We start from the raw sequence: 53,504 nt of genomic DNA on the forward strand, positions 1-53,504 counted from the left end.
CAACCTGCTGCGCTTGAAAAGCTCAAACAAATACTAGGGGATAACTTTTTCGATAACAACGAATACATGGCAAGATATGCCCTTGCCAAACTGGATGAAACCAGTCATACCAGAGAATATGACCCAAACCTGTGGCAGCGCAACGAAAAAGGGTTGTATGTCTGGACTGTCGAGCATATTATCCCGCAAGGAAAAAACATTCCATCCGAATGGGTAGAGATGATTGCCAATGGAAGCAAAAAGGCAGCGGAGAAGATTCAGGGTGAATGTGTGCATAGTCTAGGCAATCTTACACTGAGTGGTTACAACTCCAAATTGTCGAACCAATCCTTTGCCAAGAAGCAAGCCAAATCTGTCGCCAATGTTTTTGGGACGCAAATCTACATTGGTTATAGAAATGGTTTGGCCTTGAATAAGATAGAGTTTGAGTTGAATGGTGAACAACTTACTCTGGCCAACACAGACGAGTGGAAAGAAGCACATATTGAAGCGCGGAATAAAGTTATGGTGGAGATGTTGGTGAAACTCTTTCAGTTTGATAATGAGTAAAAGTCATGCTCAAACCCGACAAACACAAAACCATCCAAGCCCGCAGTCTCCAGTATGCCCAAGACATTTGCGGGCGTATTGTTTTTCGTGCAGAAGCTGAGTAGCCACGAGCGATGCACAGGAAAGAATGATGCAAACTGACCAACGCAAAGAGAATCCGTACGGCAATCGTCCGTTTGATCCGTTGGAACGGTATCGGCTATGGCATTGTCATCTATCCCAAAAAATAAAAGAGCCTCTTGCGAGGCTCCTCTATGCTCGCCCCTGCGGGCGATCCAGCTCCGTTAAAACGGATTGACTCTATTATACTGGAAACAGCGACGAATTTCAAGTCCCAAACTGCTTGGGATGGAGAGAAATTTCGGCGATTGCGTCATCGTGCGTGAATCTTGGCAGGCACTGATCTCAAAGATGAGAGGAAGACACCATGCGAGCAACTGACATCATTGTACACAAGCGCGACGGGCATGAGCTGAGCGCGGAAGAGCTGCAGTTTTTCATCCAGGGCTATACGGCCGGCGACATCCCCGATTACCAGGCCGCGGCGTGGGCCATGGCGGTCTACTGGCGGGGAATGACCCCGCGCGAAACGGCCTGGCTGACTCAGGCCATGGCCTTCTCCGGCCAAACGCTCGACATTCACGACGTGGCGCCGTTTGTGGTGGACAAGCACTCCTCCGGCGGTGTGGGCGACAAGACGAGCCTGGTGGTCGGCCCGCTCGTCGCCAGCCTGGGCATCCCGGTCGGCAAGATGTCCGGCCGCGGCCTGTCCTTTTCCGGCGGCACCCTCGATAAGTTGGAGTCCATCCCAGGCTGGCGCGCCGGCCTGACGCTGGATGCCTTCAAGCGCCAACTCGCCGACATTGGCATGGTCATCGCCGGGCAGACGCACGACCTGGCCCCCGCGGATGGCAAGCTCTACGCGCTGCGCGATGTGACCGGCACGGTGCCCGCGCTGCCCCTCATCGCCAGTTCTATTATGTCAAAAAAGATTGCCAGCGGCGCGGATGCCATCGTGCTCGATGTCAAGACCGGCAGCGGCGCGTTCATGAAGACGCTGGCCGACGCCGAGGCGCTGGCCTCCCTCATGGTGCAGATCGGCCAGGAACTGGGACGCCACATGAGCGCAGTCATCAGTGACATGAGTCAGCCATTGGGCCGCGCCGTGGGGAATGCGCTGGAGGTCAAAGAAGCGATCGCCACCCTGCACGGCGCGGGGCCGGCCGATTTTACCGACCTGGTGCTGACGGTGTCCGCGGAGATGGTGCGCCTGGCTGATGCGGGATATGGACGAGAAGCGGGCGGCGAACGCGCCCGCCTGGAAGCCGCGTTGCACAGCGGCGCAGCCTGGCAGAAATTCCGTGAGTTTGTTAGCGCACAAGGGGGTGATGTAGCCACAGTGGATGATCCGTCGCGCCTGGCGCAGGCGGCGATCGTGGCTCCCTGCATGGCGCCGACCGCCGGCTACGTCGCAGCCATCAACACGGAAGAGGTGGGTCTGACGGTGGTTGACCTGGGCGGCGGACGCGCCAAGAAGGGCGATTCCATTGACCCGGCCGTGGGCCTGATCTTCGCCGCGCGCCTGGGCGATTGGGTGGAGGCCGGGCAGCCGCTGGCCCTGGTTCATGCGCAGACGACGGCGGCGCTAACCGCGGCACAGGAACGCCTGGTTGCCGCCATTCACATCCAGGCTGAGCCAGTCTCCGCACCGCCGCTGGTTCACAAGATCATCCGCGGTTGATGCCGACCCGCGATTGGCGCGGGCTGCGCATGCACGATGATCCACGGCCTCCCTACGCGTCTGGAGTGGTTTCGGGTTCGCTGCCGACGATGCGCTGGGCCAGGAGCTGGTAGGCCCGGGTTCCCTGGTGTTTCGACGCGTAATCCAGCATGGCCTGGTTGGCGACGGTCGCTTCAGGAAAGCGAATGCTTTTCTGAATGACAATGTCGAAGATCTGCTCGCCAAACACCGCGCGCATTTCCTCAACCACCTCACGCGCGTGAATCGTGCCCGTTGCATACATCGTTGGCAGGATACCCAGAATGCGCAATTCGGGATTCAGCCCGCCTTGATCTTGTCAATCGTGCTCAGCAGCAGCCGAATACCACGCATCGCGAAGTACTCGCACTGCAACGGAATCAACACCTCTTGACTGGCGCACAACGAGTTGGCTGTCAGCAGTCCCAGGCTCGGCGGGCAGTCAATCAGAATGAAATCGTACCACGATCCAAGCGGTTCCAAAATGCGGCGCAGAATCAACTCCCGCCGAATCTCTGCAACCAACTCAATCTCTGCGGACGCCAGATCAATGTTTGCCGGTATCAGGTCAATATAAGCCTGGTAGGGGCGAATCACCCGACTGATCGGCATCTCCGGCGTCAGCAAGGCATTGTAGATCGTCATGTCCAGGCTGTCAGGTTCCAGCCCCAGCCCTGCGGCCAGTGACCCCTGCGGATCCATATCAATCAACAGCACCTTTTTCTTCAGGCGCGCCAGTGCAACGCCCAGGTTGATAACCGTGGTCGTCTTACCGACCCCGCCTTTCTGGTTGGCAATCGCAATTGTTCGAGCCATACGTTCTCTCCGATTTTGATTCTTGATTACCGAACTGCACCAAGCAATACCTTCACGCACGCGTCAGAGGCGGCAGTTGCTCGACCACATCAGCCAGTTGGGCATAATCGGCCGCGCCCCGGCTGCGCGGCGCGTACTCAAAAATCGTCTTACCCTTACCGGGCGCCTCCGAGAGCGAGGTGTCAACGCGAATCGGGTGCGTGACCTTGTCGCCAAAATCAGCCTTCAGCGCAGTCATGACCTCCGCGCTGACGCGGCGGCGAGCATCGAAAAAAGTAGGAACGATGAGGCGAATGGCCGCGCCGCGGCCGAGCAGGCGACTGATAGTGCGCAGATAGGTCAGAAACTGCCGCGCCCCGGCCAGCGCCAACATCTCCATCGAGACCGGAATGATTACCTCGTCCACGTACGCCACGGCGTTGATGGTCATCAGCGAGGCAGAGGGCGCACAATCCAAAATGTGATAGTCGTAGGCGGTCAGTTCGCTGAACAGCTCGTTGAAAATCTCCTCGCGCGCCACCTCAAGCACCATGCGCTGCTGCGCCTTGAACAGGCTGAGATCGCTTGGAATCAGGTCAAGGTTCGGTCGCGCAGACAACACGCACTCGGCGGCCGTCACCTTGCGCATGAGAACATCGGCCAACGACTTTTTCACGTCCATGATGCCCAGGGCCAGGGAGACATTGGCCTGCGTGTCGGTGTCAATCAGCAGCACCCGCTGCCCGCGCTGCGCCAGCGCAGCCCCCAAATTGACACAGGTCGTTGTCTTGCCGATACCGCCCTTTAGTCCCAGAATGGCAATTTTACGCATACGATTTCCTGTAAACTACGCCCCAGGCACAACTTCCTGATAGACCGCCAGGGTTGACCCGGCGATCACATCCCAGGAGTAAATCTCCCGCACCATGCGGTACGCGTCGTCAGCGCGTACACGGGCAGTTTCTGGTTCACGCAGCACCTTGCTGATGCCCCAGGCCAGCGAGCCGGCATCGTCAGGAAAGACAGTGACTGCGGTCTTGTCATGTTCCGCAACCTCGGCCAGCCCGCCCACACTCGTCACCACCAGTGGAGTGTGCGCCGCCATCGCCTCCAGCGCCACCACGCCGAATGGCTCATACAGCGAAGGAAAGACCGCCACATCCGCGATGCAAAACAGGCCTACCGCTTCATCATCGCTCACAAAACCAGGAAAGTACACCTTGTGGCTGATTTGCAATGCCGCCACCCGTTGTTGCAGCGTCTCCAGCAGCGGCCCGCGTCCGGCAATGACAAACCGGGCCTCTGGAAACGCATTCAGGATGAACGGGATCGCCTCCACCAAGACCCGCACACCCTTTTCATGCACCAGGCGGCCGATGTGAAAAACGATCGGCTCCTCAGGCAGAGCGTAACGCTGACGCTCCAGACGATGATCGCGGCCGCGTTGCTCATCAAAAGGTGTTGTGTTCACACCATTCGGAATGACACGAACCTTGTCAGGATTTACGCCAAAAAAGGACTGCACCTCGTTGCGCATGTAATTGCTGACGGTGATCAGGCGGGTCGCCGTCTGCGTCAGCCCCAGCTCCGCATCATGGATCTGCTGCGACAGGGTGCTCGACAGCCAACCGCGGTTGCGACCACGCTCGGTGGCATGAAATGTCACGATCAGCGGCACATCATAGGTACGATGCACCGCCGAGGCCGCAAAACTGACCAGCCAATCGTGCGCGTGGATCAGATCGAATCCTCCCACCTGCTGCCAAATCAGCTCGATGAACTGCTCCAGGCTCTTGTTCACGTGCAAGACGTTTTCGAAGAAAGTCGTCTCGCCTCCCGCGGCATGATCACGGGTCAGCAGTGAAGTATTCACGCGATGAACGATCAAATTCCCATGCGCTTCATACGCTTCACCCCCGCTGTGCTGCGGCGTCACCACGTGAATGACCATGTCTGGATGCCGGCATAAGGCGGGCAGCAACTCCGAGACATGTCGGCCAAGGCCCCCTTGCAGATGCGGCGGATACTCCCATGAGATCACCAATACACGCATGGCCAATTACACCTCCCATCTCCCCCACAAACACTCATCATTGAGCAAACTGACGCCGCGACCTGACGGCCAATAGATCGCGCCCCCCTGCAGAGGGGCGCCTTCACGGGAACTCCAGGAGGTCCCCCCCACGGTACAACCGGGCAGGCGCCGCTTCCCAGGAGCGCTGGGCGCTAAAGCGAATTATCCCTGAGACGCCTTGACGGACGATGCTGCCCAGGGTGGCCAGGACATCAACCCGCTGCGGCTGTGCGCTGGCCTCGATGGCAGCGAACAGCACGGCGGCAGCGTCGTACGCCAGGGCAGCGTAAGCGCCGGGGGCGGCGCCTGTAGCCGTTTGATAGGCCTGGCAAAAATCAGCCGCTTGTCCGTCACAGGCAGGCCGCGTCAGCGATGTCACCCACAGCAGGCCGTTCGCGGCGTCGCCGGTGCGGGCCGTGACCAGGGGTTCTCCCGCGGACGGCCCCGCAAGACAGGACGTCATAGTACCCACGCAGGGGGAAATTGTCAACTGACGGGCCACGTCTTCAGCATCGCCCGTCAAGACGATCACGGTCGTAGCCGCGGGGTCAGGCGTAGGGAGCAGGATCGTCAGGCGAGACGACCAGGCCACAGCCGCGCCCCTGGTCTCCAGACGAGCACCCGTCGGAATCGCAGTCAGCAGTGCTTGCGCCAGCGCGTCATCCCCTGCGAACAGCCGATACGCGTTCGGCGCCAGCGCCAGGTCCGCGTCCGGCAAGGGGGCAGGAATGATAGCGGCCAGGCCGGCGGCTTGCAGCGCTGGCGCGGCCGCCTGCGCCGTTTCCATCTGCCACGGCCCGATGATCGCCACCACTCCCGGATCAGCCGCCAGCGCGGCCACCTGACGCGCAGCCGTCGCGGGCACACCGTCATCATTCAGCGCCGCCAGCTCGATGCCATAACCCGCCACGCCGCCGGCCGCGTTCTGCTGCTGCACCGCCAACCTCACCGCGCCCAAAATCTCATAGCCCAGCGAGCGGTGGACCCCCTCGAAGGGCGCGATAAGCCCAATCTTCAACGTGGGGCGCGTGCTCGTGCAGCTTGCCAACAGCACCAGGCACAAGAGAGCGCAAATCGAATCCCTATTTGCGATTCTCATAGGCCCTGACATTCGCAGCGTGCTCCTCCGCCGTCACCGCAAACACATGCCCGCCGTCGCCAGTGGCCACAAAATAGAGATAGTCTGTCGTGGCCGGCGCAACCACCGACTCGATGGCCGTGATGCCCGGGCTGCAAATGGGGCCGGGCGGCAAGCCAGGATACAGGTACGTGTTGTAGGGCGACTGCACCGTCTGGTACTCCTCCAGCAGCACCGGCGACTTCCACCATTGACCAGTCGCCGGCTGATATCCCATCGCATACTGCACGGTGGGATCGGCGTTCAGTAACATACCCTTCGCGACGCGGTTGAGATAGACGCTCGCCACGATCGGCCGCTCGTCCAGGCGCGGCGTCTCGCGTTCCACAATCGCCGCCACCGTCAACAGCTCGTGCAGCGTCTGTCCCCTTGCTTGCCCCTGCGCGATCAACTCCGGCGTCACCTTTTCTGCAAAATTATCCAGCATGCGCCCAATCAAGTCCGCCGGCTTTGCCCGCGCGGGTAAACGATACGTGTCGGGAAACAGAAAGCCCTCCAACGACGCGCCAGGCGGCCGGTTTGCCAGGAAAGGGTACGTCTTCGTCAGACCCATCAGCTTCAGATCGGTTGTGCGCACCGCGGCCAGAAAGGCTGCGCCATCCATGATGTTCTGCTCCGTCAGCAGGTCCGCCACCTCCTCGGCGCGCAGCCCCTCCGGAATAGTCACACTCACCTCGATGAAGCGCGCCTTCTGCAACGCCTCGGCAATCTCCGGCATCGTCATCGAGCGCGCCAGCAGAAAATCGCCCGCTTCCAGGCTCAGGTCAATACCGTTGTAGCGCATATACAAACGAAACAGCCCATCATCCGCAATGAAACCGGCCTGCAGCAGCCGGTCGGCAACCATCGTCGCCGACTCACCCGAAGTCACCGTGAAAGGCTCCAGCGCCGTCGCCTCGGAATCTACGGCGCGCTCCAGTTCCGCCTGACGAACGCGCAAATAGAAGCCAATCAGCGTATTCTCCAGATTGTCGAGACTCAGCGCATCGCCCAGATTCTGGCCGTCCGCCTCGATAAATTGCGCATTCGCCGTGGCCACCTCGGCATGCATTTGGTCGCGCAGGTGCGCCACGATCGTCTGACCGATGAACACCAGGGCAACAACGACGCCGGCAAAGCCGAGCAGGCGCAGGGCATTACCCCCGTTGAGCGTCTGACGCAGATAATAGCGCCAGTCCCCGCGACGATGGGCCTGCAATTCGGCTAATTGACGTTGGCGTCGCGCCGCCTGCCGGCGCCGCAAATTATCTTGGTTTGACATGGTTCAGATAGCTCTCTAAAATAACCGCAGCCGCCACAGCATCCACTCCCACTGCTCTGCGGCCGCGCCGGCCCATAACGGCCAGCCGTTCCTCCGCCTCGAAGGTTGACAAGCGCTCATCCCAAAGCATCACCGGCACCGGCAGCACCGCGGCCAGTCGCTGCGCATAGCGTGCCGTCTGCTGCGCCTGCGGTCCCGCGGTCTCGTCATCGTTCAGCGGATAACCCACCACAAGCCCAACCGCCCTCTGTTCTTGCAGCAGCCGCTTGACACGCGCCTGATCCGCCACGCGCGCCCCGCGCTCAAAGACCGTCAGCGGCCGCACCAGCAAGCCCAAATCATCGCACACCGCCACCCCGACGCGGCGGTCGCCCACATCCAGGGCCATCAGCCGCCCCCGCGGCAGCGTGTCAACCAACGCGAGCGCGGGCGCTTCGCTTGCCGTCATCACCACTCCTCTACCGATTGCTCGCCAGCGCGCGCGAGTAATCCACCTTCACATGGACGCGGAAGGGAATCACCGGCAGGCGCCCCAACCAGTTTGGCTCGATCTCAATGTGCGGCGCCCCATCCAACTTCCACTCTCGCATCAGGAGTTCGGTCGCGGCATCTGGCGTCAACCCGGCCACCGCCGCGCGTAGGCGCGCCTGGTCCACATCTGCCACCGCCACACCCGAAACCGTCACGTTGAATGTCACGACCTTGAGCGTGTTTTCTTCCAAAACGGTGAAATTGTCCGTATTGTACTGAATCGAGTCTGCCAACAGTTGGCTGCCGGGCGTCATCTGCCCTTGCAGCGCACGTAGGGCCAGACTCTTGCCTCCCTCATCGTTCACCGCAATCGCCCGCGCGAGCAGGCGCATCGTGACTCCCAGGCTGTCCTTTGCCTCATCCGTAAACGAATCGAACACCAGCGACATCACAAAGGTCTCCACCGATTCCGGCGGCACAAACTCCCCTTCGTTCAACTCCTCGCTCAGGCGCTGGTAAGCCTTCTGCTCCAACTGCTGCTGCAACGTCACCCGCAGGCGCTCTTTGTCCGCCTGCGTCACCACCCCGCCCTGCCGCACCGTCCCGCCGCCCAATCCTTGCTGGTTGATCACCCGCAGGCTCAGCCCCAAACCGCCGTCAATGCGGCTGATCGTGCCGGCAGCCACATTGCCAGCCGGCCCCAGATCCAGCGCCTCCACCGTCGTGCTGGCCTGCGCACCCACCGCTCCCCCCACCCTCACATCGCCCAGGGTCCTGAAGCGGGTATTGCTGCCGGATGACGTGCGCACGATCGTGCCGGCCGGCACCACAACCTCCTGGCTGCGCAGGTTGACAAAAGTCACCGTCCCGGACGCCGCCTTTTCCGGCACATCGCGCTTGCCCGTCGTCGCGGCCTTGCGCGTCTCCTCCACCAGCACCTCGATACGCCGCGCCGGCACCAGGTTCTTCGTCACATCCAACTCGTCCGTGGCCGCGCTGGCGCGCACATTGATGCTTGCAATCACCGACTGCCGCGAGGGAGTCACCGTGACCGTAGCGACCGGCACGGTCAGGAGCACCGTGCCAATCACCGCGCCACCCAATAGGGCGAGCACAAGGAGTAAGGCCACGGCTTGCCCCCAAGCGGACCCGTTACCGCGGGCGCTGATTGCCATAATTTGGCGGTTGCGGCCGCGCGCAGTGCTTCGTTTCTGGCGCCAGGCCAACCAGCGTCGCGCAACGGAGCGAGCAGGCATGACGGCCTGGTCACGCGTGGCCGTAACCAGCCGCACGCGCGGTCGCGACCACGTGGCCGCGGCCGTCGCCTGTTCCAACCGGTTGAACACCGCCAGCCCACCGGCCCGGCCCGCGTCTTGCGTGGGCAGATGCCGCGTCACCAACGCCAGCTCGATACCCTGACGCTGGGCCTGGCGGATCAGCAAGTCGAGGCGCACCGTATGCGCCAGTTGGTGGGCGCCGTCCGCCAGCACCAGGGCCACGCGCCCGCCATGTACGGCTGCCAGACGCTGTTGCAGCACCTGGGTCGTGTCTTCAGGCAAAACAGAAATTGTATGGTCCATGCTCGATTGATCAGCTCAACTTGGATTCTACCCAGGGCAGCACCAACGCCAGCGCGTCAGGCAGTTTACTCGCATCCTTGCCGCCGGCCTGGGCCAGGGTCGGGCGTCCGCCGCCTCCGCCGCCGATCGCCGGCGCAATCGCACGGATGATCTGCCCCGCGTCCACGCCGCGCGCGGTCAGATCAGGCGTCACCGCGGCAATCAGATTCGGCCGGCCGGCGAAAGTAGCGCCAAGTACAACGACCGATGAGCCGAGGCGGTCACGCAGCCAATCGCTCATCTGGCGCAGCGTCTCCACATCAGACGCGTCAACCTGCGCCGCGACGACGGCCGCGCCGTTGACGGTGGTCGCCTGCGCGAGAATTTGCTCGATGTCGCGCTTCGCAATCTGCTGGCGCAGACGCGCCACCTCGCGCTGCAAATCCTGCATGGTCTGCTGCACATCGGCCGCTTTGGCCTCCACCCCGTCTTCGCTGGCGCCCAGAAGGCCGGCCGTGCGACGTAACGCCATCATCCGCTGCTGCGCATACCGCTGGCTGCCGCGGCCAGTCAGCGCCTCGATGCGCCGAATGCCGGAGCCGATGCTGCCCTCCGCCAAAATCGTAAAGAGTCCGATGATGCCCGTCTCCAGCAGGTGCGTGCCGCCGCACAGTTCCTTGCTCACAGCCTCATCCGGCGCCTGGCCAATGCGGATCATGCGCACCTCATCGCCGTACTTTTCGCCAAACAGCGCCATCGCCCCCGCGGCCACCGCAGCCTTATACGTCGTCACCGTGGCTGTGACAGGGTAATTCATCAAAATCGCGTCGTTGACCCCCTGCTCGATGCGCAGGCGCTCGTCTTCGCTCAGCCCCCCGCCGTGCGTAAAGTCGAAACGCAGACGGTCGGGCGCCACCAGCGAGCCGGCCTGATGGACATGCGCGCCCAACACCTGGCGCAGCGCCGCATGCAGCAGGTGCGTCGCCGTGTGATTGCGCATAATATCCAGGCGGCGCTCTTCATCAATGCTGACCAACGCACTCGCTCCCACCTTGATCTCGCCGCGCAGCACTTGCCCAACATGCACAGTCAGGCCGGGCACCGGGCGCCGCACATCGTTCACCTGCATCTCCCAGGCGCCGTCGTCCGCACGAATCCAGCCGGTGTCGCTGACCTGGCCGCCCTGCTCGACGTAGAACGGGGTGGCGGGCGCCACGACCTCGACGCTTGCGCCGGTCGGCGCACCGTTCACGGCCTGCCCGTTTACGAACAAGGCCGCGACGCTGGTCGGCACGCGCGTCGTTTCATAATACAAATGCTCCACGCCCTGACTGTCCAGGACGCCCTCGTCGCGCAAGCGTTCCAGCGTGTCAACGTAACCCCGTAGCGAGGCATTATCGGCCGCGGCAAAACGCGCCACGCTGCGCGCACGTTCCTTTTGCTGGCGCATCGCCTGCTGGAAGCCCTGCTCGTCCACGGTGAACCCCGCCTCTTTGGCCGCGTCGCGCGTCAGGTCAAGCGGGAAGCCGTAGGTGTCATACAGTTTGAAGGCTTCGACGCCAGGAATCAAACGACTGGCCGCAACCTCGGGCCGCGCCATGATCTCCTGCAGCAACTCTTCACCCGTGGTCAGCGTGCGGCGGAAGCGTTCTTCCTCCAGGCGCACCGTGCGCAGGATGAAATCGCGCCGCTCCTGCAGCTCACGATAATACGGGCCCATCGTTCGAATCAGCGCATCCACCGTCTCAGCCAGGAAAGGCTGTTGAAAGCCGAGCTTGACGCCAAAGCGCGCCGCGCGACGCAACAGCATACGCAGGACATAACTACGCCCCGCGTTGCCCGGCAACACACCGTCGCCCACCAGGAAGGCCATCGCCCGACTGTGATCGGCAATCACGCGGTAGCTGATGTATTTTTCCGCGCGTTGCTCCGCACTGTGATGCAGCGCCGCTTGCACATGGTCGAAGATCGGCTGGAACAGATCGGTGTCATACGTATTCTGCTTGCCCTGCAACACCAGGCACAGGCGCTCGAAGCCCATGCCGGTGTCCACGCTCGGCCGCGGCAGCGGGGTCAGCGTGCCCTGGCTGTCACGATTGTACTGCATGAAGACCAGGTTCCAGATTTCAATGTAGTCATCGGCAACGTTGACGCCCGCGCTCGTCTGCTGCGCCAGGTCGCCCAGGTAGTAGTGAATTTCGGAGCAAGGGCCGCAAGGGCCGATATCGCCCATGGACCAGAAGTTGTCCTTTTCATCGAAGCGCAGCACACGCTCAGGCGCCGCGCCGGTCTCCACCCACAACTGCGCCGCTTCATCGTCGGTGCGATAGACGGTGAACCAGAGACGGTTGACATCCAGCCCCAGCTCCGTGACCAGGAAGCGCCAGGCAAAGGCAATGGCATCCTTCTTGAAATAGTCACCAAAGGAGAAATTGCCCAGCATTTCGAAAAACGTATGGTGGCGCGGCGATGGACCGACGTTCTCCAGGTCGTTATGTTTGCCGGAAACGCGCATGCACTTCTGCGCGGTGACCGCGCGGCGGTAGGGCCGCTTCTCTGTGCCCAGGAAGGTGTCTTTGAACTGCACCATGCCGGCATTGGTAAAGAGCAGCGTGGGATCGCCCATCGGCGCCAGGGAGGAGCTGGGGACCAGTGTATGGCCGTTTTCGACGAAGAAATCAATATATTTTTGCCTGATCTCAGAACTTGTCATCATCTTCAGCACTCCCTGTAAACAAAAAGGCTCGCCCTGCTAAGGACGAGCACATTGACCCGTGGTACCACCTTGATTGAGCGCCTGCGCGCTCCACTCCAGGCCCCGCTAACGGTGGGCATCCGGCGATCATTACTCACGGCAGCGGCCGTTTTGGCGATTGCGTCTCCGGAGGGGCTGGCAGTTCAGGAAAACACCGGTCTTACACCATCACCGATTCGCTGTGGTCAGGGCCTGACCCGCTCATCTCCATCACAGACATTGATTGATTGGCCTTGATTGTAACATCAGCCGCGACGGTTGTCAAAAACAATCCTCATATTCCGCCCATTGCATCTTAACAATCTCTGAAAGGTTTGCTGCTATCATCATGAGCGTGGCGCGGAACGCTGCGCCGCACGCCCCCGAACCGACTTGATGAGAGAGATAGAGAAACATGAATCAAGCAAACAAATATGTCAAGCGCACGGTAACCGATCTGATCGTGGACAGCGCGATCTTCATCGGTTTCCTGGTGGCCACCGCCCCGCGCTTTAGCGGGCTGGCCATCCATGAATGGCTGGGCATTGCCTTCGGAGCTGCCATTATCACCCACCTGCTGCTACACTGGTCATGGATTGTGGGCATCAGCAAGCGGTTCTTCAGCAAGGTGCAGGGTCAGGCGCGTTTGAACTACGTGCTCAACGCGCTGCTCTTCATTGATGTCACGATCATCATTGTCACCGGCCTGCTGATCTCTGAGGTGGCGCTGCCCCTGTTTGGCCTGCGCTTCCCGCGTGACGGCATGTGGTTATGGATCCATCGCACCACCTCAGATGCGGCCGTCCTTCTGATCGGCCTGCATGTGGCGCTGCACTGGTCATGGATCGTCAAGACGCTGAAGCGCCTTGTCGTGACGCCGCCCTTCTCGCGCCCCGGCCGCACGGCCCTGAATCTGACGCCAGCGCAAGCGCAAAAGGAGCCTCAGTCATGAAAATCGTGGGCCGCACCCTCATCATTTTGTTGGCCGCACTCGTAGTAACCGCCGGGCTGCTCGCCTTCTCATCCTCCAGTATGGCCGCTGGCCTGCGCGGCGATCTCCCTGGCCGCGACGGCTTCGAGCGCGGCGCCGACCTGGGCATGCCGTTCCCCGACGCGCAGCGCTTCCCCGGCGGCGACGCGGGTTTACGAGCCGGCCGCGACGGGTTCCGTGAAGGCCGTGGAGAACATGGCAGCCAGGCAGGCAGCCTCTTCGGCCTGACTGAGGTGGCAAAGAACTTCGTCCTGATGGCGCTCGTCGTGCTCATCGTTGTGCCCGGCGCCTATCTCCTGCGCCGGTTGCGCCGCCGAAACGCCGCCGCAACATAAGCCTCCGGCTTGCATTGAGACCGTAGGTCACGCCTCCGGCGTGACGACGCTCTCTGCCGCGGGGCTTGCTTCTCGCGGCCAACGTCGTCCGACCAGGAGGTCGGACCTACAGAAAAGCGTCTCGCGCCGTGTGGCGGAATCATAGCCGGCCTGCGTTACACGGTTAATTGGTCGAATCATACGAAAAGGTAAGAACATGAAGAAGATGGTATCTCGTTTCTGGATTTTGGCCGCCGTGACGACGCTGCTGGCCCTATCACTCGCTGGCTGCGGTTCGAGTGCAACCAATGCACCCGCGGCCACGACCGCGCCTGCGGCCACGACCGCGCCTGCGGCCACGACCGCGCCTGCGGCCACGACCGCGCCTGCGGCCACGACCGCGCCGCAGACTGCCAAGCTCAATCTCAACACCGCGTCAGGCGACGAATTCCTGGCCGGTGTCCCCAATATGGGCAGCCGCATGGTACGCGAATTCCTGGAATACCGGCCCTATGCCAGCATCCTGCAATTTCGGCAGGAATTGGGCAAGTATATCAGCGCCGATCAGATTGCGGCCTACGAGCAGTACGTCTACGTGCCGATTGCCGTCAACAGCGCGGACGCGGCGACGCTGCAGCAGATTGCGGGCCTCGACGCCACCGAGGCGGCGGCGCTGATGGCGGCCCGACCCTTTGCGTCCAATGAGGCCTTTCTGGCTAAACTGGCCGGCTATGTCTCTGAGACAGAACTGGCCGCGGCCGGCGCGTATCTGAGCACGCCATGAGCGCCGACGCCACCCTGGCCCGCCTGCGGCGCCTCCTTCTGCTGCTTTCAGGGCTGCTGCTGGCGGCAACGGTGGTTGAACTGGTCTTCATCGGTCACACCGAGGGGATTCAACTGCTGCCGTTCGTGCTGTGCGCCGTTGGCCTGATCGCCGTGGGCCTGGCATGGCGGCGCCCCGAACGCCGGGTGCTCCTGGGGCTACGGATTGGCATGATTCCGGTCGCGTTGGGGAGTCTGCTGGGCGTCTACGAGCACATCGAAGGCAATATCGGGCTGCTGCTGGAAGTGACCCCCAACGCCACCACCGCTAAGATCATCAGCGAAGCGTTGGGCGGCGCCAATCCCCTGTTGGCGCCGGGCATGTTGGCCCTGGCGGCTGTCCTGGCCGTCGCGGCCACCTACTACCATCCGGCTCTGGAGCACAAATGAGTCGCTGCCGTCATCTGGTTTGCAAAGGGCCGCGGTTCGGATGATAATGCAAATACTATGCCACAAACTATTCTAGTCGTTGACGATGAAACCCGGTTGCGCACCATGCTGCGCGTCTACCTGGAGCAAGAAGGCTACCGCGTGGTCGAAGCCGGTCATGGCCGCGAGGCGCTGTACGTGGCGCGCTACGAAAAGCCCGATCTGATCATTCTCGATCTGATGATGCCGGAGATGGGCGGCTACGAGTTCATGCGGGTGTTCAGCAGGGAGGCAAGTACGCCGGTCATCATGCTGACGGCCAAGGTGGAGGACACGGACAAAATCCTGGGCCTGGAACTGGGCGCGGATGATTATGTCACCAAGCCGTTCAACGTGCGCGAACTGCTCGCCCGCGTCCATGCGGTGCTGCGGCGGCTGCAAAAAGCGCAGGCCGAGCCGGACATCCTGCGCGTGGCCGATGTCACCCTCGACCGCAGCGCCTGCACGGTCAAGGTGGCCGAACGTTTCGTGGATCTGACCCCGTCGGAGTTCGGACTGCTGGCCGCGCTGATGGCATCACCCGGCAGGGTCTTCTCTCGCCTCGATCTGCTTGATCTTGTGTCAGGGGATGCCTATGAGGGCTATGAGCGGACCATTGATGTGCATGTGCGCAACCTGCGCACCAAGATCGAACCTGACCCGCGCCGGCCTAAGTATGTGGAGACCGTCTATGGCATGGGCTATCGCTTCGCGCCCGAACGGCCGCCTGGCCCAACCGATGATAAACCCCTGGAATAATGTGACCGTCGTAAACGTGTGAACTGCTGATGCGCTCACTTACCTGGAAACTCGTGCTCGCCTTTCTCCTCGTCAGTCTGATCAGCGTCGTCCTGGTCGCGCTGTTGGTCTCTCAGCGCACCCGTTCGGAGTTCGACCGCTTCCTGTCCGCGCGTGACCGTGATGTTCTCATCAGCGCCCTGTCCGACTACTACGCGGCCAACAACTCCTGGGAAAATGTGGGGCCTGCGCTGGCCGAGTCACCGCCGCTCTCATTCTACATCCGGGGCGCAGTCCTGCTTGATGCGGATGGCGTTGTGGTGCTCGCCAATCGTGGCTACACCGCGGGGCAGCGCGTGCCCGCCGGTCCATTGAGCGCCGCCACGCCGGTGAAGGTCAACGGCCAGGTGGTCGGCTGGACCCTCTTGCTTGCTTCCGTAGACTCGCCACCCCGTCCTGGTGACGATTTTTCGCCGGAGACCGATTTCTTGCAGCGCATCGCCTGGGCCACCGTGGCCAGCGCGGCCGTGGCCGGGCTGCTGGCGCTGCTACTGGGCGGCCTGCTGGCGCGCACCCTCACCCAGCCCCTGCGGGAGCTGACCGCGGCCACAAAGGCCATGGCCGCCGGCCAGTTCGATCAGCGCGTCAGTGTGCGCTCGCGCGACGAAATCGGCGAACTGGCCGCATCGTTCAACCAGATGAACGCCGACCTGGCGCAAGCCAGTCAGGCGCGCAAACAGATGACCGCCGACCTGGCGCACGATCTGCGCACCCCTCTCACCATCTTGCGTGGCTACATGGAAGGCTTGCAGGGGGGGCGCTTACAAGGCTCGGCCAACCTGTACGGCATCATGTTCGGCGAAGTGGTTCACCTGCAGCGCCTGGTGGAAGACCTGCGCACCCTCTCGCTGACCGATGCCGGCGAGCTGCTGCTCAACCGGCGTACGGTTGATCCCCGCGCCTTGCTGGAGCGCACCGGCCTGGCCTACATCGTACAGGCTGAGCAGCAAGGCACTGCGCTGCGCATCGAGGCGCCCGAGTCGCTGCCTTCGATCTACGTGGACACCGACCGCATGACGCAGGTGCTCAATAACCTGGTCTCGAATGCACTGCGCCACACCCAGCGCGGGGAAATCGTCCTGTCTGCCACAGCGGTTGACGCGGCTGTGCAGATGACCGTCAGCGATACCGGCATTGGGATCGAGGCTGCGGACCTGCCCTTCATCTTCAACCGTTTCTACAGCACCGACAAAGCGCGCCAGCGCAGCGCCAATGAGGCCTCTGGTCTGGGGTTGGCGATTGCCAAAGCCATCGTCGAGGCGCACGGCGGCAGCCTGACCGTCGCCTCCAGCCCTGGCCAGGGTACCGTGTTTACAATGACCCTGGCACTGGCCGGCGCCTGACCAGGCCCACCAGCCCCTCGAACACAACGACGATGCCGTAGGCGACCAGGAGCTTGCCGGCCACCGCGGTTGGCAGATAGTAGCGCGGCCAGTTCAACTGCACCAGGAACAGGACGAAGAGGTAGTTCACCGCAAAGAAAACCAGCGGCGCCAGCGCCGGCGCGGTCTGCGCCCGCCGCCAGGCGGCGATGACCCGCCGGCCGGCCGCCGCGGCGCCGATGAGGAGCAAGACCCACTCGAACGGAAATGCAGCCAGGTTGACGAAAAGCGAACGATGAATCGCCAGCAACCGAGGCTCCGTCCAGTTGCCGATGGGCAGTTGGGTCTGCATGAAGGTGCGCCAGCGCAGGAACATCTGCGGAAATTCAGCAATGTGCGCCAGATTGCCCACCTGCGGATAGGACTGGGAAATCTGCCCCGATCCCAACTGGCCGGAGACGACCGCGGTCAGCAAGGATCGGGTCTCGCCCAGCAGCGCCATCGCGTCGAGCTGCTGCCAGTTCGGCCAGAAAAATGGATTGAGCAGGTAGACGGTGACGACAGCCACGACCACGAACAGGGCCGCGTGCCGCAGTGCCGCACGCAGGCTGATGCGGTGCAGGGCGACGACGTAGGCCAGCAGCGCCAGAAAGATCAACCCGCCGACAGCGATCCCGGTCACTTTGACGGCACAGGCGAGGCCAGCGCACAGTCCGGCCAGTGTGCTGGTGGTCAGGTGAGCGCGGCGGCCTGAGCGTTTTACCAGGAGACCGGCCGCCAGGCAGCCGGCCAGCAAGAAACTGAGGTAATGGACATCGGTCATCGCGCGGGTGGCCTGCTGCACGAACCCATCCGTTGCCAGCAGGAGAACGGCGGCCAACAGGCCCGTTGCCCAATTCACCCACCAAAATCCCAGGCAGAACAAGAGCAGGCAGCACAGAACACCGAACGCGGCACAGGCCAGGCGGGCAACTCGCAGCACATCGGCCGGCGGCACGCGTCCTTCCGCTTGATTCTGTGCCAGCGAGCGCTCGAAATCGTAGAAACGCATGAACGGCGCGGCGCCGGGCGTGGCGGCGTAATAGAGCTTGAGCGGCGCACCGATGGCCCACTTGCCGAGCGGCATGTTCAGCCCACCCCACGGCCCGCAGGCCCGGCACTGCCATTTCTCCCAGGCAAAATCACGCGCCAGCAGCAGGTCGGTGTAGTAGACGCCGGAGGAAATCCAGCCGGTCTCATCGCCGTCGAACGGCGTCAGCAGCGCCTGCCGGTAAAGGACGACCGTTGCCAGCAGCGCCACCGCCAGCAGGCCCACCACGAACGCCGTGTGACGGCGATACAGCCAGGGATGCAGAGTCAAAGCACACTCCAAACTATCCAGTGTCATAATTGCTCAGAATGCGCGCCATTATAGAACAGGGCGCGACCCCGGTCAATTCCGGTTTTCTCTCCTCCTTGACCGCCAGGCTGTTCGAGAGTACAATAGAAGCTGCTTATAATAAGCTGCTTATAATGAGGTGCGCGCATGAACAGATTCATCGGTCGCCAACAGGACATCGAAGCACTGAACGCCATCGTGGCCCGCCCGGGGGCGCATTTGCTGCTTGTCTATGGTCGCCGCCGGGTGGGCAAGACGACGCTGCTGCTGCGCTGGGCGCAGCAAACAGGCCGCCCGCTGATCTACTGGGTCGCCCGACGCGACACGCCAGCCCTGGTGCGTCAAAGTTTTGTGCGCGCAATCTGGACCTGGGCGTACCCGCCCGACCACACTGCCGCCGCCGGTAACGGTTCCAGCGTGCCGACATTCGATTCCTGGGAGCCGATCTTCGAACTAGCGGCCCGTTTGATCGGTCAGCGGCCGGTGGTCCTCATCATGGACGAGTTTTCATATGCGGCACAATCCGACCCTTCTCTGCCATCGCACCTACAGGCGGCCTGGGATCATCTCTTCAAGGAAACCAATATCACACTTGTGCTTGCAGGGTCGCACATCGGGATGATGGTGGAGCAGATGAACTACCACGCGCCGCTGTATGGTCGCTTTACAGCACAATTGCCGGTTGCACCGCTCCCTTTTGCCGCCCTGCGTGACTTCTTGCCTCGCTACGGAGCCGCCGAACGGGTCGCGGTGTACGCGGTGGTGGGCGGTATTCCCGCCTATCTGGAGCAGTTCGATGACCACGAGGGCGTAGGCGCCAATCTCAAGCGGCTGTTCATGGATCGCACGTCCGTGTTTCAGAGCGAGCCGTTCATCCTGATCGGTGACGTCATCCGCCGCGAGACGCAAACCTATGAGGCTGTCCTGCGGGCTATTGCCACCGGCTCCCATACGCCGCAGGACATTGGCGCTGCCCTGGCGTTGCCCTCCACCCATCTCAGCCCTTATCTGAAGCAACTGGAAGCTCTGCACCTGGTGGAACGCCGGCTGCCCGCAACTCTGCCGCGCGAGGAACGCCGCACAAGCCGCAATAGCCGCTATCACCTGAGAGATCCCTACTTGCGCTTCTACTTCCGGTTCATTGCGCCCAACCTCGACATGGTCGAGCAAGGCCTCATGGATGTGTTGTGGGAACGCATCGCGGAACAGTTCCGTGCATTCATCGGCGTCACGGCGTTCGAGGACCTATGCCGGGAATGGACATTGGCGCAGGCCCGCGGCCATCGCCTGCCCATGACCCCTGAGTATGTGGGCAGTCATTGGTCGGCCGATGCCCAGGTGGATGTGGTAGCCATCAACTGGCGAACCCATGAGATCCTGTTGGGAGAGTGCAAGTGGGGCGCAGACCCGGTGGGCCGCTCGGTCATCATGGAGCTGATTGCCAAGACCCCCAAAGTCATCCCCGGAACAGACTGGCGCAGCCATTACGTGTTCTTTTCCCGCGCCGGTTTCACCGACGCTGCCCGCGCCGAAGCAGAGGCGGTGAACGCTATCCTGGTGGATTTGGAACAGTTGGAAGCGGGCTTGGCCGGGTCGTGAGGCGCCGGGTTTAGCGCCTATCCGAATAAGCTGACATTCGCCTCGATAAGGCACCCGGGGGTAGTTATTCGGATAGGCTATTAGTGTCCGAGCAGGGCCACGCTTTCCTCGCGTGGATGATAGTTCAGCGCGGCGAAGCCGAACTGCTGCAGCAGGGCGCGCACCTGGTTGCAGCGCGCTTGCAGCGGCGCTTTGTTGATCTTCCAGGTGCCGTTGACTTGGTTGACGACCAGCAGGCTGTCACCCCAAATCTCTACGAAGACCTGTGCGGGGGTGCCGCCCGCGGCCTGCGCCCGGTCGGCCAGGTCTTGCAGGGCGTTGATCAGGGTGTCGTACTCGGCTTCGTTGTTGGTTACGCGGCTGCCAAAGGTCAGGCGCATGATCTCCGGCTTAGGCTGGCCCGGCCACAACAGCGCGTAGCTGCCGTAGCCCTGCCCCGGATTGCCCTTGCTGCCGCCGTCGAACACCACCCGTACCCGAATCTCAGCCGGCGAGGTGGCGGGCTTGGCGGTGGTCGGTTTGCGCGCACGCGGGGCTAACTGCGCTGGGACGCCAGCGGAGGCGGGCGGCGCCGGGCGCAAGTCAATCAGCCGCGCGGCCTCGGGCGCGCTGGCGGTGGTGACCGCGCGTGCCGGCGCGGCTTTCGGCGCCACGTCGGTCATGGGCGCCCGCATCAACTCCGACTGCGCGGGCGCCGGTGTCAAGACGGGCGCTGGGCTGGTCTCCCCTGCATCGCCGCCTTCCAGGTCTGGCAAATGCAACAGGCCCATGCGTTGTGCCCGACGAAACAGGCGCCGCCGATCGGCCGCGGACAGGGTCAACATCTGCGCCAGCAGCTCATCAACGGTCATTCGTTGTCCTGATCCTGTTCGGTGTTAGGGGGGCCGTGGCGGTAAACTTCGTACAGATAGGCCAGGTTAGCCTGATGAAAGCGCTGCACCAGTCCGCTGAGAGGAATGCGCGACTTGCCGCAGGCTTCGATGTCAATGGCCTGCAGCTCCTGACGGGGCAGCTTGTCGCGCAGATACTGGCGCACCAGGCTGTCAATTTTCTGCAGATAGGCAATGTTGCTGGCGACGGTTTCGACGATTTCACCGCGCAGGAGAACCTCGCCATGCCCTTGCACGATATTCTCCAGGCCCAAATCCGCAATGGCTTCCAGTGACTTGATCAGGGCGTGGGTATCGCCGCCGACGATGTAAGGCACTGGCATCACGGTGTCGCTGGCAAACAGCACCTTGTCCTCTTTGATGAAGACACTGACCACGTCCGCGCTATGGCCTGGTGATTCGCTGAGAACGATCGTGCGGCCGCCCAGGCGAATCGTCATCTCCTCCTGAAAGACCAGGCCAGGCAGACGAATCTGCACCTCGTTCAGTTCGGGCGCGTGCTCGCGCGCATCGCGCAAACCCTGTTCCGCGTGGCGCCGCATCAGGTCGCGGCAGCGCCGATGCGAAATCACTTCGGCTTCGGGATAAAGATAAGCACCGTAGATGTGATCAGCGTGGGAGTGCGTGAGGACCACGTAGCGAATGCCGCGGTTGCCCAGCGAGCGGCTGCGTGCGAAATCGCGCATCTCGCGTGCCTCGCTCGGATAGGGCAGGGTGTCAATGACCACGGCGCCTTCACTGGTGAAAACTACGCCCGCAGTGACCTGGGCAAAGAGGCTGCTGGTAAAGACCCAAATGTTATCGGCAACACGTTCTCGCTGCATGAATGGTGGCGCTCCTGGCGATCAATCTTGAGGCAGGCAGAGCATAACACATTGCGGGGGCCATGTCAAGGAAAATCACGCAAATTCCAGGTGCGCCATCCCTATTCGTTTACAATCCAGGTTCCGGTCTCGCCGGCGAGAGCGCGCGCGATGTTCTCCGGGTTGGTGATGAGGGCCTGACCGTGCGGCGTCTTCTCCAGGTATTCAATGGCCGCTTCGATCTTCGGCCCCATGCTGCCCTTGAGGAAATGCCCCTCCGCGTGATAACGCTTGGCCTCGGCCAGGGTCAGGCGATCCAGCCACTGTTGATTCGGCTTGTTGAAGTTGATCGCAACCTGCTCCACGCCGGTCGAGATCAGCAACAGATCAACGCCCAGCTCGGCCGCCAGCAGACCGCTGGCCCGGTCCTTGTCAATCACCGCGCCCATCGCGCCGACGCAGCCGCGCAACTCCCCTTTTTGATTCTCGAATACCGGAATGCCGCCGCCGCCCACGCTGATTACCACATAGCCCATGTCCACCAGGCCGCGGATGGCGTCCAACTCCACGATGCGCCGCGGGATAGGCGACGCGATCACGCGGCGCCAGCCGCGCCCGGCGTCCTCTTGCACGATCCACCCTTCCGCCTCGAAGCGCCGCGCGCTGGCCTCATTGGCAAAGCCACCGATACCCTTCGTGGGGTTCTTGAAGCCCGGGTCGTTGGCATCCACCACCACCTGCGTCACCACGGCCACGCACTGGCGTTTGATCTGGCGGCGGTGAAACTCGTTGTCCAGCGCCTGCGCCAGCATGTAGCCGATCGCGCCCTGCGTATCCGCGCCGATCAGGTCGAGCGGGGTCGTATGCACCTCGCGGCTCGCCAACTCGTTGCGGCGCAGGATGAACCCCACCTGAGGGCCGTTGCCATGCGTCACGATCAGGTTCCAGCCGCGCTCGATCATGCCGGCAATGTGCATCGCGGTCGTGCGCACCGCGTCCCATTGATCTTCAACCTTCTGATGCTGGCTGTCTGCAATCAACGAATTGCCCCCAACGGCAACGATGGCGGTGGGAGTGCGTGTAGTGGTCATAGTCACCTCAATCATGGAAATGGTCAGTTCGGGCGTCATGATGCTGCACGGCGATTTCCTGCGCGTGACTGAGCCACTGCGCGCCGTCTGCACGGATGAAGAAGAGGTCTTCGATGCGCACGCCTCCCCAACCCGGCAGGTAGATGCCCGGCTCCACGGTGACCACGTTGCCGGCCTGGAGCACGTCCTGGCTCTGCGGCCCTAGCGATGGCTGCTCATGCACCGCCAGGCCCACGCCATGTCCCAACGAATGTACGAATTTGTCGCCAAAGCCAGCCTGCTCGATGACCGCGCGCGCCAGCCGATCCGCCTCCGCGCCGGTCAGGCCTGGCCGCAGATGCGCGGCCGCGTGCCGATGCGCGGCCGCCACGGCCTGGTAGACCGCGTGGAAGGTGTCGCTGGTGGGCTGGCCCAGGCAGAAGGTGCGCGTCAGGTCCGAGTGGTAGCCGTTGGGCAGGCGTGCGCCCAGGTCAATCGTCAGCGGTTCGCCGGCCTGGATGGGACGCTCCGTGGGTCGGGCATGGGGCAAGGCGCTGTTTGGCCCGCTGGCCACGATGATCTCGAACGCCGGGCCGTGCGCGCCGTGCTCGTGCAGGTAAACCTCCAGGCGCCAAGCCAGCTCGGCCTCGGTCATGCCCGGCTTCGCCACCGTGTAGGCGTAGGCCATCGTCGCATCGGCCAACTGCGCGGCCGCCTGGATGGCCGCCAATTCGCCGGCCTCCTTCTGGCTGCGCAGCCCTGCCACCAGGCCGGTCGTGAAAGCCCAATCAACCTCGAGCGGTTGGAACCAGCGCCGCCACTGCTCCAACGTGACCTGGTCTGACTCCAGCGCCACCCGTTTGTGCAGAAACGGCTCCAGCAAACGCCGAAATCCTTCGACATCCTCTCCACGCGCGATCTTGATCACCGCAAACCCCGGACACTCGCGGCCGGCCTGCTCGATGTAGCGCCCGTCGGTAATGAGCGTGGCGCTGTCCGCGGTGATAAATAGCCAGCCATTGGAGCCGGTGAAACCGCTGAGGTAGCGCCGGTTGTTGGCTTCGTTGATCAGGCAGGCGTCGAGTTCATGCGCCTTCGACGCGGCGCGCAAGCGTGTCAAACGTTCGGACATCTGTTCGTCTCCATCCAGTGCTAAGTGTCAAATGCTCATTGTCCATGCTCATTGGCGCCGCCTTCGCCGATGGGCGTCACCGCGCCGCAGCGAATGCATTTGGCGGTCGTCTTGGTGGCCACGGTCAGCAGGCCGCCGCACTGCGGGCAGGGCGTGGGCAGCGGCCGCGTCCAACTGCTAAAATTACACTTGGGGTAATTGACGCAGCCGTAAAACAGGCGATTGCGCCGCGTCTTGCGCTCCACCAACTCGCCGCTGCACTCAGGGCAGGCCACCCCTACCTTGACCAGGATCGGTTTGGTGTTGCGACACGTCGGGAAGTTGCTGCAGGCGATGAACTTGCCAAAGCGTCCATGTTTGAACACCAGCGCATGGCCGCACTTCTCGCACAGCTCACCGGTCGGCTCGCTATCCACATGCACCTGTTCCATGCCGGCTTCGGCCTGCGCCAGACTGTGAACGAACGGCTCCCAGAAGCGGCGCAGCACCGACACCCATGCCTCCTCGCCGTCGGCGATGCGGTCGAGATGCTCTTCCATTTGCGCGGTGAAGCCCACGTCTATGATGTCGGAGAAGTGCTTGACCAGCAGATCATTCACCACAAAGCCCAGTTCGGTGGGAAACAGGCGCTTCTCCCGCCGCTCCACGTAGCCTCGCTGCTGAATGGTCGAGATGGTCGGCGCATAGGTGCTGGGACGACCAATGCCGTTTTCCTCCAGCGTACGCACCAGAGTCGCTTCGGTGTAACGCGGCGGCGGCTGCGTGAAATGCTGTTCGGGCAGCAGACGCAGCAGATCAAGCCATTCGTCTTCCTGCAGGGCCGGCAGCCAACGCTCATCACCATCGGCCAGGGCGTCTTCGTCGCGGGTCTCTTCATAGACCACCAAAAAGCCGGCAAAGCGCACACGGACGCCCGTGGCGCGCAGCAGATACGGACGATCGCCGGCCGCCGGCCCGGCTTCGATGTCCACACTGACGGTATCCATCACGGCCGGCTCCATCTGGCTGGCGACGAAGCGCTGCCAGATCAGCTCGTACAGGCGGAACAGCTCGCGCTTGAGATAGGGGCGCACCAGGTCGGGCGTGTACAGCACGGAGGTGGGGCGGATGGCCTCATGCGCCTCTTGCGCGCCCTTAGCCCGGGTCTTGTACTGGGGCGGCGTCTCCGGCACGAATTCGGCCCCGTAGCGCTGGCGGATGAAATCACGCGCCTGGTTCTGCGCGACTTCGGCCACGTTGGTGCTGTCGGTGCGCATGTACGTAATCAGGCCTATATTACCTACATTACCTACATTACCCGCATTACCCGCATTACCCGCATTACCCGCATCGCCTGCATGACCGATCTGACCCGCATTGCCCAGTTCCACCCCTTCGTACAGAATCTGCGCGTTGGCCATCGTTTGGCGGGCCGTGAAGGCCAAGCGGCGTGAGGCCTCCTGCTGCAGGGTGCTGGTGGTAAACGGCGGCGCGGGCTTGCGGCGTCGTTCCCCCAGCTTGACCTTGCTCACCTGGTAGCTGGACTGTTCCAGCGCGGCCACGATGCCCAGCGTGTCCGCCTCGTTCGCCAGATCGGCCTCTTCCCCGCGGATGCGCACCAGTCGCGCCCGGAAACTGGGGCGTTCCTTGGGCGCCCGTTTGCCCACAACCAGTTTCTGCGCCAATTCCGCTTCGATGGACCAGTATTCCTCAGCTACGAAGGCCTGAATCTCGCGCTCGCGCTCCACCACCAGGCGCACGGCCACCGACTGCACACGGCCCGCTGAAGTGCGGCTGCGCACACGATCCCAGAGCAGAGGGCTGATCTTGTAGCCCACCAGGCGGTCAAGGATGCGCCGCGTTTGCTGCGCGTTGACCAGGTCCATGTCCACGGCGCGCGGGTGATCGAACGCGGCGCGCACCGCGTCGGGGGTAATTTCATGAAAGATCACGCGCTGGGTGGCCGCGGGGTCAATGGCCGCCGCTTCCATCAGGTGCCAGGCGATGGCCTCACCCTCCCGATCCGGGTCGGTTGCCAGGAAGACCTGCGCGGCCTGCGCCGCTTCGGCCTTGATCTGTCTGACCAGGTCCTTCTTTTCGTTGGGCACGCGATAGGTGGGGCGAAAATCGTGGTCTGTGTCCACCGAGAGCTGCGAACGCAGCAGGTCACGCACATGGCCCACCGATGCGCGCACGCGGTAGTTGCGACCGAGGATGCGCTCCACGGTCTTGGCTTTTGCAGGTGATTCGACGATCACGAGGCGGGTGCGCGTCGTCGCGACGGGTTGGCGGCTGTTGTCGGGCTTGCCATGCGCGCCGGTCTTTGCAGACTTGGCTGCTTGTGCGGCGGCGGCTTTCTTGCCGGCGCCGGTCTTTGCAGACTTGGCTGCTTGTGCGGCGGCGGCTTTCTTGGCGGCGCGGGTCTTCGCCTGCACGGCCTGGTGTTCAGCGATCGCCTTGCTGTGCGCCGCGGCTTTGAGTTGCGCGGGCGTTGGTTTGACCAAACCGAGATGGCCGGGCGCTTCGCCCATGCGGAAGAGGGTGGTGCCACACACCGGACAGGCGCCGCGCACCGCCCGTACACCACGCGCGGTGAAGACCGCTTGCGCCTCGCCTAGCGGGCGCCGCGTCTTGCACTTCACGCAGTAGGCGCTGGCGTCAGCCGGCAGGCCAGCCGGCGCGGAGGTAGGGCCAGCAGGTGCGGCCGCCGCCGGTTGGGCCGGTTTCTCGATCTTCACCGGCGCCGGCCGCGTCAAACCGGCGTGACCGGCCGTGTCGCCCAGTCGAAACAGGGTTGTGCCGCAGACCGGACAGGCGCCGCGCGTCACCGGTTGGCCGCGCACGTTGAATACAAACTGCGCGTGCTGAATCTCGCGCTTGATGCGGCACTTGACGCAGTATGCCTCGATCACAGGCGCGGGAGAAATGGCTGAATCATCGGACATTACGAACTAACTCCAGAAAAAGATAATTGCACAGGCAACCAGACCCGGCTCGCGGGCGTCAGTCTCAACCATCACGCAGACGGGTGTCGCGGGTCAGGACATAACTCATGCCGCCGACCTGGCGCACGAGTCCCTTCAGTTCCATCAGCGTCAGCGTGCTGGCAACCGTCGCCATCGGCAGGCCGGTGGCGTGGGCCACGTCATTGATGTGGCGCGGCTCGCTCGACAGGTGCTTGACCAGCAGGGCCTCGGTTTCATCCGCCGGAAAGAGCGTGCGCGCCTCGGCCTGCTGCGCCACCTGCTTGAGGTTCAACTCCTGCAGGATGTCCTCCACGCCCAGGACGGGCCGTGCGCCGTCACGAATCAGGCGATTGGTGCCCTCGCTGTTGCGCTGTAGGATGGAGCCGGGCACCGCAAACACCTCACGCCCCTGCTCGGTGGCAAACTGCGCCGTAATCAGGGCGCCACTGACCGTGCCCGCCTCGACTACCACCACGCCCAGCGACAGCCCGCTGATGATGCGATTGCGCGGCGGAAAATTGTTCGCCTCCGGCAAGGTGCCCAGCGGATAATCAGAGATCAGCGCCCCTGCCTCGCAGATCTCCTGCGCCAGGCGCCGGTGTTCATACGGATAAATCACATCCACGCCGCAGCCCAGCACCGCCAACGTGCGGCCGCCGCCATCCAGCGCGGCGCGATGAGCCTGGGCATCCACGCCCCGCGCCAGGCCGCTGACCACCGTGATCCGATTGCGCACCAGGTCGGTGGCTAACTGCCGCGCCACTTCACGGCCGTAGGCGGTGGGGTTGCGCGTGCCCACCACGGCCACGCTCCAGGCGTCGTCCACAGTGATGGTGCCTTTGACAAAGAGCAGCGGCGGCGGGTCATAAACCGTGCGCAGGCTGGCCGGGTAGGCATCGTCGTCCCAGGTCAGGGCATGCGCGCCGCTCTGCTCCAGGCGGCTCAGCAACTGATCGAGATCGAGTCGCTGGCGGGCGTCCACCAGGTTGGTCAACGAACGGCGGTCCAGCCCGGCCTCGCGCAGGTCGTTAAGCGAACCGTGCCAGGCGCGCTCGATATCCCCGAAGAAATCGAGCAGCGCACGTAAGCGCGCCGGCCCAATCCCGGACACGCTGTTGAAGCCGAGCCAGAAACGTAAATCGCTCATGTCAGCCTCTCTTTCTGGTACGACCGCGCCGCCGCCGGATTCAGCCGATGCCCGCCGGCACGCTGACGACCATGCGACCTTCATCCAGGATGATCTCATGGATGACATCCTCCACGGCCGGCAGCAGCATTTCACCGGCGGCGGTGCGGATGACGTAGACATCGTTGGCGCCGGTGAAGAGCACGTCCTGGACGTGGCCGATCAGGTCGCCCGCGCGTGTCACCACGGCCAGGCCCACGATCTGGTGGACGAAGAATTCACCCTGGCCCAACTTCATCGCTTCGGCCGCCGGCAGTTTTACCCACAGTCCGCGCAGGTTTTCCGCGTCGCGGCGCGTCTCCACGCCGATCAGGCTGAGCAGCGCGTAGCGAGGCGTCAAGCGCACCGCGGCGACACCGACGGGCAGGTTGGTATCGCCCACAAACACGCGCGGCACGCTGAGAAAGCGCCGCGGCCACGCGGTCTCGAAACTGACCACAACTTGCCCGCCCAAGCCGTGGGCACGGGTAATCCGCCCGATGACGATGTACTCAGGCGCTGACGCGCTAGGTTGAAGCGATGCAGTGGATGTTGACGACATGGGTCAATTCTGATTGGTGTGAGAGCAGGCGTGTAAAAAACAAAGGACGAATCAAACGGGTTCGTCCTTTGTTCTCAGCGGCCATGCAGAAGCGGCGTGTTGTGCGGGCCGCTGGTGAGCCGTCATGCAGACGATGTGACCGGAGCCGAGGACTCATCCTGTCACTCCCAGAACAAGTTCGGGACTCCGACGCTAATGCACTTCCAGCGAAGCCCGTTTGCCGCGGCGCACGGCCGACACCCGTAGCAAGATGCGCATCGCGTTGACCACGCGCCCGCTCTTGCCGATGATGCGGCCCATATCGGACGGAGCCACGTGCAGTTCCAGGCCGATCTCCTGGGGCGTCACATGTTCGCGCACCCGCACCTGCTCTGGTTCATCCACCAGTCCTTGCGCGATGTACTCGATCAGTTCTTTCATGCCTGAATCTCCTGGATCAGCGCTGGTCACGCTTCCCACGGCGCCTTGCTCAGCACGCCCTGGCGAAACAGGACACGGGCCACGGCTTCTGATGGCTGGGCGCCGACGCCGATCCAGTAGCCCGCGCGCTCGTTATCGAGCACAACGGTCTCCGGCTCGGTGCGGGGATTGAAATAGCCCAGGGACTCGATAAAGCGACCATCGCGCGGTGAGCGACTGTCGGCGACGACGATACGATAGGTTGGCTGTTTTTTGGCGCCCATGCGGCGCATACGAATACGGACCATAGGTACTCTCGAACTCCTTTTCTATCCTGAGCAGCGTGCTGCTTAACGTAACATGCCCAAAAGCCCCTGCAATCCACCGCGCCCGCGTCGTTGGCCCGACATCTGTTTCATCAGGCGCTGCATCTGCCGGAATTGCGAGAGGAGATCGTTCAACTGGGCCACGGAGGTGCCTGACCCGCGCGCAATGCGTCGCTTGCGACTCCCGTTGATGAGATCAGGATCACGGCGCTCGGGCACGGTCATCGAACAGATCATGGCCTCGATGGTCTTCATCTGCCCATCGGTCACTTCCGGGGAAATATCCTTACTCACACGCGACATGCCCGGAATCATGTCGAGCAACTGGCTGAGCGGTCCCAGCTTTTTGACTTCGCGCAACTGATTGAGGAAGTCTTCCAGATCGAAATCGCCCTTGAGCAGGCGCTTGCCCATCGCCTCGGCCTTCGTCTTGTCAAGGGAAGACTCGGCCTTTTCGATGAGGGTCAGCATATCGCCCATGCCCAGGATACGCGAAGCCAGGCGATCTGGGTGATACGGTTCCAGGGCATCCGTCTTTTCGCCAATGCCCAGGAACTTGATGGGCACGCCGGTCACTTCACGGATGGAAAGGGCGGCGCCGCCGCGCGCATCGCCGTCCACCTTGGTCAGGATCAGGCCGGTGATCGCCACGCGCTGATGGAAACCTTCTGCCACGCGCACCGCTTCCTGCCCGGTCATCGCGTCCACCACGAGCAGGATGTCGTTCGGCTTGGTGCGCGCCTTCACCTCTTCCAACTCGACCATCATGGCGTCGTCAATCTGCAGGCGGCCGGCCGTATCCAGGATCACCACGTTGTACGCGCCCTCTTTGGCCCGTTGCAGCGCGTTGGCGCAAATCTGCGGCGGTGACACCCGGTCGCCCTCGCTATACACCGGGATGTCCAACTGCCTGCCCAGCACTTCCAACTGCGTGATCGCGGCCGGTCGGTAGGTGTCCGCGGCCACCAGCAGCGGTCGTTGACCGGCCTTGCGCAGACGCAGGGCCAGTTTGGCCGCCGTGGTCGTTTTGCCGGAGCCTTGCAGGCCCACCATCATGATCACCGTCGGCGGGTTGGAGGCCATCGTCAGCTTGCCGGGTGTACCCAGCATGGTGATGAGTTCCTCGTGAACGATCTTGACCACCTGCTGCGCGGGGGTCAGGCTCTGCATCACCTCGGCGCCCACGGCCCGCTCGCGGATGCGCGCGACGAACGCCTTGACCACCTTGAAGTTGACGTCGGCTTCCAACAGGGCCATGCGCACTTCGCGCAGCGCCTTGTCTACGTCCGCTTCGGTCAGGCGGCCCTGGCTCGATAGTTTATCGAAGATGGCCTGTAGTTTTTCGGTCAGTGTTTCGAACACAGATCAACTCACCATGCGTTCAGTGTCGTACAACAGACTTCCGAAGCCCTGCGGACTTCGGAAGTCACAATGCCTACGATCGTGCCATTCTGCGGAATGGTTTACAGATGGGGCGATTCTACAGGAGGTTGTGATTTTCGTCAAGTTCTTGTATAATATGCTGCAAGCGGGAATAGACTTCACTTTTTCCGCCTAAGGAAACAGGCGCAATTCGTGCCCGCTTGCAGTATAAAAGCAGGTCTGTGCATCCAAAATCAACCTTGTGGATACGCCATTATGATCCGAAAGTCACCATCTTCCCGCCCCGGATTCCTACGTGTCACGTTCGAGCTGCCCTCGACGGTATGGGCTGAGCGCGTGGCCCTGGTGGGTGAGTTCAACGACTGGGACAAACAGCATGATTTCCTGACCCAGGACCACACCGACGCCATCTGGCGGGTTACCCTGGAACTGGAAGCCGGCCGCCAGTACCAGTTTCGCTACCTGGTGAACGGCACCGATTGGCACAACGACTGGAGCGCAGACGCCTACCAGCCAAACGTACAGGGCAGCGACAACTCCATCATCATCACCTGATTCACTGCCGCTAATCCCAACGGCGCTCGTCCACGATCTTGGGTGCATTGGCGGCCAGCTCGGCGACGAACTCGAAGGCGTCAACGCTGACGCGGCACACCTGCTTGAACGCGGCGCTCAGCGGCTCTGTCAGCGCGGCGCTGTCGGCCTGTGGATCGGACAGGACCAGGCGCAGGGTCAACTCGTCGCGCACGCCGGGTCGGCGCACCACCACCTGATGGGCCGCGATCGGAAACCGGCCCAGGGCAAAGGTCACCTGGTTTGGATGCAGGAACATGCCGCGCACCTTGACAGCATCGCCCACGCGGCCAACCAGGGTGATGGCCCGCTCGCTCTGCCGGCTGACGCCGGGCGCCGGATCCAGGTTCATCGCCAGGTCGCCGGTGCCAAAGCGAATGAGCGGATAGGTGGGGTTGAAGTTGGTCACCACCACTTCGCCCGCCTCGCCAGGGCCGACCGCGGCCCCGCTATCGCGATCTACGATCTGGATGATGGGGCCGTCCAACAGACGCATGGACATGGCGCCGGTCTGATCATAGGCCAGAAAACCAAGTTCGGCCGTGCTGTAGGCGTTAGTGACAGTCAGGCCATAGTCGTTGACCAGACTGGCGCGCACGCGGCCAGCCAACGGTTCGGCTGTAAGCAGCGCCTGGCGCAGCGCCAGCGCGGTGCGCGGAATCTGCATCTCCTCCGCCTTCTGCAGCAGCGTCATCAGCCAGCTTGCCGAGCCGACGTAGCCGTTGACGCCCAGATCGAGCATCATCTTCACCTGCAGATCGGCGTTACCGACCCCCACCGGGACAACAATGGCGCCGACGTGCTGCAGCATCAGGTCAATCAGCATGCCGGCTGGCACCAGGTGATAGCTGAGCGCATTCAGGACGATGCTGCCGCGGCCCAGACCGGTCAACTGCATGAGCGGCGCAGCCGTATCGAACAGGACCGTTTCATCGGCGTGTGGCTCATAGAGCGGGCCGGGGGACAGGAACAAGCGCTTGACCTCTGCCAGCGGCACGGCCAGGAAACCGCCAAAGGGAGGTTCCTCGGCCTGCAGTTCAACCATCCGGTCTTTGGTCAGGACCGGAATTTTAGCGAGATCCGCCACGCCCCGCACAGCAGACGGGGTAAGGCCGGCGGCTTCGAACCAGCGGCGTACACCAGGCGCATGATCGTACGCCTCGGCCACGAACGCGGCCACACGAGCATCGAGATCACTGATCATGATTGCAACCTTTGACCTCCAAAACCTGATTATCCAAGCCAGCGTTTCCGTCGCTTGTAGTGCTTGACGTCGCGGTAACTCTTGCGCGTTCCCACCTGCGTCAATCCCAGGTAGAACTCCTTGATGTCCTCGTTTTGAGCCAGCTGGCTGGCCGCGCCCTCCAGCACGATATGCCCGTTTTCCATGACGTAGGCCTGATCGGCGACGCTCAGGGCGATGCGGGCATTCTGCTCTACGAGCACGATGGACATACTGCCATCCTTGCTCAACTGCTTGATGACGTCGAAAATCTCGGCGACGATCAAGGGGGCCAGGCCGAGCGAAGGCTCATCCAACATCATGATCTTGGGATGGGCCATGAGCGCCCGTCCGATGACCAGCATCTGCTGTTCACCGCCCGACAGGTAGCCGCTGGTGCGCTGGCGCATCTCCTTGAGCTGGGGAAAATAGTGATAGACCCGTTCCAGGTCGCGTGCCGGTGAGGCGTCCGCGTGGGAGCGCCCCACCGCGCCGATGAGCAGGTTCTCCTCCACGGTGAGATGCCGAAAGAGGCGCCGCCCTTCCAACACCTGGATAATTCCCAGTTGCACGATGTCTTCCGGCGGCAAGTGCTCGATGCGCTGGCCGTCGAACTCGATGCTGCCGCGGGTGACTTTGCCCAACTGCGTGCGCAGCAGGCCGGAGATCGCGCGCAGCGTCGTGGTCTTGCCGGCGCCATTGGCCCCCAGCAGGCAGACGATTTTGCCTGGTGGAACCTCGACAGAAACCCCGCGCAACACCAGGACAACGTCGTGGTAGATTACTTCGATGTTGTTGAGTTTGAGCATTTTCGATGACCATGGTTGCCTCATCCCGCCCCCGCGTCCCAAGAGCGTCAGGAGCGAGATGAGGCCATGTCTGTCTACCTACTGGGTCGGGCGCAGGTCGGGCGTCTGCGTCCAGTCCTGCAGGACGACGAACTTGTCCGGTCCGCCCTGAATCTGGCGAATCTGGGATTGGTGCGGTGAACGGCTGTTGTTCGAGTAGTCCACGCGGAACACGCCGCTCAGCGGTTCGTGCGGGCCAAGCGCAATCAGCGCGTCATGCACGGCCTCGCCCGTGAGGTTGTCGTAGCCCACCGTGTCAACGGCCAGCCTGATGGCGTCCGCGGCCAGGTCCACGCCGGCAATCAACAGGAGATAGCCCACGTTGTGCTCGCCCTTGGTGCGCTTGTTGGCCGCAAAAAGTGCCTCCGCTTGTTGGATGCCCGCATTGCTGGCGTCGGTCCACCACAGGTAGGGGAAGGGAGTGATCAACCCAACGCCATAGGCCGGCTGCGCCAGGAAGGCGTAGAGCGCCAGGTCCATGCCCCAGTTATCGGCGGCCACGACGAACTGATCGCGCAGCCCCAGGCTGTTGAGATCGTTCAGAAGGGCAGCCGGGCCAAAGGCCAGCGTATTGGTCCAGATGACGTTGGCGCCGGCGGCCTGCGCATTGAGGATGGCGGTTGTGGTGTCGGCCGTGGGGGATACGTCGTACTTCTCCTCGGCCACCAGTTCGACGCCCAGTTCCTTGAGATAGGCGCGGCTCTCGGTGGTCAAACCACCCTGGCCGAACGCGCTCGGCCAACTAACATAGGCCAACTTGATGGTATCGCCGGCGCCTGTGGGTTTGTGCTTGGCCCAGTTATCCTTCAGATACTTCATGACCAGGCCGAGTTGATCGGGGTAGATCGGGCCGAGGCCAAAGGTGTAGCCTGAGTTGACGTAGAACGCCTTGGAGGAAAGGCCAGCGGCGATGTTCGGAATTTTGTCCTGTACGAAGCGCGGAGCCAGCGCTTCTGCTTCGCCTGAGCCGTAGGTGATCATCAGGAGGACATTCTTGTCCTCGCCTGTGAAACGCTCATACGCGGCAACCGCCTCATCAACGCTGCCGGCCGTGTCGGCGAACTTGATGGCGAGCTGCGCGCCATAGATGCCGCCGGCGGCATTGACCGCGGCGATGGCATCCTCGGCGCCATGCACCAGGGGTCCGGTGATGGACGCGTAGGGGCCGGAGAGGTCGCCAAAATGGTACAGGGTAATCGTCTTACCCTTGAGGTCGGGCGGCCCAACCGTCGGTGTGGGCGGCGGCGGCGTGGGCGTGGGCGGAACAGGCGTCGCTGTGGGCGGCGCCGTTGTGGCGGTAGGTGGGACGGGCGTGGCGGTGGGGGGGACCGGCGTGGCCTGCGGCGCGCAGGCGGCCAGCAAAACCGCAATCACAATCAGGGTCAACAGATGTCTACGCATGGTATCTCTTCTCCTTCAGGTCGTATGAGGCACGCGAACGTGCTGTGGGCTTGCCAATGCCAGGCTCATGCCTGTGACGCGACGGAGGGTGGGCAAGAGGGGAACGGCGTTGCTTGACAAGTTTCGACTGACGTCAAAAGACGGCGACAATCTCGCCATGTGGTGGCAAATCAGACGATAAAATCACCTCCTTCATCGGATGCTAGTGCGAAAACGGTCTCAGCCGCCAGGCCGCTTTCAACATCTGCCAGCGGTGCGATAGGCCGCGCGGCTCGAAGATCAAGAAGAACATCAGCGCGCTGCCAAAGAAGAGCGGGCGCATGGCCTGCACCGCGCCGATCGGGCTGCCGGGGAACAGGCCAACATAGATCGGCCCTAACAGCGTCGCGGCTTCGATCAACAGCTCGACCAAAATCGCGCCCAGAATGGGTCCCAGGCTGGTGCCGAGACCGCCGACCACCAACATCCCCATCAGGAAGATGGAATCGGTGAGGTTGAAGGTTTCAGAGTTGATGTGCCGCAGTTGATGAGCCGAGAGCGCGCCGGCAATGCCCGCGTAGACCGCGGCCAGGAAGAAAGCCTGGAGCTTGTAGGTGAAGAGGTTGACCCCCAGCAGTTCCGCGGCCAGGTCATGATCGCGGATGGAGACGAAGGCGCGCCCCAGGCGCGAACGGGCGACGTTGTGGGCCACCACGGTGGTGATGATCAGAACCGTGAGGGTCAGGGCCAGATAGCGACTGGCCTCGTTGAACTGATAGCCGAACAGCTCCGGCACGCTCACATTGATGCCCTGCGCGCCGTTGAGCAGCGCAGGAAAGGCGTTGCGCGTAAACCAGGGAATGATGAACTGCGCGGCCAGGGTGGCCATGACCAGGTAGAAGCCCTTGACCCGCAGCGAGGGCAGGCCGAAGAGCAAGCCAACCAGGCCGGCGCCGACCGCCGCGGCGGGTAGAGCCAGGAAGAAGGACCAGCCCAGGTTGTTGACCAGCAGCGCGGAGATGTACCCGCCCGTGGTCATGAACGCGGCCTGGCCCAGGGAGATCTGGCCGGTGTAGCCGGTGAGCAGGTTCAACCCCTGGACCGCGATGATGGTGATGCCGATCCGGTTGACCAGGCTGACCACGCTGGGGCTGGCGTAGAGGGGAAGCGTGTAGAGGGCCAGGATGAACAACCCAAGCAGACCCCATTGCCAGGGCCGGCGTAGGGTGGCCATGTCATACGCGTAGCTTTCGTCGAACTCGCCGGCTGGACGCAAGACCGCCATTCGTTAAATCCTCTCGATTCGTTTCTGACCCAAGAGGCCTTCAGGGCGCAGCAGGAGGACCACCATGAGGACGACATAGGGCATGATCTCGGCTGCGTTGCGGATCAACTGCACCTGCGAGACGGCAACCAGGCCCTGCGCCAGACCGATGAGCAGGCCGCCAATGATGACGCCCGGGATGGATTCCAGGCCGCCTAACAGCACGGCCGGAAACGCGGCCAGAACAACGATGGACAGGCTCAAGTCCAGGCCGCTGGAGGTGGCGAGCAGAATGCCCCCCGTCGTTGCGACCACACCGGCCAATGCCCACGAGATGCCGAAGATGCGATGGATGCGCAGGCCGATGCTCTGCGCCAGTTCGTGATCTTCTGATGTGCCGCGCATGGCCAGGCCGGTACGTGTAAAGCGGAAGAATGCGCCAATGACAATCACACCGAGGATGGCAATCACGAACGACCAGACCAGGTTCTGTTTCAGGATGACGGCGATCGGCTTGTCGTTGAACACGAACGGGGTGATGATCTTATAGGGGTTGGCCGCGGAAAAGATCTGCGGAAAATTGCGCTGAACGCCGCCAAACAGGAGCAGGGCCAGGCCTTGTAGAACCTGGCTGAGTCCCAAGGTCATCAGGATGATGGAGAGCAGCGGTTGACCGGTCATGGGGCGCAGGGCCAGGCGCTCGATGGCAAAGCCGAAAAATGCCGACAGGATCAAGGCCAGGACGATGGCAAGCCACAGCGGCAGGCCGAGTTCGACCGCCAACCACCAGGTGACCAACGTGCCCATGAGCAGCAGTTGGCCCTGGGCAAAGTTGAAGATGTACGAGGACTTGAAGATCAAGACCAGTCCCAGCCCCATCAAGGCGATCGGGCCGCCGGCCAGCAGGCCGGTAACGGCGAATTGCGGTAGCAGTTGCCAGTTCATGGCGCTCCTCTCCTCACGGCGTCTCGATGCGCAGCGTCGTGGCGATGACGCTCTCACGGCCATCGCGATAGGTGACGGTGGCGCTGACGTTGGCCGCGGGCAGGCCAGCGTAGATAGCTGCAATGATGTCGGCGTAACGTTCCGCAAGAAAGGCGCGGCGCAGTTTGCGTGTGCGGGTCATTTCACCCTCATCGGCGTCGAACTCCTTGTGCAGCAGAACGAACTTATGCACCCGCGCAGGCGTGGGCAGGGTGTGGTTGACCTCAGCCACGTCCTGGCGGATCAGTTCGTACACCTCCGGCTTCTGCGCCAGGTCGGTGTAGGTGGTGAAAGCCAGGCCGCGCTTCTCAGCCCAGCGGCCGACGTTGTCGAAATCAATGGTGATGAGGGCCGCGACGAAACGTTGCTGCGGCCCGCCAAGCGTCAAGGCATGGCTGATGTAGGGACTGAACTTGAGCCGGCCTTCGATATATTGCGGGGAATACCGATCGCCGCTGCTCAGTTCGATCATATCCTTCATACGATCCAGGTAGATGAGGTGGCCATCTTCGTCAATATGTCCGGCATCGCCGGTGTGAAACCAGCGCACGCCCCGGTCGTCCACCTCGATGACGGCGGCCGTGGCCTGTGGGTCCTTGTGGTAGCCCAAGAAGAGGCCGGGGCCGGCCAGGAGGATTTCGCCCGCGGTTGAAATGCGCATGGCCGAGCCGGTCAGCGGGGCGCCGAGCGACTCGAACTTGATATCGCCATGGCGATGCGTCACCGCGCCGCCCGTAATCTCGGTGGAGCCGTAGATCTGCTGTATGGATAAGCCCAGGGCCTGGAAGAAGCGCATGACATCGGGGCTGAGGGCCGCGCCGGCGGTGTACGCGGCGCGCGCCTTGTGCAAGCCAAACTGGCTGCGCAAGGGGTGAAAGACGATCAGATTGCCTAGCTGGTAGAGCAGGCGCCAGAGTAATGGCGCCGGCTGTTTGCGAAACTGGAAATCGGCCACCTTGTAGCCGACCGGCAAGAACAGCCGGTAGAGCAGGCGATTGATCGTGCTGCTGTCCAGCATGCGGGCGCGGATCGTGGCGACCAGGTTTTCCCACAGGCGCGAGTTGTAGAGCAAGGAGTCCGGCGAGATTTCACGGATATTCTGCTGCACGGTGGCCGGCCCTTCGGCGAAGTTGAGGATCACCCCGTCCACGGTGTGGGGAGCGATGTCGAGCGCGGCGCCGCCAATCCAGGCCATCGGAATGAAGGAGACGTAGTTGTCACTGTCGCGACGGGGGTCAATCTCGCCAAACGCGGCCACCGCGTAGGTGAAGTTGCCATGACTGAGCATGGCGCCCTTGGGCAGGCCGGTGGTGCCAGAGGTGTAGCAGAACATGGCCGCATCGTCCTTCTTGCCCCGCGCAACCAGGGCGTCGAAGCGCGCCGGCTCCTGGGCCGCGGCCTGCTGCCCCAGTTCCCGGACCGCCTGGAAAGGCATCAGCCAGGGATCGTGGTAGGACCAGAGGCCACGGTCATCCCAATAGATGACGCGTTTGACCAAAGGCAGGTTGGGTTTGATCTCCAAGAGCTTGTCGCACTGTTCCTGGTCTCCGGCCAGGACGAAGGTAGCATCCGCATGGGTGACGATGTACTCGACTTCGCGTGGGGTGACATCGGTGAAGATACCGACGACGGCCGCGCCGGCGGCCATGATGGCCAGCGCGCCCCAGAGGTACTCGCAGTCGTTGTCGCCGATGATGGCGACGCGATCACCAGCCTGCAGGCCCAACTCGAGCAGTCCCTGGCTGAACGCGCTCACCTGCGCATACTCCTGCTCCCAGGAATACGCCTGCCAGATTCCCAGGTTTTTTTGGCGCACAGCGATTTTGGCGCTGCCGCGGTAGCGGCGCACATTCTCCAACCAGAACTGACTCAACGTTTCCGGCGGCATGGAGTAGTCTTACCTCTGTTCTGATTCGTGACGGACAAGCAACGCAACCGCACCGACTGCGGTCGGGCGCAGATGTCCCCGCGTTACGCGCTCTGCTCCTGACCGAGATAGGCCCGAATGACATCCGGATTGTTCTTGATCTCATCCGGCGCGCCTTCGGCGATCTTTTGACCGAAATCGAGTACGACCACACGATCGGCGATGTCCATGACCAGGCCCATGTCATGTTCGATCAGGACGATGGTCAGTCCGCGGCGCTCGTGGATGTCAAGGATGAAGCGCGCCATGTCTTCTTTCTCCTCCTGGTTCATGCCGGTCATCGGCTCGTCCAGGAGCAGCAGGCTCGGTTCCAGGGCCAGGGCGCGGCCCAGTTCAACCCGTTTGCGCAAGCCATGGGGCAGCGCGCCCACCACCGTCTTGCGATGATGTTCTATTTCAAGGAAGTCAATGATCTCTTCGACCACGCGGCGGTGGGCGATGTCTTCGCGATGGGCCAGGCCCCAGTAGAGCAGACACTGAAGCAGGCCGGCGTGCATATGAATATGGCGTGCGGCCATCAGGTTGTCCAGGGTGCTGAGGCCGGTGTAGAGCGCAAGGTTCTGAAAGGTGCGGGCAATCCCGAGTTGCGGAATACGAAAAGAGGGCAGACGTGTCAGGTCGTGACCCTGGTAGAGGATGCGTCCCTGCTGCGGTTTGTAGAAGCCGTTGATGCAGTTGAGCAGGCTGGTCTTACCAGCGCCATTGGGGCCGATGATGGCCAGGATTTCGCCCTGGTGTACCGTGGTGGAGACGCGCGCCAGCGTTTGCGAACGGCCAAAGCTCAGCGAGATGCTGTCCACGACAAGTTGAACCTCGGGCACGACCATCGGTTCTCCTGCAGTAATACGGTGACTACATCTTGGAACAGGGAGGGGGAGAAGAAAAACAAACGATGCGGATTCTGGTGAATCAAATGGCGCTTATCAGGTGATGAGGGTCTATTGTATTCAGTTTGGGTGTCTTGTCAAAACACGTTGCACAAGAGGGTGCGGGGCGCGTGCGAACAGCCAGGCGCCCCATCGAGATAGCGCACAAATTGCGATGTGAATCCCCTGAGGACAAGGAGCAGCCTACCGGAGACCGGCTGTGCCGTTGGTGTGGGCACAGGCGTGTCGGTCGGCGGTACCGGCGTGTCGGTCGGCGGTACCGGCGTGTCGGTCGGCGGTACCGGCGTGTCGGTCGGCGGTACCGGCGTGTCGGTCGGCGGTACCGGCGTGTCGGTCGGCGGTACCGGCGTGGGGGTGGCGTCCGCCTCGGTCGGCGTCGGGGTGATGTCTGCCTCGGTCGGCGTCGGGGTGATGTCTGCCTCGGTCGGCGTCGGGGTGATGTCCGCCTCGGTCGGCGTCGGGGTGATGTCCGCCTCGGTCGGCGTCGGGGTGACGTCGAGCGTGGGTGTTGCCGTGCCATCGGCCGGCGTGGCCGTTTCGGTGACCGTCACGGTCATGTCAGGCGGTGTGGTCGTCATGGTCGGCGTCAGGTCGCCGGGCGTGGGCGTGGGCGTGGGCGTGGCGGTCCAGACCAGGGTGGGCGTGGGCGTAGCCAGGGGCGTGCGCGTGGGGGTGGCGGTGCGCCGGGGCGTATTCGTCGGTCGCGGCGTGTTGGTCGGCGGTCGCCGAGTGGGGCGTGGCTTGAGGGTGGGCTTGGGCATCGGCGTCTTGCCGGGCGCCAGGGTCGGTGTAGGCCCCAGGGTCGGCGTCGCCTGCGGCGGCAGGCTGTACAGGGGCTTCCACTCGGGGAATCACAAGTGAGGTAGCGTGGGCCAAGCCAAAACCAGGATCGGTGACACCCTCGATGATGACCATGACGTTGCGTTCCAGGCGATCGTCCCACAACTCTGGCGGCACCCTGATTTTCAGTCCGGGGTCCAAGAAGATGATGTGCTGATTAGGATGGACGCCTGAAACCATCCCGGTCAGGCGAAATCGGACCGAAGGCCTGAGATAGAGTGCTTGCTGTAGTTCGCGTGTGCGCTCCTCGTCGAAGGTACGATTGATCTTCTCGGCATCCTGTGGATACGCGGCAAGGCTGGCTGCCAGGCCAACAGACTTACTCGCAAACTTGATAGGATACAGAGCGTCCCCGGGCAGGGCGGCTTCGGCCACGGACAGGGTGGCTGTGCCGAATGTGATGATGGCCAACAAAACGAGCATCGTGGCCCAGGCCGGGCTGAGCGGTCGCGTGGACATGAACGGCTCCAGGAGTCGTTCCCACCAGGTGCGCGCCGGGGCCGGGCGCTGACGCGGTAAGGCCGCAGAGCGGGCCGGTCGTGCCGGCGGCGTCGCCGGTACGCGCGGCGGTGGGGGCGTCATCCGGGCAGCCGCGGCCAGAAACTGGTGGCGAATCTCTCCCTGCAGCCGAGCCGGCGGCGGAGGCGGTGCGGCCAGCGTCTGCAGCGTGGGCACGAAGGCCAGTGCTGCGGCTAGTTCAGCCGCCTGCTCAGGGTAGCGGCTCAGCTCCGGGTAGCTGGCCAGGCATTCGGCGATGCTGGCGCCCTGCTCGATACGGACGCAGCACACCTCGAAGATGGAATCGAAAAATAACTCGCTCATGACTCGCCTTCCATCATACGGCGCAGGGCAATGACGGCACGATACTGTAAGGCTTTGACGGCGCCCTCGCTCTTTCCAATGATTTGTGCAACCTCGGCAATACTACGTTCTTCTAAAAACCGCAGCGAAACAACCTGTGCCTGTTCCTCGGTCAGTCGGGTGATGGCCGCGCGCAAATGATCTCCGGCCAGGCGCTGCTCGGCACTGTCCACAGGGTCGTGCCGTTCACTCGGCATATCAGGGGCATCATCCAGGCCAACCTGGCTGCTGCGGCCGCGGCGCCGGAAATGATCCACCACCAAGTTGTGGGCAATACGGTAGAGCCAGCCCGAGAACGACGTAGTCCAGGCATGATCGTTACGTATGGCTTCCAACATACGTAAGAACACCTGCCCGGTCAAGTCCTCAGCCAGGGTGGCATCTCCAACCCGGTGATAGACATAGCTGTGGATGCGTGCGGCGTACAGGTCATAAACCTGACTCAGGGCTTGCGGGTCACAAGTCCGCGCACGCTCCAGTAACCTCGCCTCGTGCAGCGAGGTTACCGTGGGCACCCGCTTTTCGTCTGTGTTCAATGATGAAAGACGTCCATGAAACTGAAAAGACTACGCACCCAAAGGCCCAGTTTGGCACGCCGGGCCAGATTTGATTGGCTGGCAGTTACAGACGACGAGAGAGCAGGTGTCAGCCGCCCTGCTCTCCGCCGGTGATACGCCAGACGGTGTAGATGCGCTGCACGGCGGTGAAATTGGTCAGCAGCGCCAGGATCCACAGCACGGGCGACATCCAGCCGATAATCAACCCAAAAGCCAGGACGATGACACGCTCCACCCGTGTGAACAGACCAGACTTGATCTGAATTCCCAGACCCTCCGCCCGTGCCCGTGTGTAGCTAACCAGCAGCGAACCGATCAGCGTGGCAAAGATGAGGATCGTCTCGATACGGTTGCCCTGCCCGTTGTAATAGATGAGCAGGCCAAAGAAGGTGACCGCTTCGGAGTAGCGGTCCAGCGTGGAATCGAGGAAGGCGCCAAAACGGCTGGTGCGGTTGGTTACGCGCGCCAGGGTGCCATCAATGGCGTCGAAAATGGCGGCAACGACCATGAGAATGCCGCCCACCTGTAGATAACCGGCGGCCAACACGCCTGCCACGCAGACCGTGAGGAGAAAACCGATCACGGTCAAGACATTGGGAGAGATGTTGGTGACGCGAATAGTCCGCGCAATCGGTTCCAGGATGCCGCTGGCTTGCCGGCGCAAAAATTGTGTCAACATGACTTACGGTTTCTTTCCTTCTGACTTTTCTTCTGACGGATGATTGATTTCATCATAATAAGCGAGCAACCGTGGGACAACATGATCCCACGTATAGCGCCGTGCGGTCAGCCGCCCCTGCTCACCCAAGCAGCGACGGCGCTCGGGATCGCGCAACAGCGCGGTTAGGGCTGTCGCCAGCCTGGCATCATCTCCGGCCGGCACCAGGAGTCCGTCGCGGTCGGGCGTCACCAGGGTGCGGTAGCCGGCAATATCCGAAGCCACCACCGGCACGCCGGCCGCCATGGCCTCCAAAATCACCAGGCCGAAGCTCTCGAAGCCGCGGGCCGGCGCACAGACAATATCTGCCTGCCGATAGCAGGCCGCCAGGCTGGCCTCGCTCTGCGGCCCCACGAAGCGGATGCGCCGCAGTGCCAGCTCTGCCGCCTGCCGCCGATAGGTTGCCTCATCCTGCCGCGTATAGGCGCCGGCGATCGTCAAGCGGGCGTCCGCGTGCTGGCGTTCAACCTGGCGCCAGGCCCGCAACAAGACATCCAGCCCCTTGCGCGGCTCCAGGCGTCCCACGAACAGGACATGAGCGCCCAACCTATCGCGCTCTGGCGCGACGGTGCGCAGGAGCTGCGCATCAATGCCGTTGGGAATCAGGCGAAAAGACGCATTCACGAACTGATTCCAAAATGCCGCGGTGGCCGTTGAAACTGCGACATGACCGTCGAGCAGGCGCATGGCCGCGCGCCACAGGGGGCGCGCACAGCGGTAAAGGCGGTTGGGACCTTCACGATAGGCGTGAAAGGTACCCACCACGCGCATGCCGGGGTAACGGTGGGCGGCAGCCAGCGCGGCCCACGAAACACCAGGCGCCAGCGGCTCATGCACATGCATGATGTCGAAAGCGTCGGCCGCCAGCAGGGACCGAATGCGCCCGGCGCTACGCGGGTCCACGCTGATGTGCGACACGGCGCCCGCATAAGGCCAGCTCAGTACATGCGACGAAACACTCTGCAGCGTACCATCGAGACCGATCGCGGCGAGACTCGCCGGCGGCGCCGAACAGGGAGCCAGTACCCGTACAAAATGCCCTCGTCGCTCCAATGCCTGCGCCAGGCCGATTACGTGCTTGGTGACGCCGCCCGGTATGGCGATGTCGTATGGTGAGACGAGCATGATGCGTCGGCGGCGCTCGTTTCCCATAACGGCGTTGTCAGCACCCATTGGTCGGGCTGCCATGTAATCAAACGCTCCAGTTGAGCGGCCAGGGCGGTCAGGCCATTGGTCAGTGTTTCTTCTGCAGCCAGCGTCGAGACAAACGCCAGTGGCTCGTGAATGGTCAACTGCACGCTCCCGTTGCGCCGACGCTGGGCGTGCAGCGGGACGATCGGAACGCCGAGGCGCACGCTCAGACGCAGCGCTCCCACAGGCAGGCGGGCCGCCGCGCCGCAAACCATGACGGTGCGACCGCTGCCAGTTGTATCACGATCCATCATCAGACCGACCAGGCCACCCTGGCGCAGCCGCCGTACCACGGGCGTCAAGAGCGCATCGCTGGGGGCAAAACGATGGCCGTGCGTGCCCCGTAAGCGGCACATCCAGTCGAACAGGGCGGGCGGTTGCAGGCGTTCGGCCGCAATGAGCGCCGGCCAGCCACGCGCCGCCAGGGCCTGCAGCGCCAATTCACCTCCGGCAAAATGACCGCCGAGCAGAATGGCGCCCTGTTCCTGCCGGCGCAGGCGCTGCAATACCGCCTCGCCTTCGATCTGCACTCGTTCGTGCAAGGCGCCTGCGTCGAGACGCGGCGCCTGCAGCAGGTCACGGTAGTTGAGCCACAGGTGGCGAAAGGCACGCTGGGCCAGGCGTTCCACGGCCGGATCAGCGCAGGAGCGCTGCACGGCATGCCCCACATTGTGCAGCAGACCCTGTCGGGCCGCCGCCGCCGCGGCCACTGCCAAACGGCCAGTTGTTCCAACGCCGCTGCGCTGAGGGCCGGCGCCGCGCGGGCCGCAAGCCAGGCTCCGGCGCTCAGCGCGGCAAACTGTCCCCAGTCCCGCGCCTCGTCAATCACACGCCGCACTACTTGATTTGGCTTCACACAGAGCAATCTTACCCTGAAACGAACTCACTGTCAAACAGAAGAACGCGCGGGAGGTTTTGCGAATTCGTCGGTTCGTATAGGATTTGCGATGGGCGCAAACCTGTGTTACATTTATATTGCATCATGCAACACGCGATGCGAGACAGAATTTAGAGCCAATCTGGCGAGTGACAGGAAAAGTGACTCGATGACCTCGGCATGGATGCGCATCCGTTCGGCGTTGATTCAACTTGCCACACGACGCTTGACCCTCTGGTTCTCCTTGCGCTACCAGCGGTCGCACACCTCGATACCCAAGGATCCAACCATGGACGAACGCCTGCAACACGCCGCCGATCTGCTGCGCCGCTCGACTCGCACCATTGTCCTGACCGGCGCGGGCATCAGCACCCCGTCCGGCATTCCCGATTTCCGCAGCCCCACGTCGGGCTTGTGGGCCACCTTCGATCCGCTCGAAGTGGCCTCGGTCTGGAACTTCCACGCCGCGCCCGAGCGCTTCTACGCCTGGATGCGACCGTTGGCAGCCCAGATTTTGGGAGCCAGGCCCAACCCCGCACACACGGCGCTCGCCCGCCTGGAGGCCGGCAACCTGGTGCATGGCATCATCACGCAGAACATTGACAGCCTGCACCAGGCCGCGGGATCGAAGCGGGTACACGAGGTGCATGGACATCTGCGCAGCGCCAGTTGCCTCGATTGTCATTTCCAGCGCGCAGCCGGCGACCTGTGGGACGCGTTCCTACAGCGCGGCGAGCTGCCGCGCTGTGACAACTGCGGCGCGGTGCTCAAACCAGACGCCATCCTCTTTGGCGAACCGCTTTCCTACAACACCCTGCGCCTGGCGCAAGAGGATGCCCTGCACTGTGATGTGTTTATCGTGGTTGGCTCATCCCTTGAGGTCGAACCCGCGGCTGATCTACCCTTCCTGGCCCAACGCCGCGGCGCCCAGGTCATCGTCTTCAACTACCAGCCCACGCCGATTGATGCCCGTGCAGCCCTCGTCCTCTCGGCCGACGCCGCCGTCATCCTGCCGCGCCTGGCCGACATCCTCCTCGGCCCGGCCACGTAGGTCACGCCTCCGGCGTGACAACGCCGTTTACAACAAATCACGCTTCCGGCCCACAAGGCGCCCCGGCGGACAACGCCGTTACAACAAATCACGCTTCTCGGCAACAACAGCGCAAGTAGGTCACGCCTCCGGCGTGACAACGCCGTTTACAACAAATCACGCTTCCCGGCAACAACAGCGCAAGTAGGTCACGCCTCCGGCGTGACAACGCCGTTTACAACAAATCACGCTTCTCGGCAACAACAGCGCAAGTAGGTCACGCCTCCGGCGTGACAACGCCGTTTACAACAAATCACGCTTCCCGGCAACAACAGCGCAAGCCGGCGGCTTGCACCACAGATCGTAATCGAATTACAAAAGAAAAGCCACCCGGTCTTGTCCGAATGGCTTTTTTTTATGTAAAGCGTACCCTTGCGGTCGCCCACGCGGGCAGGCGCAAGGCCATGCCCCTACTTACGGTATCACAGGCAAACGCACCTGGTGCAGCCCGCCTGGTTCGGCCATCAAGACGATCGTCTCGATGCCCACGAAGCGGTTGGCTGTATTGCGTCCGCCGTCCACCACGATGGTGAGATGGTTGACGCCCACCGGCGTGCTCGCCGCGTCGAACAGCACCTGCATCGTCGAAGGCACCTGCCCGTGGTCGGGATTGATAATCAACCAGTCGTACGACTCGATCTCCGCCACGCCGGCCTTGCCCGCGTAGTGCCAGCCCTTGCCCGTCCAGGTGAACGCCTCAGGCTCGGCCTGCATCTTGTCCTGCCACTGCGCCCACATCCCCGCAGGAATCGCGCCCGCCACCCAGTGGATGCCGGTGCCGCCCCCACGCTGCGTAATGTACAGCAGCTTGGATTCCACCGGCTGGCTGCGGTCCTGAATCCACATCAGAAAATCTTCTGAAACGTCCATCACCGGGCCAACGACGGTTAGCATGACCGCAATGTCCTGCGGCGCGTTCGTCACCCCGCCGCCCGATGCCGTCACATGAATCGTGGCGGTGTACGTGCCCGGGGTCAGGCCCGTGGAATTGACGCTGACGCTGACATTGGCCGGCGTTGTGCCGCTGCCAGGCGTCAGGGATAGCCAGGCCACGCTCTCGACGATGCTGGCGGTCCAGTTCACCACGCCTGGCGTACCGGTATTGCCGATCGTCAGCGTCTGAGCGGCAGGCGATGGCCCGCCCGCGGTGGCGTCGAAGCTCAAGCTGCCCGGCGAAACGGTCAGGGCCGGCGGCTGCACCGTGAAACTGATCGTCACATCCTTCGGCGTCCCCGTGATGGGCGTGCCGTTCTTGGTGGCCGTCACCCGAATCGTGGCGCTGTAGCTGCCGGAAGCCAGGGTCCCCGGATTGACGGTGACATTCATCGTCTGGCCGTCCGGCCCCGCGCTGCCGGAGCTTGGATTCAACGTTACCCATGAGGGGCTGTTGAGCACCGCGGCGGACCAGTTGAACGTGCCGGTGTCCGCCGCGTTCTTGATCGTCACTGCCTGGCTGGCCGGCGCCGAGCCGCGGTAGTTGCCCGTGAAGCTCAAACTGGCGGGCGTCACATCCAACACCTGCGCCCGGACCGTCATCGTCACCGTCACGTCTTTCGGGCTGCCGTTGATCGGGTTGCCGTTGCGCGTCGCAGTTACGCGAATCGTGCCTTGATAGGTGGCGGGGGACAGGCTGCCCGGATTAGCCGTCACGCTGACGCTCTGCCCGCTGGCGCCGGTGCTGCCGGAGCTGGGGCTGACGCTGAGCCAGGCGGAGCCGGCGGTGACGCTGGCCGCCCAATTGATCGTCTCAGAATTGCCGTCGTTCTTGACCGTGAAGGTCTGGCTGGCCGGCGAGCCGCCGCCAAAATCGGCCGTGAAGCTCAGGCTGGTCGGCGTCACACTCAGATTGGGATTGACCTGCACACCCTGCCCGTCTATGTTGCCGATGGCAAAGGAGCTTTTCCAACTGCCGGCATACTCCAGATAGTCGTTGTTGATCTCCGGCTGCGGATAGTAGCGCACGGAGGCATCACGAATGATCGCCACCTCGGCGCGGCCATCGCCGTCCAGGTCGCCGGCATCCACATCGTTCCAGCCCGGTCCCAGACCGGCCGGCTCGAAATCACGTATGGAGGCGCCGCTAAGGTTGCGAATCGCCAACTGCACAACGTTATTGTCATTGACACTGCGCAGCAGCAGCACCTCATCGTCTCCGTCGCCGTTCAGGTCACCTGCCGCCAGGTTGGTGAAGTTGGGATAGAGCTTCTCACCCCACAGCTCCTCCCACTGGTTGGTGGTCTTCCAACGCCAGACCCAGAACGAATTGAGCTGAAAGAGCACGCCGGTGCGGCTCAGGGCCATTTCCAGTTTGGAAGTCGAATCGTCATAGATTTCACCGATGGCGATGTCGGTCCATACGAAGCCAGAGGTGCTGTCCAGCAGGGTGCTGAAGTTGTTGCCACTCCAGGCCTTGAGCAGCTTATCCACGTCGCGCAGCATGACGAAGTCGTCTTTCCCGTCGCCGTCTATGTCGCCCGTGACCAGGGTGCGAAACTGGCCGCCGAAGGTTTCGGTATAGACCTGGGTCCAGGTCGTGCCGGCGGCATCTCCGCGCCAGATGAACAGCTTCTCACCGGTGCCCTCGCTGTGCGTGGCAAGGATTTCATCACGCCCGTCGTTGTTCAAGTCACCGCTGGCAATCAGGCGCCAGACCCGCCCGCCCGTTACCGTTTGTTCGAACACCACGGCCGTCGCGCCGATGGGCCGGAACGGATCGAACGCCTTGAGCGTGCCCCCCTGGAACGCGATGATTTCCATGTCGTTGTCACCGTTGAGGTTGCCCACGGCTACCTTTTCCCAGCCCAGGTCGGGCGACTGCCAATCGGCGGGCTGAAATCCGCTCTGAACAACCGGATCCTTGACGATGATGCGGCCACGATTGCTCGAGGCGTTGTCAATGACGACAATCTCTTCATCGGCCACAACGGCGCCCGCGCCGCGCGCGGTGATCGGCGCCAGGCTGCCCAGGGGCAGCAAGATGACGATGGCTATTAGACGCCATACAGTGAATAGATTCTTGTGCATTAGCTTGTTTCTCCTGTGAATATGGATCGAAAGGTATCTGCCTTCGGATTGCGACCAGTTCAGGGCATTATAACATAAGCAGGCGAGCGATTGAAATCGCGCCTGAGTAGTTACGTCGTTTTTACGTTTCGCCTGAGTTGCCTTATAATCTCCCCCATGTCTTTCGATTTCACCCTTCTCGCTCAAGATGGCGCCACCGCAGCCCGCACCGGCATCTTCCAGACGCCGCACGGCCCCATTGCCACCCCCTGCTTTGCGCCAGTTGGCACCCAGGCCACGGTCAAAACCCTCACCCCGGCCGATCTGCACGAGCTGGGCGCCACGCTGATCCTGGCCAACACCTACCATCTCTACCTGCGCCCCGGCAGCGAATTGATCGCGCGCCTGGGCGGCCTGCACCGCTTCATGGCCTGGGACGGCCCCATCCTCACCGATTCGGGCGGCTACCAGGTCTTCAGCCTGGCCCACCGGCGCAAGCTCGATGCCGACGGCGTCACCTTTCGTTCGCACCTGGATGGCAGCCTGCACCGCTTCACCCCCGAAAAGGTGATGCAGATCGAAGCCGACCTGGGCGCGGACATCATCATGGCGCTGGACGAGTGCCCTGACCCGCTCGACCGCCATTATAATGAAATTGCCCTGCAGCGCACGCACGCCTGGGCCGCCCGCTGCCGTGAGTCGCAGCGCCGCGCGGATCAGGCCCTGTTCGGCATCGTGCAGGGCGGTATCTTTCCCGATCTGCGCGTGCAGAGCGCCCATTTCCTGCGCAGCCTTGATTTCCCCGGCTATGGCATCGGCGGGCTGGCCGTCGGTGAAACCAAAGAGCAGATGTACGCCACGCTCGACATCACCGTGCCGGAATTGCCCGCCGACCGCCCGCGCTACCTGATGGGCGTCGGCGCTCCGGAAGACCTCGTCGAGGCGGTGGCGCGGGGCGTTGACCTGTTCGACTGCGTGCTGCCCACGCGTGTGGCGCGCAACGGCGGGCTGATGACCCGCCGCGGCCGCCTGAATCTGCGCAACGCCCAGTATGCAGCCGACACGCGGCCGGTGGAAGAAGGCTGCGCCTGCGCCTGCTGCCGCACCTTCAGCCGCGCCTATCTGCGTCACCTGTTCAAGGCCGGCGAAATCCTGGCCCTGCGCCTCGCCACCGTGCATAACCTACACTTCCTCCTGACCCTCATGGCCGACATGCGCGCCGCCATCAGCGCCGGCCGCTTCGATGAACTGCGCCGCGGCTTCCTGGCCGACTATCAGCGGCCCGATCAGGAGACGCGTCACCGCCAGCACGCCGCGCACCGCCAGCGCCTGGCAACCGGAGCAGGCGCATGAACCGCCTGCCGATTGTGCTCATGCTGGCCCTGCTGCTCAGCGCGTGCAGCGGCACCCCGCTCGAAACCCCCGCGCCGCAGCACTTCACCATTGCCGGCTCCACCAGTGCGCAGCCGCTGCTGGCGTCGCTGACCGCCGCCTACCATCAGCAGCATCCGCACATCTCCTTCGATCTGCAGCCGGTGGGCAGCGCGCTGGGCCAGGCCATGCTGGCGAACGGACAGGCCGACCTGGCCGTCTCCTCCTGGCTGACCAGCACCGAGTTGCCGGGTTTGCAGGTCATGCCCATCGCCAGCGACGCTGTCGCCGTCATCGTCCATGCACGCAACCCGATCACCAACGTCACCCTGCTGCAGTTGCGCGACATCTACCGGGGGCGCCTGCTCGACTGGCAAGAAATCGGCGGCCGCAGCGCGGAGATCATCGTCGTCAGCCGCGAAGACGGCTCCGGCACACGAGCCTTCTTCGAGGAGCACGTCATGGGGGATCAGCGCGTCACCCTGACCGCGCTCGTCATGCCCAGCGAAGAGGCCGTGCGCGCCTACGTCGCCTCGCACACCAACGCCATCGGCTACGCCTCCCTCATCGGCGAGACCGGCGCCAGCGCCGACGTAAAGACGTTGGCGCTAGAGGGTGTGGTTCCCGAACTTGCCACGCTGCAGGCCGCAGGTTATCATCTCACGCGCACGATCTACCTGCTGGCGCATGCACCAGTCAAGCCGTCAGTGCAGCCCTTTTGGGAGTTTGCGCAGCGGATGAAGGCAGAATAGAGGTTGGAGACCGGAGACCGGAGACCGGAGACCGGAGACCGGAAAAACTCCCTTCTTCCACGAAACCCGATCTCCGATCTCTGATCTCTGATCTCTGATAGCAACAAGAAAGGACGGGACCCAATGACTGTAGCCGAGGCCACTGACGAAGTTCGCACTCAATTTCAACGGCTGGCGCAAAGCGCGGCGCGGTTGCGCGCCTGGCAGGCCACCTATGTGGACGCGCTGGCCGCGCAGCAAAAGGCCGCCTTGCTCGAACTGGCGGCGACCTACGCCGGTCAGCGTGAGTCCGCGCAGGCCGAATCTCGCCAACAGGTGACGGCGGCAGGCGCCGGGTTAGCCGGCGAGGTGGCGCAGATTCATACGCGTTGGCAGGCGGACCACGCAGCCGTGGCCTGGCTGGCCGGTTCCTGGCCCGCTGCGGCCGCCGAAGGTTACACTCCGCCCGCGCTGACGGCGCCCACACCCAGCAGTGTGCGCATCGGCCGCCTGCGCCTGGAGGGCGATCCCGGCGCGTGGGACATGCCCGCGTTGGCGCCCTTGCTCGGCCAATCGCATGTGCTCATCGAAGCCCGCGGCGACGCCGGCCGTGCAGCCGCCGGCCAGGCATTGCTGCAATCGGTGCTGCTGCGCCTGGTGTTGACCTGCCCGCCGCGCCGCGTGCAGTTGACGCTGTGCGAGCCGGGCGGCGCCGGCAGCCTGCTGGCCGGTTTCCTGCATCTGCCGCCAGAGCAGCGTGGGCCTCGCGTCTTCGTGCGGCCGGACGAGCTGAGCGCGCAGTTGGCGCAGATCAGTGAGCACATCACGCACGTGGCCCAGGAGCGGCTGCGCAACGTCTACGCCACGGTGGAGGAGTACAACGCGGCCAACCCGGCCACGGCTGTACCCTATCGTGTGCTGGTGATTGCCGGCCTGCCCGCCGGCTGCGACGAACGCACCTGGGCCGCCCTCCTGCAAGTCGCGCGCACCGGGCCGGCCGCCGGCGTCTACCTGCTGGCAACCCTGGACAGCCTGACGCCGCCCGCGCGCAACATCAACCTCGCCGACCTGACCGCGCAATGCACCCCGCTGCGCTTCACCGCCCCTGACTGTCTGGTCTGGCAAGACGCCGAACTGGGCGAATTTGCTGTGACGCCCGACGCGCCGCCGCCCGCCGCACAGATGAACGCCTGGCTGACCACGGCCGGCGCAGGGTTAGCGCAGACAACGACGGCGCTGGACTTTGCACAGATCATGCCGCCGCCAGAACGGCGCTGGACCAGCAGCAGCCGCGACGGGCTGGAAATCCCCATTGGCCTGGACAGCACGGGCGCAGTATACCGTCTGCAGTTGGGCCGCGGCGTCATCCATCATGGCTTGCTCGGCGGCGCGCCTGGCTCAGGCAAATCGAACCTGCTGCACGTGCTGATCATGCAACTGGCCCTGACCTATTCGCCGGACGAGGTCGAGCTGTATCTGTTGGACTTCCGTGAAGGCGTTGAATTTCAGGACTATGTGTCGTTACCGCACGCGCGCGTGGTGGCGCTGGAAAGCGAGCGTGAGTTCGCACTGGGTATCCTGGATCGCTTGCAAGCCGAAATGACGGCGCGCAGCGACCGCTTCCGGCCGGTTGGTGTGCAGTTTCTTGCCGACTACGTCGGCGTGACGGGACGCCCTTTGCCGCGCATCCTCCTCATCATTGACGAGTTCCAGGTGCTCTTCAGTGAGGAGGACGCGCTGGCGCGCAGGGCCAGCGAACGCCTGGACAGTCTCACCCGCCTCGGCCGCGGCTTTGGCATCCATGTTCTGCTCAGCTCACAGACGCCGACCATCTCCGGTATCCACAGTCGCACGCTGTACGAGCAGATGGGGCTGCGCATGGCGCTGCGCTGCACGCCGATGGTCTCGCAGGCCGTGTTGGGCGACGGGAACGTAGCGGCCAGCCAGTTGAGCCAGGTCGGTCGGGCCATCGTCAACGACGGACTGGGCGCCTCGCACCAAAACCGCGAGGTGCAGGTCGCGCTGCTGCCCGCGGCCGAACGCCGCGCCGCGCTGGCCGCGGTGCGCACGCTGGCGCACGCGCGCAGCGATCCGGCAACCGTCACCTTTACCGCGCGCGCGCCGGCGAGATTGGAAGCCAACCCCGAGCTGCAAACGGCCCTGGCGCAAGGAGGGTCAGCCGTGCTCGACGACGGGGTGCAGATCTGGTTGGGCGAGCCAATCGCGCTCAAGGCGCCCACCGCGGCGCGCCTGGAACGCTGCGAAGCCTCCAATCTGCTCATCATCGGCGGCGATGAAGATCAGGCGTTCGGCTTGCTCGCCGCGGCCGTGTTGAGCGTGGCCGCGCAGTGCGATCCCGCGCAGGCTCAGTTCCTGGTTGGCGACTTCACGCGGCCCACATCGCGCTACTTCGGCCTGTTCGGCCGCCTCAACCTGCCTCACCGCATCGAGGTGCTGAACGCACGCCAGTTACGCGGCCCTGACCCGGTTGCTCCACCGGCCGGCGCCAGCAGCAGTCCTGACCCGGCTGCTC

Annotated in this window: 48 protein-coding genes; 14 read left to right on the plus strand and 34 right to left on the minus strand. The window is 63.1% G+C overall.

From position 1 onward, the window contains the following. Together IPF85_RS22470 and IPF85_RS22475 are read left to right on the plus strand one after the other, a co-directional pair. Window positions 1–549, plus strand: a 549-nt coding sequence (locus tag IPF85_RS22470; RefSeq protein WP_343410288.1) for an HNH endonuclease family protein, incomplete at its 5' end; no start/stop codon positions are given. 427 nt (window positions 550–976) lie between these two features. Then, window positions 977–2,290, plus strand: a complete 1,314-nt coding sequence (locus IPF85_RS22475; RefSeq protein ID WP_343410289.1) for a thymidine phosphorylase — start codon at window positions 977–979, stop codon at window positions 2,288–2,290. Between the two features lie 52 nt (window positions 2,291–2,342). Here IPF85_RS22475 and IPF85_RS22480 read toward each other — a convergent pair whose 3' ends face one another. From IPF85_RS22480 to alaS, 9 genes are all read right to left on the minus strand, one after another. Further along, the gene (locus IPF85_RS22480) at window positions 2,343–2,600 is read right to left on the minus strand and encodes a hypothetical protein (RefSeq protein ID WP_343410290.1); all 258 of its coding nucleotides are present in this window, start codon (window positions 2,598–2,600) and stop codon (window positions 2,343–2,345) included. An 8-nt stretch (window positions 2,601–2,608) separates the two neighbouring features. Next, a complete protein-coding gene (locus tag IPF85_RS22485) occupies window positions 2,609–3,124 on the minus strand; it encodes an AAA family ATPase (RefSeq protein WP_343410291.1) in 516 nt (171 codons plus the stop codon). A gap of 52 nt (window positions 3,125–3,176) precedes the next feature. Beyond that, a complete protein-coding gene (locus IPF85_RS22490; protein WP_343410292.1) occupies window positions 3,177–3,935 on the minus strand; it encodes a ParA family protein in 759 nt (252 codons plus the stop codon). 15 nt (window positions 3,936–3,950) lie between these two features. Next, window positions 3,951–5,156: a glycosyltransferase family 4 protein gene (locus IPF85_RS22495; protein WP_343410293.1), complete on the minus strand. Its 1,206-nt coding sequence runs from the start codon at window positions 5,154–5,156 to the stop codon at window positions 3,951–3,953. Window positions 5,157–5,259: 103 nt separating this feature from the next. Then, window positions 5,260–6,195 carry an ABC transporter substrate-binding protein gene (locus tag IPF85_RS22500; RefSeq protein WP_343410294.1) on the minus strand — a complete coding sequence of 312 codons (936 nt, stop codon included), beginning with the start codon at window positions 6,193–6,195 and terminating at the stop codon, window positions 5,260–5,262. Window positions 6,196–6,259: 64 nt separating this feature from the next. After that, window positions 6,260–7,576, minus strand: coding sequence for an endolytic transglycosylase MltG (mltG, locus tag IPF85_RS22505; protein ID WP_343410295.1), 1,317 nt, complete (start codon window positions 7,574–7,576; stop codon window positions 6,260–6,262). Next, window positions 7,560–8,024, minus strand: a complete 465-nt coding sequence (gene ruvX, locus IPF85_RS22510) for a Holliday junction resolvase RuvX (protein WP_343410296.1) — start codon at window positions 8,022–8,024, stop codon at window positions 7,560–7,562. The genes mltG and ruvX overlap by 17 nt, the downstream gene beginning before the upstream one ends. Window positions 8,025–8,034: 10 nt before the next feature. Continuing rightward, window positions 8,035–9,627 (minus strand): baseplate J/gp47 family protein, encoded by a 1,593-nt coding sequence (locus IPF85_RS22515; protein ID WP_343410297.1) that lies wholly within the window; start codon window positions 9,625–9,627, stop codon window positions 8,035–8,037. Between the two features lie 10 nt (window positions 9,628–9,637). Continuing rightward, entirely contained in the window at window positions 9,638–12,322 is a 2,685-nt protein-coding gene (alaS, locus tag IPF85_RS22520) for an alanine--tRNA ligase (RefSeq protein ID WP_343410298.1), read from the minus strand. A 433-nt stretch (window positions 12,323–12,755) separates the two neighbouring features. Here alaS and IPF85_RS22525 point away from each other — a divergent pair, with 433 nt between their 5' ends. The 6 genes from IPF85_RS22525 (at window position 12,756) to IPF85_RS22550 (ending at window position 17,016) form a co-directional block, all read left to right on the plus strand. After that, entirely contained in the window at window positions 12,756–13,292 is a 537-nt protein-coding gene (locus tag IPF85_RS22525) for a DUF4405 domain-containing protein (RefSeq protein ID WP_343410299.1), read from the plus strand. Beyond that, window positions 13,289–13,666, plus strand: a complete 378-nt coding sequence (locus IPF85_RS22530) for a hypothetical protein (protein ID WP_343410300.1) — start codon at window positions 13,289–13,291, stop codon at window positions 13,664–13,666. The genes IPF85_RS22525 and IPF85_RS22530 overlap by 4 nt, the downstream gene beginning before the upstream one ends. Before the next feature lie 196 nt (window positions 13,667–13,862). Beyond that, window positions 13,863–14,429, plus strand: a complete 567-nt coding sequence (locus IPF85_RS22535) for a hypothetical protein (RefSeq protein WP_343410301.1) — start codon at window positions 13,863–13,865, stop codon at window positions 14,427–14,429. Then, the gene (locus tag IPF85_RS22540) at window positions 14,426–14,857 is read left to right on the plus strand and encodes a hypothetical protein (protein ID WP_343410302.1); all 432 of its coding nucleotides are present in this window, start codon (window positions 14,426–14,428) and stop codon (window positions 14,855–14,857) included. Before IPF85_RS22535 ends, IPF85_RS22540 begins: the two co-directional genes overlap by 4 nt. A 57-nt stretch (window positions 14,858–14,914) precedes the next feature. Continuing rightward, complete coding sequence (locus IPF85_RS22545; protein ID WP_343410303.1) at window positions 14,915–15,634, plus strand: response regulator transcription factor; 720 nt, start codon at window positions 14,915–14,917, stop codon at window positions 15,632–15,634. A gap of 29 nt (window positions 15,635–15,663) precedes the next feature. Continuing rightward, the gene (locus IPF85_RS22550) at window positions 15,664–17,016 is read left to right on the plus strand and encodes an ATP-binding protein (RefSeq protein WP_343410304.1); all 1,353 of its coding nucleotides are present in this window, start codon (window positions 15,664–15,666) and stop codon (window positions 17,014–17,016) included. Here IPF85_RS22550 and IPF85_RS22555 read toward each other — a convergent pair. Further along, entirely contained in the window at window positions 16,985–18,355 is a 1,371-nt protein-coding gene (locus tag IPF85_RS22555; protein ID WP_343410305.1) for a phospholipid carrier-dependent glycosyltransferase, read from the minus strand. The genes IPF85_RS22550 and IPF85_RS22555 overlap by 32 nt on opposite strands. A 165-nt stretch (window positions 18,356–18,520) precedes the next feature. Here IPF85_RS22555 and IPF85_RS22560 point away from each other — a divergent pair, with 165 nt between their 5' ends. After that, window positions 18,521–19,972, plus strand: coding sequence for an ATP-binding protein (locus tag IPF85_RS22560; protein WP_343410306.1), 1,452 nt, complete (start codon window positions 18,521–18,523; stop codon window positions 19,970–19,972). Between the two features lie 80 nt (window positions 19,973–20,052). Here IPF85_RS22560 and IPF85_RS22565 read toward each other — a convergent pair whose 3' ends face one another. The 10 genes from IPF85_RS22565 to ffh all read right to left on the minus strand — a co-directional run bounded on the left by IPF85_RS22565 (window position 20,053) and on the right by ffh (window position 30,626). Beyond that, window positions 20,053–20,823, minus strand: a complete 771-nt coding sequence (locus IPF85_RS22565) for a reverse transcriptase-like protein (RefSeq protein ID WP_343410307.1) — start codon at window positions 20,821–20,823, stop codon at window positions 20,053–20,055. Next, window positions 20,820–21,686 (minus strand): MBL fold metallo-hydrolase, encoded by an 867-nt coding sequence (locus IPF85_RS22570; protein ID WP_343410308.1) that lies wholly within the window; start codon window positions 21,684–21,686, stop codon window positions 20,820–20,822. The genes IPF85_RS22565 and IPF85_RS22570 overlap by 4 nt, the downstream gene beginning before the upstream one ends. Window positions 21,687–21,787: 101 nt before the next feature. Further along, window positions 21,788–22,756, minus strand: coding sequence for a carbamate kinase (gene arcC / locus IPF85_RS22575; RefSeq protein ID WP_343410309.1), 969 nt, complete (start codon window positions 22,754–22,756; stop codon window positions 21,788–21,790). 7 nt (window positions 22,757–22,763) lie between these two features. Beyond that, entirely contained in the window at window positions 22,764–23,867 is a 1,104-nt protein-coding gene (locus tag IPF85_RS22580) for an aminopeptidase P family protein (RefSeq protein ID WP_343410310.1), read from the minus strand. Window positions 23,868–23,902: 35 nt separating this feature from the next. Then, on the minus strand, window positions 23,903–26,791 hold the full coding sequence (locus tag IPF85_RS22585; RefSeq protein WP_343410311.1) for a DNA topoisomerase: 2,889 nt from the start codon (window positions 26,789–26,791) through the stop codon (window positions 23,903–23,905). A gap of 64 nt (window positions 26,792–26,855) precedes the next feature. Next, window positions 26,856–27,959, minus strand: a complete 1,104-nt coding sequence (gene dprA / locus IPF85_RS22590; RefSeq protein ID WP_343410312.1) for a DNA-processing protein DprA — start codon at window positions 27,957–27,959, stop codon at window positions 26,856–26,858. 40 nt (window positions 27,960–27,999) lie between these two features. Next, the gene (rimM, locus tag IPF85_RS22595) at window positions 28,000–28,539 is read right to left on the minus strand and encodes a ribosome maturation factor RimM (RefSeq protein ID WP_343410313.1); all 540 of its coding nucleotides are present in this window, start codon (window positions 28,537–28,539) and stop codon (window positions 28,000–28,002) included. Window positions 28,540–28,731: 192 nt separating this feature from the next. Further along, window positions 28,732–28,959 (minus strand): KH domain-containing protein, encoded by a 228-nt coding sequence (locus IPF85_RS22600; RefSeq protein ID WP_343410314.1) that lies wholly within the window; start codon window positions 28,957–28,959, stop codon window positions 28,732–28,734. Window positions 28,960–28,985: 26 nt separating this feature from the next. Continuing rightward, a complete protein-coding gene (rpsP, locus tag IPF85_RS22605; RefSeq protein WP_343410315.1) occupies window positions 28,986–29,246 on the minus strand; it encodes a 30S ribosomal protein S16 in 261 nt (86 codons plus the stop codon). 42 nt (window positions 29,247–29,288) lie between these two features. Further along, window positions 29,289–30,626, minus strand: a complete 1,338-nt coding sequence (gene ffh / locus IPF85_RS22610; protein ID WP_343410316.1) for a signal recognition particle protein — start codon at window positions 30,624–30,626, stop codon at window positions 29,289–29,291. A 276-nt stretch (window positions 30,627–30,902) separates the two neighbouring features. On the opposite strand from ffh, the gene IPF85_RS22615 reads away from it, so the two are divergent. Then, window positions 30,903–31,202: an isoamylase early set domain-containing protein gene (locus tag IPF85_RS22615; RefSeq protein WP_343410317.1), complete on the plus strand. Its 300-nt coding sequence runs from the start codon at window positions 30,903–30,905 to the stop codon at window positions 31,200–31,202. A gap of 10 nt (window positions 31,203–31,212) precedes the next feature. On the opposite strand, the gene IPF85_RS22620 is transcribed toward IPF85_RS22615, so the two are convergent. From IPF85_RS22620 to IPF85_RS22680, 13 genes are all read right to left on the minus strand, one after another. After that, window positions 31,213–32,424 carry a phenylacetate--CoA ligase family protein gene (locus tag IPF85_RS22620; protein WP_343410318.1) on the minus strand — a complete coding sequence of 404 codons (1,212 nt, stop codon included), beginning with the start codon at window positions 32,422–32,424 and terminating at the stop codon, window positions 31,213–31,215. 29 nt (window positions 32,425–32,453) lie between these two features. After that, a complete protein-coding gene (locus IPF85_RS22625; protein ID WP_343410319.1) occupies window positions 32,454–33,251 on the minus strand; it encodes an ABC transporter ATP-binding protein in 798 nt (265 codons plus the stop codon). A 78-nt stretch (window positions 33,252–33,329) separates the two neighbouring features. Further along, window positions 33,330–34,691, minus strand: a complete 1,362-nt coding sequence (locus IPF85_RS22630) for an ABC transporter substrate-binding protein (protein WP_343410320.1) — start codon at window positions 34,689–34,691, stop codon at window positions 33,330–33,332. Window positions 34,692–34,893: 202 nt separating this feature from the next. Continuing rightward, complete coding sequence (locus tag IPF85_RS22635) at window positions 34,894–35,955, minus strand: branched-chain amino acid ABC transporter permease (RefSeq protein WP_343410321.1); 1,062 nt, start codon at window positions 35,953–35,955, stop codon at window positions 34,894–34,896. A 3-nt stretch (window positions 35,956–35,958) separates the two neighbouring features. Next, window positions 35,959–36,879, minus strand: coding sequence for a branched-chain amino acid ABC transporter permease (locus tag IPF85_RS22640; RefSeq protein ID WP_343410322.1), 921 nt, complete (start codon window positions 36,877–36,879; stop codon window positions 35,959–35,961). Window positions 36,880–36,892: 13 nt separating this feature from the next. Next, window positions 36,893–38,806, minus strand: coding sequence for an AMP-binding protein (locus IPF85_RS22645; RefSeq protein WP_343410323.1), 1,914 nt, complete (start codon window positions 38,804–38,806; stop codon window positions 36,893–36,895). An 83-nt stretch (window positions 38,807–38,889) separates the two neighbouring features. Continuing rightward, window positions 38,890–39,672 (minus strand): ABC transporter ATP-binding protein, encoded by a 783-nt coding sequence (locus IPF85_RS22650; RefSeq protein WP_343410324.1) that lies wholly within the window; start codon window positions 39,670–39,672, stop codon window positions 38,890–38,892. 137 nt (window positions 39,673–39,809) lie between these two features. Continuing rightward, window positions 39,810–40,310: a hypothetical protein gene (locus IPF85_RS22655; protein WP_343410325.1), complete on the minus strand. Its 501-nt coding sequence runs from the start codon at window positions 40,308–40,310 to the stop codon at window positions 39,810–39,812. Further along, window positions 40,291–41,394: a hypothetical protein gene (locus tag IPF85_RS22660; RefSeq protein WP_343410326.1), complete on the minus strand. Its 1,104-nt coding sequence runs from the start codon at window positions 41,392–41,394 to the stop codon at window positions 40,291–40,293. The genes IPF85_RS22655 and IPF85_RS22660 overlap by 20 nt, the downstream gene beginning before the upstream one ends. After that, window positions 41,391–41,969, minus strand: a complete 579-nt coding sequence (locus IPF85_RS22665) for a sigma-70 family RNA polymerase sigma factor (RefSeq protein WP_343410327.1) — start codon at window positions 41,967–41,969, stop codon at window positions 41,391–41,393. Before IPF85_RS22665 ends, IPF85_RS22660 begins: the two co-directional genes overlap by 4 nt. Window positions 41,970–42,078: 109 nt before the next feature. Continuing rightward, window positions 42,079–42,669: a CDP-alcohol phosphatidyltransferase family protein gene (locus IPF85_RS22670; RefSeq protein ID WP_343410328.1), complete on the minus strand. Its 591-nt coding sequence runs from the start codon at window positions 42,667–42,669 to the stop codon at window positions 42,079–42,081. A gap of 3 nt (window positions 42,670–42,672) precedes the next feature. Beyond that, the gene (locus IPF85_RS22675) at window positions 42,673–43,833 is read right to left on the minus strand and encodes a glycosyltransferase family 4 protein (protein WP_343410329.1); all 1,161 of its coding nucleotides are present in this window, start codon (window positions 43,831–43,833) and stop codon (window positions 42,673–42,675) included. Further along, entirely contained in the window at window positions 43,779–44,609 is an 831-nt protein-coding gene (locus IPF85_RS22680) for a lysophospholipid acyltransferase family protein (protein WP_343410335.1), read from the minus strand. Before IPF85_RS22680 ends, IPF85_RS22675 begins: the two co-directional genes overlap by 55 nt. A gap of 336 nt (window positions 44,610–44,945) precedes the next feature. Between IPF85_RS22680 and IPF85_RS22685 the strand changes: the two genes are divergently transcribed. Beyond that, entirely contained in the window at window positions 44,946–45,827 is an 882-nt protein-coding gene (locus IPF85_RS22685; protein WP_343410330.1) for an NAD-dependent deacylase, read from the plus strand. A 453-nt stretch (window positions 45,828–46,280) separates the two neighbouring features. On the opposite strand, the gene IPF85_RS22690 is transcribed toward IPF85_RS22685, so the two are convergent. Further along, window positions 46,281–48,890, minus strand: coding sequence for an FG-GAP-like repeat-containing protein (locus IPF85_RS22690; protein ID WP_343410331.1), 2,610 nt, complete (start codon window positions 48,888–48,890; stop codon window positions 46,281–46,283). Window positions 48,891–49,046: 156 nt separating this feature from the next. Between IPF85_RS22690 and tgt the strand changes: the two genes are divergently transcribed. From tgt to IPF85_RS22705, 3 genes are all read left to right on the plus strand, one after another. Next, a complete protein-coding gene (tgt, locus tag IPF85_RS22695; protein WP_343410332.1) occupies window positions 49,047–50,222 on the plus strand; it encodes a tRNA guanosine(34) transglycosylase Tgt in 1,176 nt (391 codons plus the stop codon). Next, window positions 50,219–50,992 (plus strand): phosphate ABC transporter substrate-binding protein, encoded by a 774-nt coding sequence (locus IPF85_RS22700; RefSeq protein ID WP_343410333.1) that lies wholly within the window; start codon window positions 50,219–50,221, stop codon window positions 50,990–50,992. The genes tgt and IPF85_RS22700 overlap by 4 nt, the downstream gene beginning before the upstream one ends. Before the next feature lie 123 nt (window positions 50,993–51,115). Then, window positions 51,116–53,504, plus strand: a 2,389-nt coding sequence (locus IPF85_RS22705; RefSeq protein ID WP_343410334.1) for an FtsK/SpoIIIE domain-containing protein, incomplete at its 3' end; no start/stop codon positions are given.

Origin of the sequence: Candidatus Amarolinea dominans, from assembly GCF_016704685.1 — a bacterium.
Taxonomy (GTDB): domain Bacteria; phylum Chloroflexota; class Anaerolineae; order SSC4; family Amarolineaceae; genus Amarolinea; species Amarolinea dominans.

Coding starts and splice junctions, on each gene's coding strand:
- IPF85_RS22475 (WP_343410289.1), top strand. CDS start 977: ATGCGAGCAACTGACATCATTGTACACAAGCGCGACGGGCATGAGCTG.
- IPF85_RS22485 (WP_343410291.1), bottom strand. CDS start 3,124: ATGGCTCGAACAATTGCGATTGCCAACCAGAAAGGCGGGGTCGGTAAG.
- IPF85_RS22490 (WP_343410292.1), bottom strand. CDS start 3,935: ATGCGTAAAATTGCCATTCTGGGACTAAAGGGCGGTATCGGCAAGACA.
- IPF85_RS22495 (WP_343410293.1), bottom strand. CDS start 5,156: ATGCGTGTATTGGTGATCTCATGGGAGTATCCGCCGCATCTGCAAGGG.
- mltG (WP_343410295.1), bottom strand. CDS start 7,576: ATGTCAAACCAAGATAATTTGCGGCGCCGGCAGGCGGCGCGACGCCAA.
- ruvX (WP_343410296.1), bottom strand. CDS start 8,024: ATGACGGCAAGCGAAGCGCCCGCGCTCGCGTTGGTTGACACGCTGCCG.
- IPF85_RS22515 (WP_343410297.1), bottom strand. CDS start 9,627: ATGGACCATACAATTTCTGTTTTGCCTGAAGACACGACCCAGGTGCTG.
- alaS (WP_343410298.1), bottom strand. CDS start 12,322: ATGATGACAAGTTCTGAGATCAGGCAAAAATATATTGATTTCTTCGTC.
- IPF85_RS22525 (WP_343410299.1), top strand. CDS start 12,756: ATGAATCAAGCAAACAAATATGTCAAGCGCACGGTAACCGATCTGATC.
- IPF85_RS22530 (WP_343410300.1), top strand. CDS start 13,289: ATGAAAATCGTGGGCCGCACCCTCATCATTTTGTTGGCCGCACTCGTA.
- IPF85_RS22535 (WP_343410301.1), top strand. CDS start 13,863: ATGAAGAAGATGGTATCTCGTTTCTGGATTTTGGCCGCCGTGACGACG.
- IPF85_RS22540 (WP_343410302.1), top strand. CDS start 14,426: ATGAGCGCCGACGCCACCCTGGCCCGCCTGCGGCGCCTCCTTCTGCTG.
- IPF85_RS22545 (WP_343410303.1), top strand. CDS start 14,915: ATGCCACAAACTATTCTAGTCGTTGACGATGAAACCCGGTTGCGCACC.
- IPF85_RS22550 (WP_343410304.1), top strand. CDS start 15,664: ATGCGCTCACTTACCTGGAAACTCGTGCTCGCCTTTCTCCTCGTCAGT.
- IPF85_RS22560 (WP_343410306.1), top strand. CDS start 18,521: ATGAACAGATTCATCGGTCGCCAACAGGACATCGAAGCACTGAACGCC.
- IPF85_RS22565 (WP_343410307.1), bottom strand. CDS start 20,823: ATGACCGTTGATGAGCTGCTGGCGCAGATGTTGACCCTGTCCGCGGCC.
- IPF85_RS22570 (WP_343410308.1), bottom strand. CDS start 21,686: ATGCAGCGAGAACGTGTTGCCGATAACATTTGGGTCTTTACCAGCAGC.
- arcC (WP_343410309.1), bottom strand. CDS start 22,756: ATGACCACTACACGCACTCCCACCGCCATCGTTGCCGTTGGGGGCAAT.
- IPF85_RS22580 (WP_343410310.1), bottom strand. CDS start 23,867: ATGTCCGAACGTTTGACACGCTTGCGCGCCGCGTCGAAGGCGCATGAA.
- IPF85_RS22585 (WP_343410311.1), bottom strand. CDS start 26,791: ATGTCCGATGATTCAGCCATTTCTCCCGCGCCTGTGATCGAGGCATAC.
- dprA (WP_343410312.1), bottom strand. CDS start 27,959: ATGAGCGATTTACGTTTCTGGCTCGGCTTCAACAGCGTGTCCGGGATT.
- rimM (WP_343410313.1), bottom strand. CDS start 28,539: ATGTCGTCAACATCCACTGCATCGCTTCAACCTAGCGCGTCAGCGCCT.
- IPF85_RS22600 (WP_343410314.1), bottom strand. CDS start 28,959: ATGAAAGAACTGATCGAGTACATCGCGCAAGGACTGGTGGATGAACCA.
- rpsP (WP_343410315.1), bottom strand. CDS start 29,246: ATGGTCCGTATTCGTATGCGCCGCATGGGCGCCAAAAAACAGCCAACC.
- IPF85_RS22615 (WP_343410317.1), top strand. CDS start 30,903: ATGATCCGAAAGTCACCATCTTCCCGCCCCGGATTCCTACGTGTCACG.
- IPF85_RS22620 (WP_343410318.1), bottom strand. CDS start 32,424: ATGATCAGTGATCTCGATGCTCGTGTGGCCGCGTTCGTGGCCGAGGCG.
- IPF85_RS22625 (WP_343410319.1), bottom strand. CDS start 33,251: ATGCTCAAACTCAACAACATCGAAGTAATCTACCACGACGTTGTCCTG.
- IPF85_RS22630 (WP_343410320.1), bottom strand. CDS start 34,691: ATGCGTAGACATCTGTTGACCCTGATTGTGATTGCGGTTTTGCTGGCC.
- IPF85_RS22635 (WP_343410321.1), bottom strand. CDS start 35,955: ATGGCGGTCTTGCGTCCAGCCGGCGAGTTCGACGAAAGCTACGCGTAT.
- IPF85_RS22640 (WP_343410322.1), bottom strand. CDS start 36,879: ATGAACTGGCAACTGCTACCGCAATTCGCCGTTACCGGCCTGCTGGCC.
- IPF85_RS22645 (WP_343410323.1), bottom strand. CDS start 38,806: ATGCCGCCGGAAACGTTGAGTCAGTTCTGGTTGGAGAATGTGCGCCGC.
- IPF85_RS22650 (WP_343410324.1), bottom strand. CDS start 39,672: ATGGTCGTGCCCGAGGTTCAACTTGTCGTGGACAGCATCTCGCTGAGC.
- IPF85_RS22655 (WP_343410325.1), bottom strand. CDS start 40,310: ATGACGACCACACCGCCTGACATGACCGTGACGGTCACCGAAACGGCC.
- IPF85_RS22660 (WP_343410326.1), bottom strand. CDS start 41,394: ATGAGCGAGTTATTTTTCGATTCCATCTTCGAGGTGTGCTGCGTCCGT.
- IPF85_RS22670 (WP_343410328.1), bottom strand. CDS start 42,669: ATGTTGACACAATTTTTGCGCCGGCAAGCCAGCGGCATCCTGGAACCG.
- IPF85_RS22675 (WP_343410329.1), bottom strand. CDS start 43,833: ATGCTCGTCTCACCATACGACATCGCCATACCGGGCGGCGTCACCAAG.
- IPF85_RS22685 (WP_343410330.1), top strand. CDS start 44,946: ATGACCTCGGCATGGATGCGCATCCGTTCGGCGTTGATTCAACTTGCC.
- IPF85_RS22690 (WP_343410331.1), bottom strand. CDS start 48,890: ATGCACAAGAATCTATTCACTGTATGGCGTCTAATAGCCATCGTCATC.
- tgt (WP_343410332.1), top strand. CDS start 49,047: ATGTCTTTCGATTTCACCCTTCTCGCTCAAGATGGCGCCACCGCAGCC.
- IPF85_RS22700 (WP_343410333.1), top strand. CDS start 50,219: ATGAACCGCCTGCCGATTGTGCTCATGCTGGCCCTGCTGCTCAGCGCG.